20 protein-coding genes and 1 pseudogene are annotated in these 44,174 nt (G+C 38.5%); 18 read left to right on the forward strand and 3 right to left on the reverse strand.

Annotation, left to right across the window (positions count from 1 at the left end; genetic code table 11):
• The first annotated feature begins 38 nt into the window (after nucleotides 1-38).
• Together HMPREF3270_RS10265 and HMPREF3270_RS10270 are read left to right on the forward strand one after the other, a co-directional pair.
• Complete coding sequence (locus HMPREF3270_RS10265; protein ID WP_070848706.1) at nucleotides 39-1,682, forward strand: alpha-keto acid decarboxylase family protein; 1,644 nt, start codon at nucleotides 39-41, stop codon at nucleotides 1,680-1,682.
• A 516-nt stretch (nucleotides 1,683-2,198) separates the two neighbouring features.
• Nucleotides 2,199-3,814: pseudogene (locus HMPREF3270_RS10270) on the forward strand (BCCT family transporter).
• A gap of 120 nt (nucleotides 3,815-3,934) precedes the next feature.
• Here HMPREF3270_RS10270 and HMPREF3270_RS10275 read toward each other — a convergent pair.
• Nucleotides 3,935-4,489: a choline uptake/conversion transcriptional regulator CudC gene (locus HMPREF3270_RS10275; protein ID WP_070848705.1), complete on the reverse strand. Its 555-nt coding sequence runs from the start codon at nucleotides 4,487-4,489 to the stop codon at nucleotides 3,935-3,937.
• A 224-nt stretch (nucleotides 4,490-4,713) separates the two neighbouring features.
• Here HMPREF3270_RS10275 and betB point away from each other — a divergent pair, with 224 nt between their 5' ends.
• The 10 genes from betB (at nucleotide 4,714) to HMPREF3270_RS10325 (ending at nucleotide 32,722) form a co-directional block, all read left to right on the forward strand.
• Nucleotides 4,714-6,204: a betaine-aldehyde dehydrogenase gene (betB, locus tag HMPREF3270_RS10280; protein WP_070848704.1), complete on the forward strand. Its 1,491-nt coding sequence runs from the start codon at nucleotides 4,714-4,716 to the stop codon at nucleotides 6,202-6,204.
• Nucleotides 6,205-6,323: 119 nt separating this feature from the next.
• The gene (gene betA / locus HMPREF3270_RS10285) at nucleotides 6,324-8,012 is read left to right on the forward strand and encodes a choline dehydrogenase (protein ID WP_070848703.1); all 1,689 of its coding nucleotides are present in this window, start codon (nucleotides 6,324-6,326) and stop codon (nucleotides 8,010-8,012) included.
• Nucleotides 8,013-8,349: 337 nt separating this feature from the next.
• A complete protein-coding gene (locus tag HMPREF3270_RS13770) occupies nucleotides 8,350-24,141 on the forward strand; it encodes a G5 domain-containing protein (RefSeq protein WP_070867254.1) in 15,792 nt (5,263 codons plus the stop codon).
• 427 nt (nucleotides 24,142-24,568) lie between these two features.
• Nucleotides 24,569-25,774: a DegT/DnrJ/EryC1/StrS family aminotransferase gene (locus tag HMPREF3270_RS10295; protein WP_070848701.1), complete on the forward strand. Its 1,206-nt coding sequence runs from the start codon at nucleotides 24,569-24,571 to the stop codon at nucleotides 25,772-25,774.
• Entirely contained in the window at nucleotides 25,771-26,880 is a 1,110-nt protein-coding gene (locus tag HMPREF3270_RS10300) for an ATP-grasp domain-containing protein (protein WP_070462695.1), read from the forward strand. Before HMPREF3270_RS10295 ends, HMPREF3270_RS10300 begins: the two co-directional genes overlap by 4 nt.
• On the forward strand, nucleotides 26,881-27,786 hold the full coding sequence (locus HMPREF3270_RS10305) for an NAD-dependent epimerase/dehydratase family protein (protein WP_070848700.1): 906 nt from the start codon (nucleotides 26,881-26,883) through the stop codon (nucleotides 27,784-27,786).
• Complete coding sequence (locus HMPREF3270_RS10310) at nucleotides 27,764-28,354, forward strand: sugar transferase (protein WP_057510097.1); 591 nt, start codon at nucleotides 27,764-27,766, stop codon at nucleotides 28,352-28,354. Before HMPREF3270_RS10305 ends, HMPREF3270_RS10310 begins: the two co-directional genes overlap by 23 nt.
• Nucleotides 28,355-28,370: 16 nt before the next feature.
• Nucleotides 28,371-29,627, forward strand: coding sequence for a glycosyltransferase (locus HMPREF3270_RS10315; RefSeq protein WP_070848699.1), 1,257 nt, complete (start codon nucleotides 28,371-28,373; stop codon nucleotides 29,625-29,627).
• A gap of 105 nt (nucleotides 29,628-29,732) precedes the next feature.
• Entirely contained in the window at nucleotides 29,733-31,190 is a 1,458-nt protein-coding gene (locus HMPREF3270_RS10320) for an O-antigen polysaccharide polymerase Wzy family protein (protein WP_070848698.1), read from the forward strand.
• Nucleotides 31,191-31,192: 2 nt separating this feature from the next.
• Entirely contained in the window at nucleotides 31,193-32,722 is a 1,530-nt protein-coding gene (locus HMPREF3270_RS10325; RefSeq protein ID WP_070626792.1) for an oligosaccharide flippase family protein, read from the forward strand.
• Nucleotides 32,723-32,802: 80 nt separating this feature from the next.
• Here HMPREF3270_RS10325 and HMPREF3270_RS10330 read toward each other — a convergent pair whose 3' ends face one another.
• Nucleotides 32,803-33,528 (reverse strand): hypothetical protein, encoded by a 726-nt coding sequence (locus HMPREF3270_RS10330; protein ID WP_061055167.1) that lies wholly within the window; start codon nucleotides 33,526-33,528, stop codon nucleotides 32,803-32,805.
• A gap of 230 nt (nucleotides 33,529-33,758) precedes the next feature.
• On the opposite strand from HMPREF3270_RS10330, the gene HMPREF3270_RS10335 reads away from it, so the two are divergent.
• Nucleotides 33,759-35,285, forward strand: a complete 1,527-nt coding sequence (locus HMPREF3270_RS10335; RefSeq protein ID WP_070848697.1) for a DUF6056 family protein — start codon at nucleotides 33,759-33,761, stop codon at nucleotides 35,283-35,285.
• Between the two features lie 73 nt (nucleotides 35,286-35,358).
• On the opposite strand, the gene HMPREF3270_RS10340 is transcribed toward HMPREF3270_RS10335, so the two are convergent.
• Entirely contained in the window at nucleotides 35,359-35,931 is a 573-nt protein-coding gene (locus HMPREF3270_RS10340; RefSeq protein ID WP_070848696.1) for a TetR/AcrR family transcriptional regulator, read from the reverse strand.
• Between the two features lie 217 nt (nucleotides 35,932-36,148).
• On the opposite strand from HMPREF3270_RS10340, the gene HMPREF3270_RS10345 reads away from it, so the two are divergent.
• From HMPREF3270_RS10345 to HMPREF3270_RS10365, 5 genes are all read left to right on the forward strand, one after another.
• Entirely contained in the window at nucleotides 36,149-37,666 is a 1,518-nt protein-coding gene (locus tag HMPREF3270_RS10345) for a glycosyltransferase (RefSeq protein WP_083283798.1), read from the forward strand.
• 165 nt (nucleotides 37,667-37,831) lie between these two features.
• The gene (locus tag HMPREF3270_RS13635; protein ID WP_002479996.1) at nucleotides 37,832-40,006 is read left to right on the forward strand and encodes a bifunctional glycosyltransferase/CDP-glycerol:glycerophosphate glycerophosphotransferase; all 2,175 of its coding nucleotides are present in this window, start codon (nucleotides 37,832-37,834) and stop codon (nucleotides 40,004-40,006) included.
• A gap of 87 nt (nucleotides 40,007-40,093) precedes the next feature.
• Nucleotides 40,094-40,666 carry a DUF488 domain-containing protein gene (locus HMPREF3270_RS10355; protein WP_023015597.1) on the forward strand — a complete coding sequence of 191 codons (573 nt, stop codon included), beginning with the start codon at nucleotides 40,094-40,096 and terminating at the stop codon, nucleotides 40,664-40,666.
• Between the two features lie 206 nt (nucleotides 40,667-40,872).
• Nucleotides 40,873-41,265 (forward strand): (deoxy)nucleoside triphosphate pyrophosphohydrolase, encoded by a 393-nt coding sequence (locus HMPREF3270_RS10360; protein WP_002479994.1) that lies wholly within the window; start codon nucleotides 40,873-40,875, stop codon nucleotides 41,263-41,265.
• Between the two features lie 5 nt (nucleotides 41,266-41,270).
• The gene (locus tag HMPREF3270_RS10365) at nucleotides 41,271-44,144 is read left to right on the forward strand and encodes a DEAD/DEAH box helicase (RefSeq protein WP_070848695.1); all 2,874 of its coding nucleotides are present in this window, start codon (nucleotides 41,271-41,273) and stop codon (nucleotides 44,142-44,144) included.
• The last annotated feature ends 30 nt before the right edge of the window (nucleotides 44,145-44,174 follow it).

Below are 44,174 nucleotides of genomic sequence, written 5' to 3' on the forward strand. Positions count from 1 at the left end.
AGAATTGTATAAGAGAAAGAGAAAAAGGTGGAATGAATATGAATAAACGTGTTGGAGAGTATTTAATGGACTGCCTGAGTACTGCAGGCGTAGATAAAGTATTTGGTGTACCTGGAGATTTCAACTTAGCTTTCTTAGACGATATTATCAGCCGTGATGATATTGAATGGATTGGTAATACAAATGAATTAAACGCAAGTTATGCGGCAGACGGTTATGCACGCATGAATGGTTTAAGCGCAATGGTGACTACATTTGGTGTAGGTGAATTATCAGCAGTCAATGGTATCGCAGGTTCTTATGCAGAACGTATTCCAGTAGTTGCAATTACAGGCGCACCGACACGCAGTGTAGAACAAGCAGGTAAATATGTTCACCACTCACTTGGGGAAGGTGAATTCGATAACTACCGCAAAATGTTCCAAGAAATTACAACAGCACAAGGTTATATCACACCTGAAAATGCACAAGAAGAAATTCCGCGTCTGATTAATGAAGCATTAGCCGAGAAAAGACCGGTACATTTACACTTACCGATTGATGTCGCAATGACAGAAATTGAAGTGAAAGATGCTTATCAATTACCAAAATTTAAAGCACAAGATGTCTCAAACTATATTGAGATGGTTAAAAATAAATTAAACAGTGCGTCTCAACCTGTAATTATTGCAGGACATGAAATCAATAGTTTCAAACTGCATGACAAACTAGAACAATTTGTAAATCAAACACACATTCCAGTTGCGCAATTGTCATTAGGTAAAGGTGCCTTCAATGAAGAAAATCCTTACTATATGGGCATTTATGACGGCTCAATCGCAGAAGAAAATATTAGAAATTATGTTGATAACAGTGATGCAATTTTAAATATTGGTGCGAAATTAACAGACTCTGCCACAGCAGGTTTCTCATATGAATTTGATATTGATGATGTCGTGATGTTGAATCAACACAATTTCAAAATGAATGACACAGAAGATCAAGATGTAACATTACCAGATTTATTAGAAGGCCTGTTAGAGATGGACTATGTGAATGATGCAGATTACCCACAATATAAACGTCCAGAAGCGAGTCAATATGAATTAACGAACGAACCATTAACACAAGAAACGTACTTCAAGATGATGCAAGACTTTATCGCACCTGATGATGTGATTCTAGCCGAACAAGGAACATCATTCTTTGGTGCATATGACTTAGCGTTATATCAAGCGAATAAGTTTATCGGCCAACCTTTATGGGGCTCAATTGGTTACACGTTACCAGCAACATTAGGTACACAAATTGCTGATCCAAATCGTCGTAACTTATTATTAATCGGTGACGGTTCACTGCAATTAACAGTTCAAAGTATTTCAACAATGATTCGTGAGAAATTAAAACCAGTATTGTTTGTCATTAATAATGATGGCTATACAGTAGAGCGTAAGATTCATGGTGAAAATGAACCATATAACGACATCTTTATGTGGGACTACAAAGCCTTACCAGCAGTCTTCGGTGCTAAAGATGATGTGAAAATCCATGATGTTTCAACAAGTGAAGAGTTGAAACAAGCCTTTGAAACTATTAAAGCTTATCCAGAAATGATGCACTTTGTAGAAGTGAAAATGGCAATGCACGACGCACCGCATAAATTAGAAGCTATTGGTAAAGCTTTCGCAAAACAAAATAGCTAAAGATAATTTGAAAAATAATACACATAAAAATGAATGAAGTGATTCGCACTTTCATTTAAAATCCCTGACGTTTAAAGTCGGGGATTTTTTTATGAGAAATATTGATAAACATAATTTTAAATCATAAAAAATTGACGATTCTAGAGGGTGTTTTCAGTTTTTCTAAAAAAATATTTATTCGCATAAAATGTATATTAATGCATAAAAATAGGTGGTTAAGTTCGTTCAATTCGTTAAATTTAAACTTAACATAGGGTTATAAGCGATTAGGACGCTTGAATTACTAATCTGAAATATATATTTATTCATTTTTGCCAACATATTCTTTTGTATGAATTTGCATTATTATAAATAATTCGTTAATGTCTTTATGTAACATAAGAAATGGGGAGTTGGAAAAATAAAAAGAGAAGTAGAATTTGATTTTTATGTTTTCAACGACAATTAATCAATATAGGGAGTGCAAAAACATTGCAAAAAGCTAAAAAGCAAAACAAAGCTAAAAAGTCCCAAATTATGGACTGGACAACGTTTTATGGTACTGTCGCTATTTTATTAATTGCTGTCATTCCGATGATGGCATTTCCTAAAGCGAGTCAAAAAGTAATCACTGACATTAACGAAGCAGTATCCAATTCGCTAGGTGCAGTTTATTTATCACTGGGCTTAATTGTTTTAGGTTTCGTACTGTACATAGCATTTGGCAAATACGGAAACGTAACTCTGGGGAGAGCAAGTGATAAACCGGAATTCGGTAACTTTACTTGGGCAGCAATGCTGTTCTGTGCCGGTATCGGTTCAGATATTTTATACTGGGGCGTTATTGAATGGGCCTTCTATTTCCAAGTACCGCCACATGGCGAGAAAGGTATGACAGATGCTGCCTTAGAATATGCCACAATGTATGGTATGTTCCACTGGGGTCCAATTGCTTGGGCAATTTATGTTTTACCAGCTTTACCGATCGGTTACTTAGTTTTCGTGAAGAAAAAACCAGTTTATAAAATCAGTCAGGCTTGTCGACCGATTTTAAAAGGACAAACTGAAAAATTACCAGGTAAAATTGTCGATATTTTATTTATCTTCGGTTTACTTGGCGGTGCAGCTACATCACTTGGATTAGGTGTGCCAATGATTTCAGCTGGTATTGAACGTTTAACAGGTATTGATGGACAAAGTATGGTGTTACGTTCAGCGATTTTAATTACAATTACGGTTATTTTCGCAGTCAGCTCTTATACAGGACTAAAAAAGGGATTCAACGTTTAAGTGACGTGAACGTTTGGTTGTCATTTATTCTATTAGGATTTGTCTTTATTGTAGGTCCAACTGTATTCATCATGGAAACAACAGTTACAGGCTTTGGGAATATGTTAAAGAATTTCTTCCAAATGGCTACATGGTTAGAACCATTTGGCGGTATTGACGGACGTAAGGAAACAAACTTCCCACAACAATGGACAATTTTCTATTGGTCATGGTGGATCGTTTATGCGCCGTTTATCGGACTCTTTATCGCACGTATTTCCAAAGGTCGTACGTTAAAAGAAGTCATCTTAGGTACGATTATTTACGGTACATTAGGTTGTGTCTTATTCTTTGGTATCTTTGGTAACTATGCAGTGTATCTTCAAATTACACATCAATTCGATGTTGTATCATTCTTGAATGCACATGGTACGGAAGCAGCCATTGTTGAAGTCATTCACCAACTACCATTCCATAATATTATTGTCGTTCTATTCTTGATTTCAGCGTTCTTATTCTTAGCAACGACGTTCGACTCAGGTTCATATATTCTTGCTTCAGCATCTCAAAAGAAAGTGATTGGTGAACCATTACGCGCGAACCGTTTATTCTGGGCATTTGCGTTATGTTTATTACCATTCTCATTAATGCTAGTCGGTGGTCAACGTGCGCTGGATGTTCTGAAGACAGCTTCAATTCTAGCCAGTGTGCCGCTCATTGTGATTTTCGTCTTTATGATGATATCGTTTATTATCACCTTATCTAGAGACCGCGTTAAATTACAATTACGTGCCGCACGATTAAGAGAAGCAGAACATCGTTCCTTGAAGATTAATCAGATTGCGGAAGAACGTGAAGAGGAACAACACGCACAAAGATCTTAACGATTTATAAGCAGAATTACTTTTAAAGATAAAAAATGAATGAAGTAGAAATAAAAAATGGCACGCATTCCAAATCTGGAGTGCGTGCCATTTTTATACCGATAAGTTATGGAAAGTGTATTATACATCTTTCGGGTCAGGAATTGGGAAATATTTAAAGATTTCGCCTGTACGGATGGCTTCATTAATTTGAGAGAGCCATTCGTAATAGATACGAGAATGTTCGAGTTGTGCATTGACGCGTTGTGCATAGTCATAAGTTGCTTCATCGACATCATCTGATTCTAGAACGTGTTGAATAATTTGTTCTGCTTCATCAAGAGAAGCCATATTGACGTTTATTTCACGACTGAATTTCACATCGAAGAAGTGTCTGAAGAATATAAAGAAGTCTTTTTCAGCAACAAAATGTTGTTTACGACTGCCACGTGTAAATTGTTGTTTTACTAAGTCATATTCTTGTAGACGTTTCACACCTGTACTCATACTTGGCTTACTCATCTGCAACTTCTCGCGCATTTGATCCAAGGTCATATTATCTTCAAATACCATAGTCCCGTAAAGGTTGCCGACACTACGATTAATGCCGTACAAATCCATTGTTTCGCCAATCGCGTTAATCACTAAATCTTTAGCTTCTTCGATGGCTTGTTCATGTTGATTTGAACTTGTCATACTTAAACCTCCGTCCACTACATTTATATTCATTTTAGAGTTATTTCCCGCATTCGTCCAATGTTGAATCATGAATAGTATATCAAAGTACAGGATTATCTTTAACTTGCTATGCAGTGTGTTATATAAAAAGTGTGTTTGACACTTTCTCTTTATTCATGCTAACATAAACTTTGTAAAATTCGTTAAATAAAAATTTAACAAAGTTAACGGGGGTCTAAATGATGGAACTTGTAAAGCGTTTATCTCACCAACAATACATTGATGGTGAGTGGATAGACAGTGCGAACCAAGCCACACGTGAAATAATCAATCCTTATAATCAAGAAGTTATATTCGAAGTATCAGAAGCAGCAGCTGAAGATGCAGAACGTGCAGTAAAAGCAGCAAGACATGCTTTTGATCAAGGTGACTATGCGAATGAAACAAGTGAAGTCAAAGGACAAAAAGTCAGAGCAATTGCTGACAAGATTAAAGAAAATCGTGAAGAACTTGCGAAACTAGAAACGTTAGATACTGGTAAAACGTACGAAGAATCACTTGCAGATATGGATGACATCCATAACGTCTTTATGTATTTTGCGGGGTTAGCTGATAAAGACGGCGGTGAAATGATTAATTCACCAATTCCAGGTACAGAAAGTAAAGTTGTGAAAGAACCAGTCGGTGTGGTTACACAAATTACACCTTGGAACTATCCTTTACTACAAGCATCATGGAAAATTGCGCCAGCCTTAGCTACAGGTTGTTCATTAGTGATGAAACCTAGTGAAATCACACCATTGACAACTATTCGTGTATTCGAACTGATGGAAGAAGTCGGTTTCCCTAAAGGTGTTATTAATTTAGTATTAGGTGCCGGTTCAGTTGTAGGTGATGTTTTATCAGGTTCACCAGAAGTAGACTTAGTGTCATTTACAGGCGGTATTCAAACTGGTAAACACATTATGAAACAAGCAGCAAATCATGTGACAAATGTCGCATTAGAACTTGGCGGTAAAAATCCTAACGTTATTTTTGAAGATGCTGACTTTGATTTAGCAGTTGATCAAGCGCTAAACGGCGGCTATTTCCATGCAGGTCAAGTATGTTCAGCAGGTTCACGTATCATTGTTCAAAACTCAATTAAAGATAAGTTCGAAGAAGCGTTGATTAAACGCGTGAAAAATATTCGTCTTGGTAATGGGTTTGATGAAGATACTGAAGTGGGTCCATTAATCTCAGCGGAACATTTAGCAAAAGTTGAAGGTTATATGGATGTTGCGAAAGAAGAAGGCGCAACGATTGCGACAGGCGGTAAACGTCCTGATCGTGATGACTTGAAAGATGGCTTCTTCTTTGAACCAACAGTGATTACAGATTGTGATACGTCAATGCGTATTGTACAAGAAGAAGTATTCGGACCTGTTGTGACAGTTGAAGGGTTTGAAGATGAAGCGGATGCGATTCGTTTAGCGAACGATTCAATTTATGGTTTAGCAGGTGCAGTGTTCTCTAAAGACATCGGCAAAGCGCAACGTGTCGCAAGCCGATTACGTATGGGTACAGTATGGATTAATGATTTCCATCCTTACTTCGCACAAGCACCTTGGGGCGGCTATAAACAATCAGGTATCGGTCGTGAATTAGGTAAAGAAGGTTTAGAAGAGTACTTAGTTTCTAAACACATTTTAACGAACTATCATCCAGAACCAGTGAATTGGTTTAAAGGCTAATGCATTTTAAATAAAGCGAGAATACAGGTGAAATAATTTTCGCCTCTCTGTTCTCGCTCTCTTTTTGGACAAATTAAGATAAATCGAGCATAACCATTTTCTATAGGAGGAAGACATAAATGAGTAAATCTTATGATTATGATTATATTATTATCGGCGGGGGCAGTGCCGGTTCAGTTTTAGGTAATCGTTTAAGTTTAGACAAGAACAATGAGGTATTAGTATTAGAAGCAGGACGCAGCGACTATTTTTGGGATTTATTTATTCAAATGCCAGCAGCATTAATGTATCCATCAGGAAATCGTTTCTACGACTGGATTTATGCGACAAATAACGAACCACATATGGGCGGTCGTCAAGTTGCACACGCACGCGGTAAGGTATTAGGCGGTTCAAGTTCAATCAACGGTATGATTTATCAGCGTGGTAACCCGATGGACTATGAAAAATGGGGTTCACCAAAAGGTATGGAAACTTGGGATTACGCACATTGCTTACCATACTTCAAACGTTTAGAAACAACATTCGGTGCAGAACAAGATGACGAATATCGTGGTCATCATGGTCCGATTAAATTAAAACGTGGACCAGCGAAAAACCCATTATTCCAAGCGTTCTTTGATGCAGGTGTGCAAGCAGGCTACAATAAAACACCTGATGTGAACGGTTTCCGTCAAGAAGGTTTCGGACCTTTCGACAGCCAAGTTCATAATGGTCGTCGTGTATCAGCTTCACGCGCTTACTTACATCCAGTAATGAAACGTAAAAATTTACATGTTAAAACACGTGCGTTTGTGACGAAATTAAACTTTGAAGGTAATAAGGTTACAGGCGTGACATTTAAACGTAATGGTAAATTGCATACGGTTACCGCAAAAGAAGTCATCTTATCAGGTGGTGCGTTCAATACACCACAATTACTTCAATTATCAGGTATCGGTGATTCTGAACACTTGAAATCATTAGGTATTGAACCACGTATTCATTTACCTGGTGTCGGTGAAAACTTCGAAGACCACTTAGAAGTGTACATTCAACACGCAGCATCTCAACCTGTGTCAGAACAACCAAGTTTAAATCCATTAAAAATGCCATTTATCGGTTTACAATGGATCTTCAGCCGTACAGGCCCAGCCGCAACGAACCACTTTGAAGGTGGCGGATTCGTACGTTCAAACGATGATGTGAAGTATCCAAACTTGATGTTCCACTTCTTACCGTTAGCAGTACGTTATGATGGCGAGAAAGCAGAAACAAAACATGGTTTCCAAGTACACGTTGGACCAATGTATTCCAACTCTCGCGGCAGCTTGAAGATTAAATCAACAGACCCATTTGAACATCCTGACTTTGTGTTCAACTATCTTTCAACAGAAGAAGATAAACGTGAATGGGTAGAAGCTATTCGTGTTGCACGTAATATCTTATCTCAACCTGCACTTGCACCGTATAACGATGGAGAAATTTCTCCAGGACCAGAAGTTCAAACAGATGAAGAAATTTTAGATTGGGTACGCCGTGACGCTGAAACAGCATTACACCCTTCATGTAGTGCGAAAATGGGACCTGCTTCAGACCCAATGGCCGTTGTAGACCCATTAACAATGAAAGTACATGGCATGGAAAACTTACGTGTTGTTGATGCATCAGTCATGCCTACAACAACAAACGGTAATATTCATGCGCCTGTCTTAATGATTGCGGAAAAAGCTGCAGATATTATTTTAGGCAATGATCCAATGAAACCAGAATATATGGATTATTATGTACATGGTAAACATGATAAAAATGCAGGAACAGTTCAATAATTAACGTTTTAAAAGGAGTCTTCAAATAGTGGAGGACTCCTTTTTTTATATACTTTTAGAAAGTCTGTTTATTGCCATACGATGATGCAAAATTATAAATGTTTAAGTTTTGATACATAGGGATAAGAGAAACGTAACGAGGAAGTGTACAAAAGTAAATTTCATGTTAAAAATATTTATCAAAATAAAAAAGTGTGAAACTTTTGAAATTTACTAAAATAGTTATAGACACTTCTTAAAATTTCAGTATAATTAACTCAATTAGCAATTTTTAAACGAAACTAAATGTTGAACAAGCGAAACAAAGGTTTGGAGAAAACGAGGAGGAATTTTTTCTATGAAAAAATTAGATTTTCTTCCGAATAGACGGAACAAGTATTCTATACGTAAATTTACCGTAGGAACAGCTTCGATTCTATTAGGAACAATGTTGATTTTAGGAGTAAACGATGAAGCAAGAGCAGCTGAAAACAGCACATCTGATTCATCAGGCAGCAGCTCAAGCAGCTCGACGGGAAGTGGCGACACTTCAACAACTGAGTCAACTACAGAAACTACACCGACACAAGAGACACAAACAAATACGCCAGAAACAACGACGAATACGACAGAAACAGCACCACAAGTTGATACCTCTCCACCACAAGAACCGGCTCAAAATACAACTGAAACAACAGAAACACCTGCGACATCCACGCCATCTGGTGAGACGTCTGCGCCAACAACTGACCCTGCGCCAGCACCAGATACGACTACAGAACAAGATTCAACACCTTCTAATCAAGAATCTTCAACATCAACACCTTCAGAAACACCAACACCTTCACAGCCATCATCAAGTGAATCATCTCAAACACAAAGTAATCCTGATACTAAGACAACACCTTCAACAGACGCACCTTCATCATCAAACGACACTTCATCAGACTCTCAAACAACACCGACAAATGATACATCATCAGAATCTCAAGTGGCACCATCGAATGATACATCAAATCCAGATACATCAACAGGAACGTCAGATGCACCATCAACAACTGACAGTAATACTACAAATAGTACAGCTAATGATACTTCTACGCCAAATTCAACGAATGACACAACAATTTCATCTATTGAATCACCAACACCGACATTGTCTCAAGATTTATCACAAACATTGGATAGCAGTACAGATAAGGAAAGTGCTTTAACAGATTATTTAGCAACTGAAGAAAATTTATCACCTGAAGCAGCACAACAAGTGGTAGATGGTATGGCAGTAGATGCGAATACTGCGACAGATGAAGAAATCGCAGGTGCTTTATTGACTTCTTATTTACTGAATACATCGAGCGCACCTGGCAGTGATCCTGTGGGTGAATTACCATTAACAACATCTACACAATCATCAACGACATCAAGTTCAACAAGTATTTCACCGACGTTTCGTATGATGGCATTTTCAGCATATGCAGCACCAGCACCAGCGACACAAGTCAGCACGTGGGATCAGTTTATTGCGGCGTTAAATGACAAAACAGTCTCTAATATTCAATTGACTGGCAATATCACAGGTACAAGCTCACCGAACCTTCAAACTTCAACAGGACGCTCTGTGACGATTGATGGTGGCGGTTATACGTTGAATACGGGAACGAATATTATTAACGCCCCAGCAACATCAGGCAGTTGGAATATGACGTATCAAAACATGAATATTACAACGGGCAATACAGGTGGTTTAGTAAACTTCGGCGCAAGTACGACGACTAACAACACTATCTCGTTCAATAACGTCAAACATACTGGCAGTAACTTGGTGAGCAGTACACTCGCAAACCAAAACGTGAATGTCAATATTAGCGGCAACTTCAGTTCAATTAGTAATGACAGTACTTTAAACCGCTCAAACATTGGTGCGAAGAATATCAATATTGCGGCAGATGCGACAGTTAATATTACACGTACTGGTTTAGGTAACGCACTGCAAGTGGTTGATGGCGGTGTAATTACAACAGGTACGAATTCAAATATTACAATGAACGTTTCGCCAACCAACCCATGGGGCACAACGAACGGAACAACTGCATTCCAAGTCGGTAATGGCGGCTCTGTGTTAATCGGTGATGGTTCGACATTAAATATTACAGGTCAAAATATTTTTGACTTTGCGAATGATGGCACGCTTTACACAGGTGCGAATTCTACAATCAATATCAGTCAAAAAGGTAACGGTAACATTGTAGATATGGGGACTGGCAGTACTTTCGAAGTTGGCCAATACTCTAAATTCATCGCATATTCCGATGGACATCGTGCGGGTGATTACTCAAACAACAACCTGATAGGATTAGATGGTAACTCTCAAATTTTAATTGATGAGTACGCGACATTGTTCTTAGATGCGAAAAACCATCAATGGAACCCAGATACTAAGACACAAGTCGGCGCTTATAATGACTTAGTCAACATTAATGCGACAGGTACGCAAAGTGCATTATTATGGGTGAAAGATAATGCGACATTAGACTTGCGTACAGATAACCGTGACTATTACGCGGAAGTTTTATCGATTCCTTTAGGCGGTACAAGTCAAAACCGCCAATTTATCTTTGATAATGCGAACTATATCAACTTCCAAAAGAATAGTATTGTCACAAGTGGTCAAAGTACAAATGGCAGTAAGCCGAACTTGATTTATATGGATCCGGGCTCTCCAGGTTATATGAAGTGGAATGGCTCTTATATTGTTAAAACTTGGAATGCGACACACTTTAGTGATCCAAATCAAAGTGCAGATGCGGATACAGTTTGGTCTGACGTCGTAGATTTACAAGCAGCACAAAAAGGTTTCTCTACAGGTACACCAACTTATAATACAGCAGAATCTACAAGTGCCAGCTCAACACCTTCAGGTACAAGCAGTAAAGACTTAAGTACTTTAAATTTAAATACGATTCAAAGAATTGTGTTAATCAGTAATAACTCAGTCAACCCTGAAGCTGTGCCGGCGCAAACAACAGTAGAAACAATTGAGCCAAGCACAAGTTATCAAGCTGTTTCAGACCCGACAAAACCGCTTGGTACTGAAACGATTGTGGTAGAAGGTGTACCAGGTTCACAAACTGTAACAACAGAACCAGGTAAAGATACTATTGTGAACGTGACACAACAGCCAACAAACGAAGTTATAGGTGTGAATAATGTACAAGCGACGACAACAACTATTCCTTACAACACACAATATGTCGGTGTAAACCAACCAACAGATTATACAAACGTGCGTACACAAGGCCAAGCAGGTTCAACAACAACGACAACGACTTACACTGTAGACCCAGCAACAGGTCAATTATCTAATCCAGTGACTACTACATCGACAGTTCAACCTGTGACACAAGTCATTGAAAAAGGGACAGTTCAAGTTACCACAGAAGATATCGCTTATAACACCGTTTATGTAGAAAACCCAAATTTACCTCAAGGTACACAAAACGTTGTTCAACAAGGGGTAACAGGTCAAACACAAACGACAACGACTTATACAGTGAACCAGACAACAGGTGCATTAGAAAATCCGACAACATCAACAACGACATTAACGCAAAAACAAGATCAAATTATTGAAGTAGGATCAGGTGTGACAACATCAACAACTTCACCGATTCCGTCAGGTACGACATATGTTGCAGATCCAAACCCTGATGCAGGAGTTGGAGACCAAACAGTTGTGACGCAAGGTCAAGATGGTGTCGCAACAACAGTAAAAGAACCTGGTCAAGAAGCAGTTACAACAACGACAACACCAGCTGTTGATGAAGTCATCAGTGTGGATAATGTTGATACTAACGTGACACCGATTCAATATAATACGGTGTATCGTTATAACCCGGATTTAGCAGTAGGAACAACGAATACGTTAGTTCAAGAGGGACAAAATGGTTCAACAACGACGACAACAACGTATGATGTAGATGCGACAACAGGTGCATTATCTAACCCGCAAACTGTGACAAATACAATCAATCCAGTTGACCAAGTCTATGAATATGGACCAGTTGCAGGCGATACAGTGTATCAAGTCGACCCGAACTTACCATACAACCAAACAAATACAGTGCCAGGCACGCCAGGGGATCCGAACGATCCAAACAACTTGCCGACGGACACAATTGTTTATGTTGGTAATGTCAGCACATCAACGACACCAATTATTCATAGTACCGAATACATTGGTGTGAATGAACCGACGACGTATAGAAATGTAGTGGCTGAAGGCAGTGATGGTTCAACAACAACGACAACAACATATGAGGTCAATCCTCAAACAGGTGAATTGATTAATCCGCAAACTAATACAGAAACAGTGCCTGCAGAAAATCGCGTAATTGAAAAAGGGACAGTCCAAGTTACAACAGCAGAAGTACCATATGAAACGACTTATAGAGAAAACCCAGATTTACCACAAGGCACAGAAAATGTGTTGCAAGAAGGTGTGGTAGGTCAAACACAAACAACGACAACTTATACAATCAACAGCACAACAGGTGAATTAGAAAGTCCCGTTTCAAATACAGATACTTTAGTACAAGCACAAGACCGTATTATTGAAGTGGGTACAGGTACGACGTCTGTCACAACGACACCAATTCCAGCGACAACGGTTTACCAAGCGAACCCTGACAAAGATTCAGGTACAGGTGACCAAATTGTGATTGTTGAAGGTCAAGATGGTGTGTCAACAACAGTGAAAGAACCAGGTCAAGAAGCGGTTACAACGACAACCACACCAGCGGTTAATGAAGTCATCGGTGTAGATAATGTTGATTCAGCGACAGCACCGATTCCATATGAAACAATCAACCGTTATAACCCAACATTACCTGTTGGTTCACAAAATGTGGTCGTTCAAGAAGGACAAGAAGGTACCGCAACGACAATCAAGACATATGAAGTTGACCCAGCAACAGGTGCGTTATCTAATCCGGTGACAACGGAAGAAGTGTCTCCATCAACACCGCGTATCGTAGAATACGGACCAGTTGAAGGTAATACGGTTTATCAAGTCGACCCGAACTTGCCATACAACCAAACAAATACAGTACCAGGTACACCTGGAAATCCAAATGATCCGAATAACTTACCGACGGATACTATTGTGTATGTCGGTAATGTCAATACAACAAATGAAACATTACCTTATGACACGCAATATGTAGGTGTTAATCAACCGACAGATTATACAAATGTACAAACAGCGGGTCAAAATGGTGTGACGACAACGACAACAACTTATGAAGTTGATCCAAATACGGGTACATTGATTAATCCATCTATTTCAACACAAACGACACAACCTGTGACAGAAGTGGTTGAAAAAGGAACAGTACAAGTTGCGACAACACCAGTACAATATGAAACGATTTATCAAGAAAATGCGAATTTACCTGTAGGCGTTCAAAATGAAATCCAACCAGGTGTGGTTGGGGAAACAACAACGACAACAACGTATACAGTGAATCCTGAAACAGGCGCATTAGAAAATCCGTCATCAACAGATGCGACAACAGTTCAAAAACAAGACCGTATTATTGAAGTCGGTACAGGTACAACTGTTGTGACTACAGATCCAATAGCGCCGACAACGGTTTACGAAGCAAACCCTAATCCAGATGCGGGCACAGGTGATTACACAGTAATAACACCTGGACAAGCAGGTGAAACGACAACTACGAAAGAACCTGGTCAAGAGCCAGTCACTGAAATTACGACACAACCTGTGAATGAAGTCATTGGTGTGGATAACGTAGATACAACAACAGAAACAATTCCGTATCAAACAGAAACACGTTATAACCCGAACTTGCCAGTAGGCAGTACAGATGTAGTGGCACAACCAGGTCAAGAGGGTGTGATTACGACAACGACAACGTATGACGTAGATACAACGACAGGACAACTGTCTAATCCACAAGTGTCAACAGAGACAACACAACCTGTGACACAAATTATCGAATATGGTCCGGTTGCCGGAGAAACGATTTATCAAGCAGACCCAAACCTGCCATATAATGAAACAACGACGGTTGAAGGTACGCCTGGTGATCCGAATGACCCGAATAATTTGCCTACAAACACAGTGATTAAAGTAGGTAATACAACACATGAACTCGCAACATTACCTTATGACACGCAATATGTAGGTGTGAGTCAACCGACAGATTATACAAATGTCAGAACAGAAGGGCAAGAAGGTTCAACAGCTACGACAACGACGTATACAGTGGACCCAGATACAGGTGCGTTATCAAATCCGGTCACTTCTGTTCAAACGATTGGACCAGTTACACAAGTGGTTGAAAAAGGAACGGTTCAAACGACAACAGCGGATGTCCCATATGAAACGATTTATAGAGAAAACCCAGATTTACCACAAGGCACACAAAATGTGGTACAACAAGGCGTGGTTGGTCAGACACAAACAACGACAACGTATACGATAAATCCAGAAACAGGTGCGTTAGAAAGTCCGACATCTGACACAATAACTACGATTTACAAACAAGACCAAATCATTGAAGTAGGTACAGGTGTAACGACATCTACAACGTCACCGATTTTACCGACAACAACTTACCAAGCGAACCCTGATGCAGACCCTGGCACAGGAGACCAAGTTATCTTAGTGCCTGGTCAAGAAGGTGTTGCGACAACGGTAAAAGAGCCAGGTAAAGAAGCGGTCACTACAACGACTAAAGAACCAGTGAATGAAGTGGTTGGTGTAGATAACGTGGATACTACAACGAGCACGACAGCTTATGATACGATTACACGTTATAATCCGAACTTGCCGACAGGCAGTACAAATGTAGTCGTTCAACAAGGTCAAGATGGCGTTACAACAACGACAACTACGTATGAAGTAGACCCGACAACAGGCCAATTATTAAATCCGCAAGTAGAAACAAACACAACAGAACCAGTGAGTCAGATTGTGGAATATGGTCCTGTCGCAGGCAATGTCGTGTATCAACCTGACAGTAATGTACCTTATAATCAAACTAATACTATTGAAGGTACACCTGGAGATCCAAATGATCCGAATAACTTACCGACAGATACAGTTGTCAAAGTGGGTAATGTGCAAACGGATGTGACGACACAACCATATGAAACAACATATGTAGGTGTGAGTCAGTCGACAGATTACACAAATGTTCAAACACAAGGTCAAGACGGTACAACGATTACCACAACAACGTATCAAGTGGATCCAAACACAGGTTCACTATCAAACCCTGTGACTGCAGTTCAAACGATTGCGCCAGTGACACAAGTGGTTGAAAAAGGAACAGTTCAAACAACAACAGCGGATGTCCCATATGAAACGATCTACAGAGAAAATCCGGATTTACCACAAGGTACACAGAATGAAGTTCAAACAGGTATTACAGGTCAAACACAAACAACAACGACTTACACAGTGAACACACAAACAGGTGCACTAGAAAGTCCAGTTGAAAACACAACGACATTAGTTGAAAAGCAAGATCGCATTATTGAAGTGGGTACAGGCGTAACAACTTCTACGACAACACCAATCCCACCTGAAACAACTTATCAAGCAAATCCTGATAATGATCCAGGTGTCGGCGAACAAACGATTATTACACAAGGTCAATCTGGTGTATCAACGACAGTCAAAGAACCTGGGCAAGAGGCAGTTACGACAACGACAACAGAACCTGTGACGGAAGTCATTGGCGTAGATAATGTGGATGTGACACAACAAGATATTCCGTATAACACGATTGAACGTTATAATCCGAATTTACCAGTGGGTACAACGAATTCAGTGGCACAAGAAGGGCAAACGGGTCTTAAAACAACAACGACAACGTATGAAGTTGACCCAGATACAGGCGCATTATTAAATCCTGCGATTAATACAACAGAAACTGCGCCAGTTGATCGTATTATTGAATATGGTCCAGTGGCAGGAGAAGTAATTTATCAACCAGACCCAAGCTTACTAGTAGGCCAACAAACGACTACTGAAGGTGTACCAGGAGATCCAAACGATCCAAATAACTTACCGACAGATACGGTTGTTAAAGTGGGTAATGTCGATACTGCGACAACAATCTTACCGCACGATGTGACATACGTGGCAGTAGATCAACCGACAGATTATAAGAATGTCGCAACAACAGGTGTCGATGGTTCAACGACTACTACAACAACGTATCAGGTGGATCCAAATACAGGTGTGTTAAGCAATCCGACATCAGTTAATCAAACAACAGAACCTGTGACAGAAGTTGTGGAAATCGGTACGCAACAAGTTACTACAGCTGAAGTACCTTATACAACGATTTATAGAGAGAACCCAGACCTTGCGGAAGGCACACAAAATGAACTTCAAGCAGGTGTCATTGGACAGACACAAACGACAACAACTTATAGCGTGAATCCAGAAACTGGAGAGTTATACAATCCAGTTGTGAATACAGTAACGCTGACTGAAAAACAAGATCGTATTGTAGAAGTCGGCACTGGCGTGACAGTAACAGACACAACATTGATTCCGCCAACGACAACGTATGAAGCAGCACCGAACCCAGATGCAGGTGTCGGTAACACGACAGTGATTACAGAAGGTGTACCAGGTGAATCAACAACAACGAAAGCACCAGGACAAGATCCAGTTACGGAAACAACAACACCGCCTGTCAACGAAGTGATTGGTGTTGATAATGTAGACACAACAACAGATACGATTCCATTCGATACGCAATATGTAGCAGTAGATCAACCTATCGGCTATGAAAATGTGGCGACATCAGGTCAAAATGGTACAACAACGACAACAACAACGTATCAAGTCGACCCGAATACAGGTGCATTGATTTCTCCAGAAACAACAACGACGACAGAACAACCAGTGGCACAAGTGATTGAAATCGGTACAAAACAAGTGACAACAAACGATATTCCGTTCAATACAACGTATGTTGATAATCCGAACTTGCCAGTAGGAACTGAAAACGAAGTCCAAGCAGGTATTGTGGGACAAGAAGAAATCACAACAACATATACTGTAAATCAGACAACAGGCGCACTTGAAAATCCAGTGTCTGTGACAACAACACAAGTTGAAAAACAAGATCGTATTATCGAACGTGGTACAGGTGTCACAACAACTGAAGTGACAGAGCTGCCACCGAAAACAATCTATGTTGCGGATTCAGATAGTGATGCAGGTGTGGGCGGTACGACTGTTCTTACGCCAGGTCAAGCAGGTTCAACAACGACAACGACTGAACCAGGTCAAACACCTGTCACAGAGACAGTTCCGGCTGTAGACCAAGTTGTAGGTGTTGATAACGTAGATACAAGCACAACAGACGTTCCGTTTGAAACACAATATGTCGGTGTGAACCAGCCTGTGGGTTATGAAAATGTTGCAACGACAGGTCAAAACGGTACAGAAACAACGACAACAACGTATGATGTGAATCCAGAAACTGGAGCGTTGACGAACCCTCAAGTTTCAACAACATCAACACCAGCTACTGCACAAGTTGTGGAAATCGGTACAACGCAAGTTGAAACTAACGATGTGAATTACGAAACAATTTATAGAGAAAATCCAGACTTGCCTGCAGGTACACAAAATGAAATTCAAGCAGGTATTACAGGACAAACTCAAACAACAACAACTTATACAGTAAATGCGCAAACAGGTGCGTTAGAAAATCCAACTTCAAATACAGTAACAACAAAAGAAGTACAAAACCGTATTGTTGAAGTCGGTACAGGTGTAACGACACAAACTACGACACCAATCGCACCAACAACAAGTTACACCGCAAACCCTGATACAGCGCAGCCAATCGGAGAACAAACAGTGATCACAGAAGGTGTGCCAGGTGAATCGACAACAACGAAAACACCAGGACAAGAGCCTGTTACTGAAACAACAACGCAACCTGTGAATGAAGTCATTGGTGTAAACAATGTGACACAAACAGAAACGGATGTACCATATGAAACAATTATCCGTTATAATCCGAATCTGCCAGTCGGCACAACGGATTATGTAGCACAAACAGGACAAAATGGTTCAACTATTTCTACGACAACTTATGAAGTTGATACAAACACAGGTGCATTGATTAATCCGAACACACAAACAACAACAATAGATCCAATAAATCAAATTGTAGAATACGGACCAGTTGCTGGCGGTACAACATATCAAGCAGACCCGACATTACCAGCTGGTCAAACAAGTACAGTACCAGGTCAACCAGGAGATCCGAATGATCCGAATAATCTGCCGACGGATACTGTGGTAAAAGTGGGCAACGTAACAACAGAAACAAGCCCAGTTCCTTATAACACGCAATATGTAGGTGTTAGTGAACTGACAACGTATACAAATGTTCAAACACCAGGTCAAAATGGTACTGAGACAACAACGACAACGTATACTGTGAACCCAGAAACAGGTGCACTTGAAAGTCCAGCAACTACAACAACGACAATCCCTTCAACAACTGAAGTGATTGAAAAAGGTACAGTACAAGTTGTAAATACGGATATTCTTTACGACACAGTATATAGAGAAAATCCAGATTTACCTGTAGGTACACAAAATGAAATTCAAGCAGGTAGCGTTGGCACATCACAAACAACAACAATTTACCAAGTGAATGGTCAAACAGGTGCGTTAGAAAATCCAACGTCAGAAACAACAATTCTATCTGGAGCACAAACACGCATAATTGAAGTAGGTGTCGGCACAACTGTTACGACAACAGATGTGATTGAACCTAAGACAAACTATGTCGCAAATCCAGATGCAGACCCAGGCACAGGTAATCAAACAGTCATCACACCAGGTGAGCCGGGTGAATCGACAACAACGAAAGCACCAGGTCAAGAGCCTGTCACTGAAACAACAACACCAGCTGTTGATGAAGTGATTGGTGTAGACAATGTGGATACGACAACACAAACAATTCCGTACGAAACCATCATCCGTTATAATCCGGATTTACCTGTCGGTACAGTGAATCAAGTGGTACAAGAAGGTCAAGACGGTACGACAACAACGACAACGACATATGATGTAGACAGCACAACAGGTACATTGTCTAATCCGCAAGTAACACAAAGCACAACAGCACCTATCAATAAAATTGTAGAATATGGTCCGGTTGAAGGTACGATTGTGTATCAACCAGATGCGAATCTGCCATATGGTGAAACAGAAACAATTCCAGGTACGCCAGGCGACCCGAATGATCCGAATAACCTACCGACTGAAACAGTAGTGAAAGTGGGTAACCAAGTTACAACAACGGATGCGTTGCCATATGGCACGCAATATGTTCCAACAACTGAACCGGTAGGCTATGAAAATGTGAAAGTCGCAGGTCAAGATGGTACATCTACAACGACAACAGTGTATGATGTGGATCCAACAACAGGTACATTAAGCAATCCAGCAGTGACGACAAATACAACACCGGCTGTCACACAAGTTGTTGAAAAAGGCACAACTCAAGTCACAACAAGTGCTGTACCATATGAAGCGGTTTATGTAGAAAATCCTAATTTACCTGAAGGTGCACAAAATGTGCTTCAAGAAGGTTCAGCAGGTCAAACACAAACAACGACAGTTTATTCACTCAATGCGGAAACCGGTGCTTTAGAAAACCCAGTTTCTTCTACAGTGACAACACAAGAAGCAATCAATCGAATTATTGAAGTCGGTACAGGGGTAACGACAACAACGACAACACCGATTGCGCCGACTACGTCATACGAAGCTAATCCAGATTATACGCAACCTGTCGGAACACAAACTGTGACAGTCCCTGGTCAAGCAGGCGAATCAACGACAACGAAAGCACCAGGACAAGAAGCGGTTACAGAAACAACGATTCCTGCAGTGAATGAAATTATTGGTGTGAATAACGTAGAACGTACAGAAACAACCATTCCATACGAAACAATCGTACGTTATAACCCAAGCCTTCCTGTAGGTACAACAGATTATGTCGCACAAGAAGGTACGAATGGTACAACGACAACGACAACAACGTATGAGGTAGATAATCAAACCGGTGCGTTAACGAATCCACAAACACAAACAACAACAGTAGATGCGATGAATCATATTGTGGAATATGGACCGGTAGAAGGCGGCATCATTTATCAACCAGATGCGACGTTGCCTGCAGGTCAAACATCTACAACACCAGGTACACCTGGAGATCCAAACGATCCAGATAACTTACCGACAGATACTATTGTGAAAGTCGGCAATACAACAACAGAAACAACTCAAGTACCTTATGAAACGAAATATGTAGGTGTTGATGCACCAACAACTTATACGAATGTACAAACACCTGGTCAAACAGGTACAGAAACGACAACAACAACGTATAGCGTGAATCCTTCAACGGGTGCTTTAAGTAACCCGCAAATCACAACAACATCAACACCAGCTGTTGATGAAGTGATTGAAAAAGGTACGACACAAGTCACAACAGCTGACGTTCCTTACAATGTGGTTTACAAAGAAAATCCTAATCTACCTCAAGGTACAGAAAATGTACTGCAAACAGGTATCACAGGACAAACGCAAACAACAGTAACGTATACGGTGAATCCGCAAACAGGCGAGCTAGAAAATCCATTATCAACAGATCAAGTGCTAGTAGAAAAACAAGACTTGATTATTGAAGTGGGTGTCGGTACAACATCAACGACAACAACAGAAATTCCGCCAGAAACAACGTACGTTGCGAACCCTGATCCAGACGCAGGTACAGGTGATACACAAGTGGTGACACCAGGCGTACCGGGCGAGTCAACCACAACGAAAACACCTGGACAAGAAGCGGTGACAGAAGTTACTACACCAGCGATTAATGAAGTGATTGGTGTAGACAATGTGGATACGACAACGCAAACGATTCCGTATGAAACAATCATCCGTTACAATCCAGACTTACCTGTCGGTACAACAGATTATGTTGCGCAAGAAGGTCAAAATGGAGTCACTACAACGACAACAACGTATGAGGTGGACAGTCAAACAGGTGCGTTGACGAATCCTCAGACTGAAACACAAACAACAAATCCAGTGCAACGTATTGTGGAATATGGACCAGTAGAAGGCGGTGTGGTCTACCAACCAGATTCAAGTGTGCCATATGGCGAAACAGTAACTGTTCCAGGTACACCAGGTGACCCGAATGATCCAAATAATCCACCGACAGAGACGGTCGTTAAAGTTGGTAATATGACAACAGATACAACACCAGTTGCGTATGACACGCAATATGTACCGACAACTCAACCGGTGGGCTACGAAAATATTACGACACCAGGTCAAGACGGAGTAGTAACGACAACAACGATTTATCAAGTGGACAAGACAACAGGTACATTGATTAATCCAGAAGTAACATCAATCAAGACACCACCTGTCACACAAATTGTGGAAAAAGGTACAACACAAACATCAACGAACGATGTACCATACGAAACAGTGTATATCGAGAATCCTAACTTGCCTCAAGGCACACAAAACGAGTTACAGGCAGGTGTTACAGGTCAAACGACAACGACTGTGACGTATACGTTGAGCCCACAAACAGGTGCGTTAGAAAATCCGACAGAAGTGACAACTACTGATATTGCGAAACAAGACAGAATCATTGAAGTCGGCAGCGGTACAACAACATCTACGACAACACCGATTGCGCCGCAAACTTCATATGAAGCGAACCCAGATGTATCACAACCAATTGGTACACAAACAGTGATTACAGAAGGACAACCAGGTGAATCTACAACAACGAAAGAACCGGGTCAAGAAGCGGTAACAGAAGTGACAACACCAGCAGTGAATGAGGTTATCGGTGTCAACAACGTAGAACAAACAACAGAAACGATTCCGTATGACACGATTGTCAGATATAATCCGAATCTGCCAGTCGGCACAACGGACCATGTTACACAAGAAGGTCAAAACGGTGTTACTACGAAGACAACAACGTATGAAGTAGATGCGACAACGGGTGCGTTGATTAACCCGACAACGAATACTGAGACAACCAACCCAGTGCAACGTATTGTGGAATATGGACCAGCTGCAGGCCAAGTGGTTTACCAACCGGATCCGAACTTACCAGCAGGTGAAACAAGAACAGTGGAAGGTCAACCAGGAGATCCGAATGACCCAGATAATCCACCGACAAACACAGTCGTTTATGTAGGTAATGTCGTAACTGATTCAACATCAGTACCATACGATACGCAGTATATCAGTACAGATGAGCCTATTGGTTATGAAAGTGTCGTAACACCAGGTCAAGACGGTACGACAACTACAACGACAACGTATGAAGTGGATCCGATGACAGGCGCATTAGTAAATCCAACAACATCAACTGAAACAACATCACCGACATCGCAAATTGTCGCAAAAGGTACAACTCAAACAACAACGAATGACGTACCATTCGAAACAATTTATCAAGAAAATCCTAACTTACCGCAAGGTACTCAAAATGAAGTACAAGCAGGTATCACAGGTCAAACTGAAACAACAACGACGTATACAGTCAATCCAGAAACTGGTGCACTTGAAAATCCATCAACTGTCACAACAACTGTGACACCGGCACAAAATAGAGTGATTGAAATCGGAGTCGGTACAACCGCAACGACAACAACAGAAATACCGCCGTCAACTTCATATGAAGCGAATCCAGATCCATCACAACCAATCGGTACACAGACAGTGACAACAGAAGGACAACCAGGTATTGAAACAACAACGAAAGTACCAGGGCAACCTGCGACATCAGAAATTACAACACCACCAGTCAATGAAGTGGTAGGTGTGAACAACGTTGAACAAACAACAACACCTATACCATTTGAAACAATTATCAGATACAATCCTGATTTACCAGTCGGTACAGTTAATCATGTGGCACAAGAAGGTCAAAACGGCGTAACTACAACGACAACAACGTACGAAGTAGACAAAACAACAGGCGCTTTATTGAATCCGACAACAACAGAATCTGTCACAACACCGCCAGTTGACCGTGTGATTGAATATGGACCTGTCGCACCATCTACAACGTACCGTCCAAATCCAGACTTGCCAGTTGGCGAGACACAAGTGATAGAAGAAGGTACGCCAGGAGATCCGAATGACCCGAATAATCTGCCGAAAGACAGAGTGATCAGTGTCGGCACGAAAGTGGTCACAACGACAGATATCCCATATGACACAATCTACCAAGACAACCCGAACTTACCAGCAGGTACAGAATATGAAGTACAGCCAGGTAAAACAGGTCAAACACAAACAACAACAGTTTACGGCGTAGATCCGAAAACAGGTGAACTCATCAATCCAGATACAACAACAATTACACTGGTTGAAAAGGTAGACAGAATTGTTGAAAGAGGAACTGGCACAGTACCAGTTGACCCAGAAGATCCGGGCACAACACCAGAAGAACCAGAACAACCTGAAGATCCGGGCACAACACCAGAAGATCCAGGTACAACACCGGAAGAACCACAAGAGCCAGAAAATCCTGAGACACCAACACCAGAAGTTCCAGAAACGCCAGGCACACCAGAACAGCCTGAAAATCCAACGCAACCAGAAAAACCAGAAGAGCCTGAAACAGAAGTGCCAAATGAACCAAGCGAACCAAATCAACCAGAACAACCAATAACACCAAGTACACCTGAGACACCAACACAACCAGAAAAACCATCACAACCGACATCACCAGAAGTTACTGTGCCATCTGAAGATAAAGATGGAGTAACGCCACCACATGTACCATCTGAACCTGAAACTAATGATGGTACAACAGTAACGACTGAAGGTGAACAAGATGTACCAGCTCAGTCAGAAGCTGAAGGTAAACAACCAACAAAAGCAGATAAGCAACAAACTGCTAAAGATAAAGACTTACCTGATACAGGTCAAGATGATGTGAAGAAAACATTATTCGGCACATTGTTCGCTGGTTTAGGTGCTTGGTTACTCTTTGGCAAACGTCGTAAGAAAGATAATGAAGAGAAATAAGTATTAAATTTAAAAACTGAATAAGTAAGATGAGACGTCCTTTGAAAGTTCAAGGGGCGTCTTTTTTATGATTTTATTTCTGAAATGGTAAAGGAGAGATTGTGTTAATTGTATGTAAAGAATGTTAAGTGAGTGTTGATTTTATAATTAGTTTATTAATGGTATGTAATTCTAAAATTAGGATTGTTAAATAATAATTTTAATTACGAATATTGATTGAATACTTTTTACTTAGTGGATTATACTGTTACTAAATTGGAACATAATATCTAATTAGAATATTTGCGATGTGTGTTGAAATGGCAGAAATCTTTTCGGATGGAAGCGATAAACAAAAAACCATTTGGATATTTGGCAGATATTCTAAAGTATTATTTCTTGGCATCATAGTGAGAGATAATCGTTAAAGATAAAGGAGAAGATAGCTATGCAAATACCATTTAGTCCGCCTAAAATTTCTGAAGAGGCCATCGAAAGTGTTGTGGAAACTTTAAGATGCGGTTGGATTACGACAGGGCCTAAAACGAAAGCATTTGAGGAAGCGTTAACTGACTATATGGGGACAGAAGGTACAGTCGCAATGAACTCAGCAACGGCAGCTTTAGAAATGACATTACGTTTATTAGGTATCGGCGAAGGGGACGAAGTCATCACTTCTGCTTATACATACACCGCTTCAGCCTCAGTCATCGCCCATGTCGGCGCTAAAATTGTATTAGTAGACACGCAAAAAGACTCCTTAGAAATGGATTACACACAACTCGAAGATAAAATCACAGAAAACACAAAAGCCATTATTCCTGTGGATATTGCAGGTCAATTATGCGATTACGATCGATTATTTGAAATTGCATGTCGTAAACAAGCACTTTTCCACACGGAAAATCCTGTGCACGCTTTATTAAATCGTATAGCGATTATTAATGATGGTGCCCATTCATTCGGCGCGACCAAAGGGGAAAACAAAAGCGGCAGCTTCGCAGACTTTACCACATTCTCTTTCCATGCGGTAAAAAATCTGACGACTGCTGAAGGTGGGGCAGTTACATGGACGAAAGATTACGAAGCACATGGTTTTGATTTACAGAAACTATACAAAACTTCTATTCTGCACGGTCAAAGTAAAGATGCCTTATCTAAAATGCAGAAAGGGAACTGGGAATATGACATCTCAGAGTTAGGTTACAAATTCAATATGACAGATATCAATGCGGCCATTGGTTTGGATCAACTCAATCATTATGATGAAAACTTAGCACGCCGTAAAGAAGTGGTACGTTTATATGATGAAAATTTAAACTCAGATGTTATCAAGACGCTAAAACACTTTGATAATGATAAAGAATCCAGCTGTCACTTATATATCACGTGGATTAAAGGGGCAACAGAAGAACAACGTAATGCGATTATTGAACATTTGGCGGATGAAGGTATTGCGACAAATGTGCATTATAAACCGTTACCGATGTTTTCAGCGTACCAAGAATATGGCTTTGACATTAAAGATTTCCCGAATGCGTATGCGCATTATGTGAACGAATTGACATTACCGCTCTATCCGCAGTTAACTGATGAACAAGTAGAATACATTATTAAACAAGTGAATGAAGCAGTCGGCGGGGTGCTGGTATGAAGAAGGTCTTAATTCTAGGTGTGGCACCTGTACAAGCTGAAGCTATTGAGAAATTAAAAGAGATGGGTTACGAAACACATGCGTTGGCCATGAAAAAAGATGGCCCTGGTGCTGACAGTGCAGATTATTTCGAAGAGATTAATATTATAGATGAAGCGGCAGTCATCGCTTATATCAAACAACATCATATTGATGCTGTTTATTCAGTAGGCTCAGATTTGGCTATGCCAGTTGCGAATAAAATCTCAGAAGCCTTAGATTTACCACACTTTGTCAGTTATGACACAGCATATGCATGTAATCACAAAGATGTAATGCGTGCACAAACCAAAGGGATTACAGGTTCTGTCCCTTTTGAAATCACAAAAGATGTGAACCATCAAACAGAAATTGACTACCCAGTCTTTGTGAAACCGACAGATGGTCAAGGACAACGTGGCATTACTTTAGTGACACAAGCTGCTGATTTACCAGAAGCGATTGCTTATGCGGTGGATCAGTCTAGAGAAGGCGCAGCAATTATTGAACGCTATATCGATGGTTATGAAATTTCAGTGAATGGCTATGTTGTAGATGGCGAACTGCAATTTACCTTAGTATCGATGCGTGAAACGTGGCCGCAACATCCAGGTTTAATCCATAAACATATTATCGACCCTGATTATGATTATCCTATGGCTTCTATTGAAGCAGCGATTGCAGCACACTTAGAGACCCTGAAAATTCAAAATGGTCCTGTGTATGCGCAAGTAAAAGTAATGAATCACGAAGCATTTATTATTGAAATCACGCCACGCTTTGATGGTTGTCATATGCATAAATTGATTCAATATTATAATCATGATGACTTATTAGAGAAAACGTTCAAGCATCTTCTAGAAGAACAAGCCCCTACATTTACGGAGGCGACAACAACACAACCTGTGGTTTTAGAGTTTATGTGTGAGACACCGAAACAACCGATTGATTATTATCAATTCAAAGTACCAGATCATACTTTAGAAAGCTATCGTTATTACCAACAAGGAGAATTCATCAGACCTGTTAACGGTGTGTATGACAAAGTGGGCTTTTATATTTATCCGCTGATGAAGGAGGAAGATTAAATGGCCTTTAGAATTACAGGCGGCACAGGATTGCTTGGTCGCTATCTGACTGCTTTATTAGAAGATAAAGCTATTGATTATACAGTTTTATCACGTCGTCAAAATACAGAAGATGCGCATCAAGTCCAAACCGATTACAGCGAGGCTTCTTTGGAGATGATATTTCAAGAAGATGATGTCATTGTTCATCTGGCAGGTAATAGAGGACCAAAGAAAAACATCAGCAGTTATACAGAAGAAGTACAGATGGCACAACATGTGTTTGAAGCGGCGCTTGAACAAAAATGTAAAAAAGTAATCGTGGCTTCTTCTATTTCTGTATATGATGATACTTCTACATTGCCTTGGCAGGAAGAAGACGCAGTGAATGATGTGCCGAAGTCTTTATATGGTTTGAATAAACGTTATATTGAACAGCTGGCTGCGTATTATCGTAAGCATTATCAGTTGGATATAGTGTGTTTACGTTTCTCTCATTTATTTGGCGCACATGAGAAAAATAACTATATGATTAATTATTTTATGCGCTTAGCTTTGTTAGGGAAGCCCTTAACAGTAATGGGTGAGAGTGATGTATCACGTGAATTTTTATATGCGAAAGATGCGGCAAATGCGATTTGGCAAGCGTCCCAGTATCCAAACACTTCTTTAATTCAAAACATTAAAGGCAGTGAAACGTTAACGAACCTAGAAGTGGCGCAACATATCAATCAAGTGTTCGGCAATCCGACTGACATTCAACGTCAAGATGAAGATGTGCCGGATTATTTTGAACCTTCTTATATGGATGGTACACGAGCACAACAAGAAATTGATTTTGTCCCTCAACATCAGTTTATAGATGCATTACAAGAAATTTATCGAGAAATGGAGGGGCTGCGTGATGAGTTACCGGAAAAATATTAAGCGTTTGTTAGATGTGTTGTTATTTGTAGCATTGTTGCCGGTGTTATTAATTGTAGCTTTGCCTGTTAGTATAATGATTAAGAGAGAAGATAGAGGCAGTATCTTATATAATGGGCAACGTTTAGGTGTCGGTATGTTGCCTTTTGAAATGCATAAGTTTCGTACAATGAAAGAAAACGCACAAGATATTCGTAATGCGGATGGCAGTACGTTCAATAGTGATCAAGACCCACGTGTGACAAATATCGGTCGTGTGTTACGTCAAACAAGTATTGATGAATTACCACAATTGCTGAACGTATTAAAAGGTGACATGAGCTTTGTCGGACCGCGTCCGAGTCCGCTTGGCAATACACATCGTTATCCGGATTACTATAAAACAAAGTTTCATGTGAAACCTGGTATTACGGGTTTAACACAAGCTTTGTTGCGAAATAGTGCTTCGATGGAAGAACGTATGCGTTTAGATGCTTTTTATGCGGCGAATGTCAGCTTTAAAATGGATGCATTTGTGATTTATAAAACGATTTCAACGGTGTTATTACGAAAAAATATTAATCAGAAGTAAGAGAGGAATAGCACTTATGAAGAAAGAACTGATTTTGTTGACGAATTACTTTCCTTACTATAAAGGAGAGGAATATTTAGAAGAAGAAATCAAATATTTGGCAGAAGCCTTTGATCACATTGTGATTGTTCCGACAATGGTCAGTCAGAAGATGAAAGTGACAAGAGAAGTACCGGATGTTGCGACAGTCATCGACTTGCCTTTCCCGCAAGGACTAAAAGATAAGGCCATCAACTTCTTAAAAACAGGGCCAAATATTTTATTAAGTCAACCGCGTTTACGCAGTATCGGTGAAAATGCAGGTTCCTTAAATCCTTATAAGTGGATGTACAACTTGTATTTTGAATCGAGAACAGATGCGATTTATCAAGACTTAGTACGCTCACATTTATTACCGGAAAATGATGGCTATACGCAGCTTTATATTTACAGCTATTGGTTTTATATCACTGCGAACCTCGGCAGAAAATTAAAATATGATTATTATGGTGATGATTCTATCCCATTTATTTCTAGAGGACATGGTTATGATGTCAATGATTATATTAAACCGTTTAGCTTCTTGCCGATGCGTCAGACGATGTTGAAACATGTGGATGCGTTATATCCAGTATCTGATACGAGCTCGAACTATTTAAGTAACAAGTTCCCGAAATATGCGGATAAAATTGAAACCAGACGTCTCGGTGTAGGTGAAGGCAATTATCAAGTTTCATTACGTCAGCCGCCTTTATTTGTCAGCTGTTCAACGATTCGTAAATTAAAGCGTTTAGATGTCATTATTGATGCGTTAGCACAATTGAATGAACAAGGTTATGATTTCAAATGGGTACATATCGGTGATGGTCCAGATGCGCAAAAAATTGAAGCAATGGCGAAAGAGAAATTAAAGCCGTCTCAATATGAATTGATTGGACGTTTGCCGAACAAAGACGTCAGAAAATGGTATCATGAGCATAACCCGACGTTATTTTTAAACACTTCTGAATCAGAGGGTGTACCAGTCTCTGTCATGGAAGCGATGGCGAATGCGATTCCTGTTGTAGCTTCAGATGTCGGAGGTACAGCTGAAATTGTACAAACAGATGTAAATGGTACTTTAATCAGTGAAGCACTTAAGCCAGAAGAGGCAGCACGTGCGATTGAATATTTCATAAATCTTTCAGATGAAGCTTATCAAGGTTATGCGAAAGGTGCTTACCAAACTTGGCAGACGCTCTGTGATTCTGAAAGTCTTTATACTGAATTTGCGCATGAACTTGCACAACCTTAAGAATTCAACTCAGTATATTGCTAGACACCTATGACACAACCAGATGAAAGCGTGTAATACGCAAGAAACGACAAATAAGTAACGAATGAGTAAGTAGGTGGAAGTTTGACCAAGTTATTAAGATGGTGTGTGCTGATGATTGCGGTGATATTGCTTACTATCGGCATTATCTTTTCGAATATTACCTTGTTATTTAGTGCACTCTTATTATTTTTCCTGAACAATCTGATATATGGACTAGAAGCGTTCAACCAGCGGGTCATCTTCTTTATGTTCAATGTGACTTTCTTTGTCTTTTTAATGGGCAGAATGGTTGTCAGCAAACTGTTCCATTATCATGAAAAGGATTTTAAACTGCTGGGAACGTATTTTACAGATCAAGCCACAATATTTAATATTTTAATCTTATTAAGTTTAAGTTTGTTTTGTCTCTTTTTAGGATTTGCGATGTTAGATCGCACGGTTCAACAAGGGTTTAAACAGTTTCAGCCTATTGAGACGACATATAAACAAAATATCCGAATCATCAGTTTAGGTGTCTTTACGATTGCGATTATTTTTAAGTTGATGTATTTGGCAGAAGCGGTTCAAGCTTCACAATCACAAGGGTATTATGCCTATTTCTCTAGTTTTAAATCGAATTTACCAGGTGTGTTTGTGTTGATTAGTCGAATGTTCCCAGTCGCATTCTTTGTATATCTCGCAACATTGCCTGCACAAAAGAAAGCATGGCTGCCGATACTTGCTTATTTATTTGTAGATGGGCTTTCTGTATTAACCGGATCTCGTTCTGACTTTATGTTAGATGTGCTCATCTTGTTTATTTATTTCTGTTATCGCAATGTTTTAGCGAAGCAGACAGGTACGCAAGCATGGTTCGGTAAAAAGACAATTATTGCGGGCATTATTTCAGCACCGATTTTATTAGCGTTGATGAATTTTGTCGGTAATAACCGAGGTGGGGAGAAGACTGATGGTGGTTTCTTTGATGCATTGTTATCATTTTTCTTCTCACAAGGTATCAGTGTCAATGTCATTGGTTATACGATTGAGAAAGCGAAAGAAATCCCGGATAAAATCTATTCTATTGGGCCGTTAACAGAGTATGCCGTTTACAATATTTGGGGCAATTTAACTGGAGGGCAAGGCGGATGGTCTGGCCAATCGGTTGAACGTGCTTTAGAAGGGTATCAGTACTCGCATACAATGTCTTATGTCATTATGAAAGACTTGTATCTTAAAGGTGTAGGTTATGGTTCAAGTTTCGTTGCTGAAACTTATCATGATTTCGGTTATGTCGGCATGATGTTCGGCAGTATTGTCATTGGTTTATTAATTGCGTTATTTACGAGAATGTTGACCGCAAAACATATTTTAGTGATTGCGGCAGCTTTAATCATGGCACGAATGATGTTATTTATTCCACGTGCTAGTACAATCGCGTTTATTATTGATACTTTTTCACCAGCGAATATTTTCACAGTGCTTGTGATTTTCGGATTAGAACGTGTGATGCGTTCTTACTTTGAACGCAAGCGCAACCAACATAAACAGGAGTTATGAGTATGAATCAAAGAAGAGCTGGCGCCATCTTATCCTACATATCCATATTTGGTAATATTCTAGTGGCGATTTTATATACACCGTTCTTCATTAGAACGCTCGGCACTTCTGAATATGGGTTGTATAATTTGGTTTTATCCTTTTTAGTTTATTTGAACATTATGGATTTAGCGTTCGGTAACACGATCGCCAAATACTTATCACAAAACAGAGTCAAAGGTTCAAAGGCACAAGAGGCACGTATCTTAGGTAATATCTTAAATATTTACTTTTTGTGTTCCTTATTAGTCGGTCTGATGGGCTTGGTTTTGTATTTGAATGCTGAAGCGGTATTCGGCAATGCATTAGCACCTCAACAATTATCAGAACTGAAATTGATGTTGATTTTTATCATTATCAATATCATGATTTCATTTTATCCAGGTATTTTTAATGGTATTTTACAAGCGTATGAATACTTTGTGATTGCGAAGAGTATGTTGCTGATCCGAGTGATTATGCCTTCTATCATTGCGACACCGTTCTTATTGATGGGATTTGGCGCAGTTACGATTATATTGATTACGTTAATTGTCAATTTTGCGTGTCTGTTCTTAGGCATGATTTTATGTCGACGTCATGTATCGATACGCTTTGATTGGAAAGGTGCATTATCGTTTAATCATTTAAAACAACAGAAACAATTGAACGTGTATTTAGGTTTAGTTTTGTTTTCTATTGCGATTGAACAATTGACGTTAAATTCTGGTCAAATGATTTTAGGTGCGATTAACGGAACGGTTGCGGTTGCGATTTATGTCATCGCTGTACAGTTCGTAAAAATCTTCCAACAGTTTGCGACTTCTATTAATAATGTGACCTTCCCAGGATTCTCAATGTTAGTGGTAGAAGGTGCAAGTAATGAACGTTTACTTCAACAGATGGTACGCATCAGTCGTATTCAATTGATTGTATTATCGTTTATCTTATCCGGTTTTGTGATTTTCGGTGAGAACTTTATTGTGATTTGGGCAGGACAAGATTTCAGACCTGCGTACCTTATGACGGTAATTTTAATGTTTACGATTACTTTCCAACTATCACAGTTGCCGGCAGTCAGCATTATTCAAGCACATAATCGTCAAACGTTTCGTTTTATGGCTTTAGCAATTACCTTAGTATTAGCCATGATCAGTGCGGTCATTTTAGCACCGAAGTATAGTGGTTACGGTGTTTCACTTTCTATCGCAGCGTTCAGCTTTATCGGCTATACACTGATTATGAATGTATATTATCACCGTAAAATCGGTTTGAATATGTATCGTTTCTGGTTTGAGATGAGTAAAATATGGTTGCCGATGATAATCTCTACAGTCATTTACTATTTTATTTATCAATGGATTGCGCAACTCTTAGGTAAAGGGTTAGTCGTGCTAGGTATAAATATTATCGTTTATGTTATTTTGTATTCTGTCGTGTTGTGGACAGTCATTATGAACCAAAGCGAGCGACAAATGGGTATGCAAGTAATACAGCGCTTTAAACGTGCGTAAATATAACTATGAAAATGTTAAAAAGAATAAATACAAACAAAGACGCTATTCAGTCAGAAAAACCTGAACAGCGTCTTTGTTTACTTTTTAAGTAAAGTGAGACATACATCTATTAAATGTAGGTGATACACACTATAAATCAGGCCGGAAATAAAGACAGCCAATGTTACAGCGAAGAGTGCAGTTTGAATCCATGAGCGCTTCATAATCGTAATAGCTTTAGTTTTAGCATTCCAAATAAAGTTGAAGCGGTTGAAATAAATCACGAACAGCACAATCAAGGTATAAAAGATAGATGATATCAATACCATTTGAATTAAGCCGGGTAATATCATGCGATCGGACAATTGTATAAGACTTTGAATTTTAGAGATAAAAACTTGTGGTTTCGTTTCTCCGAATAAATCGAACCACCAATCTGTAAATTTGATTAAGAAACTGCCGAGAAACATAAGTAATAATAATGTACATGCATTCAAAGTAGTCAGCCAAGCACGACGACCTGGCACAGCAGTGAATGTTAAACGATGCATTAAAATAGCGTGAACTACTAATAAAACGATACCTATGCCAGAGGCGAGCACACCATATTCTATTGCGAAAAATGTGTGGTACATATTCGTCTTTAAGGCATTAGGTTTTCCTAGAAATAGTAACAATAAGCCAATGATGAAGCCGTTGATAAAGAGTGTATAAAAAACAAACGTACTCAAACAAACTAAAATACGTCGATTACGACGAATCAATATTAAATCTAATAGGGTAAATAACAGTCCAATTGTTAGATACAAGATGATTTGAATCATGATGATAAGTGTTCTCCTTCTTAAAGGTGATAAATCACGTTGTGTTAATAATTAATAATTTTACTATTGAAGATAGAAATTGTCAGTAAAAAAATGAAGTGAGTGAAAATATTATTAAATGACGTATGTTTGATGAGGTATAAAATGGTATGTTTTCTAATTATAGATTATGATGACAATCATATAATTAAAGTGTATTATATGCTTAACACAACAAGGAGAACAACATCATGAGGATTATTAAGGAACACCCATATTGTTTTGTATATGGATTATTAGTGCTTTTTTATTTTGTTTTTGCGGCGATTGTTCCGCTTGCGCAAGATGACTGGGGTTGGTATATACATGGCTACAACCAATGGTTCAATGAACATTTTAAAAATTTAAACGGTCGATATTTCGGTAATATTTTAGAAATTTTAGCAGTGAGAAGTCTGTTATTACGCATGGTAGTGTATGCGCTAGTTTCATTCTCCATACTTTGGATAGTATTGAAATTCGCAGATAAAACTAAAAGTACAGCTTATATATTAATCGCGTTTATAATGTTACTGCTAATGCCCGCTTCAATCTTCAAACAAACTTATGCGTGGTATGCAGGATTTAATAACTATGTCACAAGTGCCTTATGTGCATTAGTAGTTTTATTATTTGTTTTAAAAACACTGCATAATCAAGAAAGAAAAACACAATGGTCACAACGTATTGAATTAGTATGTTTCTATACCGCATGTATTGCCGGACAGTTATTTATGGAGAACGTCACACTTTATAATATTGCGATTACCGGTTTAGGGTTACTTGTATATTTAGTAATTTATCGCAAAATCAACTTGAAATTATTGATAGGATTCTGTTTAACATGGATAGGCGCGATTATTATGTTTACAAATCCTAACTACATGAATATTTTAGCGGGTAATAGTTCATATCAACAAGTCGGTTCTAATACCTCGATGTATGATAAAGTCATTCAAACGTTATTAAAAATCATTCCGTATTATGGCTACTTCCAATGCGCCATATTTTTAAGTGTTTTAGCTGTGGTTCTACTCATTATTTTATATCGCAGTCCGAAATTTTTAAGTTTGTCACTAGTGTATAAAGCGATAATAACAGCAGCTTTGGCATTCTTTACTGTTTATAAATACTTTATCTATGAACCTTTTGATTTAGATGCGATGAAACACATTCCATGGATTGCAGGTCTGAATTACTTAGCGTGTTTGATCTATTTCTGTGCAGTCGCAGTAGGTCTCTATTTTATTGGTTTATCTAAGAAGTCATTATTGACGACATACTTTAGTTTAGCTTCGATTGTGATTGCGACCATGCCTTTATTAGTCGTTGCGCCTGTTGGACCAAGAAATTTCTACTTTATGTATGTGTTATGGTTGATTATTTTATTAATTGTACTTAAACAGTTGCCTTTACCGGAAAGACGTACCAGTCTCATTGCGGGTAGTATCGCACTAGTCGCAGTAATCGTGTTTATGAGTGCTTTTTCATTCATGAGTTATGCGAATACACAACGGATTGCGAAAATAAAAGAAGAAGCAGCACATGTCTCTAAAGATGACGTTATTATTGTAGAAATGTTGCCATTTGATGTGTATACCCAACATTCCTCACCATGGTCGGTAAGAACACAGAGAATATTTAAACAATATTTTGGTATACCTCAAGAAGCACGATTAAAATTCGTACCTTATGGTCAAAAATATTTACAACCGAAAGTACAGAAGAAAAATAAATGAAATCACAAAAAAATCAGAACAACTTCCAATTGTGAAGCTGTTCTGATTTTTTGTTTTAAAGTATTTTCCATCGCTATTCTGACTTAACTTTAATGTTGAGTAATTGATTGAACATCTTGTCCAGCGAATCAGGATTATCAATCGCATTTGAATAGTCGGCACAAAGTTTATGTTCATCGTAAGTCCAATCACCGATAGCGGTAATTGCTGATTCAAAGACACGAGCAACTACTTTGATCGGAGGGTTGCCAGGGACTTCGATAATATCTGCATTGTCTATGATGTCTTGACGTATTTTTTGGAAGAAGATTGCGGTCACAGTTTCCATAAATTGTTGATCATGACGTTGTTTAATATCAATTTTTTCAATAGGTTTATCAAAGAAAGAACTTAAAGCTTTAAAAGGTGCTTCAATACGCTCTCGAATATCCTTTTCGAAATAATCTTTAGTCAAATTCGTAATTAAGTAAGATAACAAGTCATATTTATCGTAAAAGTGTTTATAGAATGTCGTACGGTGAACCAATGCTTTATCACATATCATATTAACTGTAATGGCAGAGAATAATTTTTCGCTTAATAAGTTGAACAAGGATTCGGATAAAGCACGTTTTGTTTTAATCACACGTAAATCATTGGGATTCATGTTTGGCACATCTCCTTTTGTTAAATATATATGATAACAACTCGATTTCAGTATAGAACTATCAGTATAAATAAACTACTATGTAGATTAAACTATACTGTATGTTTGGTGGAGAGGCAAATATTTTAACTTGAGTATGAATAAATTTAATTTTTCTGTTTTACTTATTGTTTAAAGTGTAAATATAGAAATGATATAATTTTTTCTAACAAATTTTATGAAATGGGGTTTAGGGTTGATTTATACTGTTACATCAACTTTGCCTCCGAATCATGGAGGAAGAACGAAAGCATTGTTGAAGCGAATTCAATTTATTGACGACACATTAGGTATTAAACAAACTATTTTAACGACCAACTACAATATTGAGTACCCAGAAGTATTGGCTGATTTTAGAGAAAAAGGTATCTTAAACGAAGGTACACAAGTCATTAATCTCTATGATTGGCTTTCTGGCTATAATCTATTTAACATTCCAAAGTCGACTTTTAAGAAAGAAAAGAAATATAAAGCACAACCTGTGGCACTTTCTGATTACACAACACGTACGAATAAAAAAGGGGACGTCGTACGTTATTATGACAAGGCTGATGAAACATATTTACTGTATCGTAAATTTTATGAGGATTCAGAAGTAGTCCATTTTGAAGATGTGATGACGCCTGGAGTTAAACATAAAGTCATCCGTTATGAATACAACACTTATGGTTATCTGCATAAGAAGACTTACTATGCAGCACGTAAAAACATGAAGTTGAGTGAGACGATGTATGATTTAGACGGAAATGTGTATTGTCAAAAATGGTTTGAAGAAAATAAGCAAGGCAAACCAGAAGCGACGTCCATTTTGATATACCGCGAGGGACGTGTGGTAAGAAGTTTTACGCACGATAAAGCATTGTTTGCGTATTTTTATAATGAGATATTTAAAGATGGAGATATTGTGTTTAATGATGCACGTTTATTAGATGAACCATTAATTGACAATCAACATGCGATTAAACCTGTCATTGTCTTCCATAGTTCTCACTTATCCGGTGATAATATTAAAGGTTCATATCGCTTTGCGATAGATCATCACAAGCAAGTTTCGGCGTATATTGTGCTGACAACTCAACAAAAACAAGATATTTTAGCACAATCAGATATTCCAGAACAAAAAATTCAAGTCATTCCGCATTTCATTGAACCCAGTACGTTACCTGAACAAGAACGTAAAAATCAGTTTGTGTATTTAGGCAGGTTCTCAAAAGAGAAACGTATTGATCACATTGTGAAGGCATTTAAGTTATTTAAAGCTAAAGATTATGAGACGAAACTGAAATTATATGGCGGTGTTTCTGACTCACAAGAAGATGAACTTAAAGATTTAATTTCTAAAGAAGGTCTGTCAGAAGATGTAGACATCGAATCCTTTACTAATCATCCACAAGAAGTTTTCCGTGAATCACGTGCTTCTATTTTAGCAAGTACACATGAAGGATTCGGATTATCTATGATGGAAAGTATCAATGAAGGTTGTCCGGTTCTTGCGTATGATATTCGTTATGGGCCAAATGAAATCATTGAAGCGGGTGAGAATGGGTATTTAATACCTACAGGTGATATCGAGGCTTTAGCACAGGCGATGGAGCGTATCATCAACCATCCATTGAAGCATGTGCACACACGTCAATCATTAACACCAAAAGCCGCCCAACATCATTTCGAACAGTTATTTAAAACGTTAATATAAATAGAGTAATACACCTTTTATTATTTTTCCAAATTAGTAAGACGATGATAAAAAAGTAGATTTAGTATATAATTGTTACGGTTTCTTATTTGGTTTGCTGAGAAATTAGCAGTACAATAAGAAAATGTGGAAAACAGAGATATAAAAAGTAAGGAGATCACAATCATGAATGAATTAACAGTCATTATCACATACTACAACTCAGAAGATTATATTCAAGCTTGTATCGAAAGCTTGAAGCAACAACGCAATCAAGATTTTAATGTGATTATAGTCAACGATGGATCAACAGATGGTTCTCAAGCACTTTTAGAAGACACCTTAAAAAACTATGATAAAAAGGTTGAAGTGATTAACTTTGAACAAAACCAAGGGCATGCGCATGCGCGTAACGTCGCAATGTCACATGTAGAAACACCGTATTTTATGTTTTTAGATGCGGATGATGAATTAGCTTCTTATGCGATTCAATTCTATTTAAAAACAGTGAATGGTCTAGATGCCTTAATTGCACCGATTAATAAGTTTACACTCAATCAACCGCAATACATCGATCAGAATAAAATTAGATTGGAATATATGAACGCTGAGACAAACCCTAATTCATTCTTAAGAAAAAATACGGCTTGTAACATTTTATTTAAAACAGCAATCGTACACGCGCATCAACTTCAATTCGATGAGGCATTGAAAACGTATGTCGACAATTCTTTTGTAGTGGATTATCTGACATATGCAGAACGCTTTGTGCGTATTTTAGGTTTCCCGTTCTATTTCAGAGGAGAGGTTTATGATCCTTTTGAAACAGAACAACTGACACAACAAGCGTTCGACCAATTATTTGAAGATTACGCTGATGCTTATCTGCATACTGTGCAGAAAGTGAAAAATAAAAAAGTCCGTCAATTTATGACGCATAAAATGGCAAGTATGATTCGTAACGGTTTTGACCCTGCGAATAAACAAAATGCTTACCACTATGCACAACATCAAGACACACTTATTCAATTAGCTCAAAAATTGAAATGGCATCTCTTACAAGAAACAGATGGCGGTTCATTGTTTAAAGTAGAAATGTTGGCGTTAATGTTTAATCAACCTGACGCCGCAATTGCGATCAACAAATACAGAGGCATGTTACGTCATGTGAAGAATGTTGTGATGCGTAATAAAAATAAAAACCGTTCTATGTATCAGTTAACAGATGCGCCAGAAAATGTTTCTAACAAAACAATTGTTTTTGAGACATTCGGCGGTAAAAACTATAGTGATAGTCCAAAATACATTTATGAATATATGCAGAAATATTATCCGTACTATAACTATATCTGGGTATTAAAGAACCCGGCTAAAACTTATGTTCCAGGTAATGCGACTAAAGTGAAAAAAGGTTCGAAAGCTTATTATGAAGCTTATTCAAAAGCACATTACTGGGTTACGAACGCCCGCACGCCGCTTTATATCAATAAGAAAGAGAATCAAACGTATATTCAAACATGGCATGGTACGCCGTTGAAACGTTTGGCGAATGATATGAAAGTGGTACGTATGCCAGGGACAACAACGCCCGCATATAAACGTAATTTCAGAGAAGAGACAGAACGTTGGGATTATTTAGTATCACCGAACCGTTATTCTACTGAAATTTTTGAGTCGGCCTTTTGGATGGATAGAGACCGTGTCTTAGAAATCGGTTATCCAAGAAATGATGTGCTTGTTAATCGTCAAAATGATACTGAGTATCTTAAAGATATTCGAGAGAAGCTTAATATTCCTAAAGATAAGAAAGTCATTACTTACGCACCTACATGGCGTGATGATGAGTTTATTAAAAAAGGACAATACTTATTCAATCTTAAAATCGACTTAGATAATTTATATAAACAATTAGGTGATGACTATGTCATTTTATTACGTATGCATTATCTGATTGCGAATGCTTTAGATTTATCTGGTTATGAAAACTTTGCGATAGATGTATCTGATTATGATGATGTCTCAGAAATCTTCTTGATTTCAGATGCATTGATTACAGATTATTCATCTGTGATGTTCGACTATGGTATTTTAAAACGTCCACAGTTCTTCTTTGCGTATGATATTGAGAAATATGGTAAAGGTTTACGTGGCTTCTATATGGATTACCATAATGATTTACCAGGACCAATTTTCACAGATGCGCACAAACTTGCTGAAAGCTTAAAAGACTTACCGAAAGTACAAGCAGAATATCAAGATAAGATTGATGCATTCTACAATCGTTTCTGCAGTATCGAAAATGGTAAAGCATCAGAATATATTGGTGAATTGATTCATCAAGGTATTGAAGAAAAAGAATAATACGTTAACACGCAAAAGTAGCCTTTAAAGAGACTGTTTTTGCGTGTTTTTCTTTTAACAGGCTATAGTAAGAGAGAGGTGAACATTATGGGACAAACCAAACAAAAGGTGATTTATACTATCGGTCATTCTGATCATGATAAAGAAACATTTCTTGAAATGTTGAAACAATATCATGTTGAAGTCTTAATGGATATCAGAGCCTTTACGAAGAGCCGTAAACATCCGCAATTTAAAGACGACAATATGAAGTCATGGTTGAAAGAAGCGGGGATTGAGTATCAAACTGACCAATTTCTAGGTGGACGCAGACAACCCAGTGAAACAGTGGGACGTACTTTGAATAGTGGTTGGCAAAACGAGTCTTTCCATAACTATGCGGACTATACATTAACAGACGACTTCAAAGAAGGGATTAAAAGATTAACAGAAACAGCCCAAAACCAAACGACAGCCTACATGTGTTCAGAACATCATCCAGCACGTTGTCATCGTCTGATTGTCAGTAATTATTTAGCTGCACATGGTTGGGACGTGTATCATATTATGCAGAATAATAAAGGTGACATTATTGCACAACCACATAAGTTAGGACAATGGGGTGCGATGCCAATTATTGAAGATGATGGGGAAGTAGTATATCCGAAAAAAACAGATTGACATATATAAATGAATGAGGTGTTTCTTTTATGAATCAGAACAACATATTGAATCAACAACAAGTTAGAAGAAAATGAACAGACAGGCCGCGCCTGTCTATTTTTTATGAAAAAAATAAAAAATTGCTGCAATTGTGTGGCAATCTTTTATAAAAAATGAGATCCTGCTTATAAGTAATGAAATATTGATATGAGCGGAGGATACATATGAAAAAGTTAGTCAGAGTCGTAGGTGCAGTGATTGAACATCAAGGTAACATTTTATGTGCACAACGCAGTGAACAAATGAGTTTACCGTTATTATGGGAATTTCCGGGCGGTAAAATTGAACAAGGTGAAACAGATATTGAAGCGTTAAAACGTGAAATTCAAGAAGAAATGAAATGTGATTTAGCAGTGGGTGAGAAAGTCACGACGACTACACATGAATATGATTTTGCGATTATCGAGCTGACAACGTATCGTTGTACTTTACAAGAAACGATGCCGACATTAACTGAACATAGCCAAATTAAATGGTTAGCCCCTAAAGCGTTACACCAATTAGAGTGGGCACCGGCAGATATTCCGGCAGTCGACTTGCTTGTTGAACAAGGGTAATGCCTATGGAACATTTAATTGAAGACTTAACCCAGTCGCTTCATAAAGGCTTTATTGATCGTTCTATTGTGCATCAAGGGCACCATGTGCCGAAATTGTTGCTGAATAATCAAGAAGAAAATGTGCTCGCAACGCTCATCGATGAACTAGAGAAATGTCAGTCCTTTATGATTTCGGTTGCTTTTATTACGCCGAGCGGTCTCCAAAGTCTGAAGTCACATTTATATGATATGGCACAACGTGGTGTTAAAGGCAAAATATTAACTTCCAATTATTTAGGTTTCAACTCCCCAAAAGTGTATGAAGAGCTGATGAAGTTAGACAATGTTGAAGTCCGTGTAACAGATGTCTCAGGCTTTCATGCGAAAGGTTATATTTTTGATCATGACGCCTATTCTACGTTAGTTGTGGGGAGTTCGAATTTAACTTCTAATGCTTTGAAAGTTAATTATGAACATAATATTTTATTATCTTCTCATCAAAATGGTGATTTAGTCCATAAAGTGAAAGACCAATTCAATGGGTTATGGGAAGAGAGCACTCCTTTAACAGAAGCTTGGATTGAGGCGTATCGTGAGGTTTATCAACCACAAATGACACAACGGTTGTTTGAAGAAAGTCAGAAACAAACGTTGTTGGAAAATAAAATACATGAAGCGGTTAAAATTGAACCGAATTTAATGCAGGTAGAAGCGTTAAAAGGTTTGGCAGAGATGCGTGCACAAGGTGAAAATAAAGCATTGATTATTTCTGCGACAGGGACAGGTAAGACGATTATGTCTGCGTTAGATGTCCGTGCATTTAAACCTAAACGTTTTTTATTTGTTGTGCATAGTGAAACCATCTTAAATGATGCATTGGCAGCTTATCGTAAAGTGTTGGCAGATGAAAATGAAGCGGACTTTGCGAAGTTGACGGGGACTGAGAAGAATTTGGATGCGAAGTATCTATTCGCGACTGTACAAACAATGTCGAAGCCTGACATTTATCAACAGTTTGACCCAGCAGCTTTTGATTATATTGTCTTTGATGAAGCACATCGTTCAGCAGCACAAAGTTATCAAAACATCTTCCATTACTTTCAACCGAAATTTATGTTAGGGATGACCGCAACACCTGAACGAAGTGATGATCTCAGTGTCTTCGCGCAATTTAATCATAATGTTGCTTATGAAATTCGACTTCAGAAGGCATTAGAAAGTGATATTTTATGTCCATTCCATTATTTTGGTGTCTCAGATTATATTCAAGAAGGCCAAGTTGTGGATGATAACACACAAGACTTAAAATTCTTAGCGTCTGATGACCGTGTGAAATATATTTTAGAGAAAACGGATTATTATGGTTATTCTGGTGATGAATTAAAAGGGCTAATCTTTGTCAGTCGTAAAAAAGAAGCACAAGCTTTAGCACAAAAGTTAAATGCCAAAGGCATACCCACACAAGCTTTAACAGGTTCAGATTCACAAAAACAACGTAATGAAGTGATTCAACAGTTAAAAGACGGCAGGTTAAATTATATTATCACCGTAGATTTGTTTAACGAAGGAATTGATATTCCTGAAATCAATCAAGTGGTGATGTTACGGAGTACACAATCAAGTATTATCTTTGTACAACAATTAGGACGTGGTCTTCGTAAGAGTGCGAATAAAGATTTTGTGACAGTCATTGATTTCATTGGAAACTATAAAAATAACTATATGATTCCGATAGCACTGTCAGGTGACCAATCCCATAATAAAGATAGTTATCGAAAATTTATTTCAGACTATGCGCCATTAAAAGGCGTTTCAACAATTAATTTTGAAGAAGTTGCTCAAAAGAGAATTTTTGATTCGATTCAATCTGCGACTTTAAATAAGAAAACTATGATTTTACAAGCATTCAATGAAGTGAAAGCACGCATTGGTCGCACGCCAAGTTTAATGGATTTCATTCATCAACATTCGATTGATCCAGAAGTGATTCTTTCGAAGTATGGGAATTATGAACAATTTCTAGTGGAGAAAACAGATATTACGACAAGAATCTCTGAAAATGCCTCTAAGAATTTGACGTTCATTTCTCAAGAGTTAGCGAAAGGTTTGAAGAATACCGATTATTTAGCACTAGAGTTGTTGATGAGCCAAGATGAAAGTTTTGAACGTTTAGTTGAAAAACTTCAACATAGAGATAGTGAAATTGAAGAAGCGGATGTGCGTACCAGTTTGAAGGTATTAGATGAAACTTTCTTCAGCAAGAATATAGATAAAAGATATGGCACACCGATGGTTGAATGGGATAAAGAGACTAATCTTATCGGTCTTACTAAACCGTTTAAAATGAACTTGAAAAATGAAGCCTTTCGTCATCACGTCCATGATTTGATCGAAGTAGCCCAATATAAACATAAGCATGTCTATCAAAATCAAAATGACTTTATCTTGTATGAACGTTATTCGAGAAAAGATTTTGTGAAAGTGATGAACTGGGATAAAGATGAGTCTGCAGTTATTAACGGTTATAAACAAAAACATCATACATTGCCAATTTTCATTACGTATCACAAAAGTGAAGATATCAGCGACAATACAGCGTATGAAGATCAATTCATTAATCAAAATGAGCTGAAATGGTTCACGCGTTCACCAAGAAAGTTAAGTTCTGATGAAGTTCAAAAAGTAATGCGACACCAAGAACTCAATACACCAATGTATCTTTTCGTGAAGAAAGAAGACGGTGAAGGAACAGACTTCTATTATTTAGGTAAAGCACGCTTTATGCCGGGTACTGCAGCACAAACGAAGATGCCGGATGGCAAAGATGTAGTCACAATGCATCTTGCTTTAGATACGCCGGTTCGAGATGATATTTACCGCTATTTAGTTGAGAAATAAAGGCTCTATAATAAATTCGGTTGATGAGAT

Origin of the sequence: Staphylococcus sp. HMSC65H10 (assembly GCF_001839185.1) — a bacterium.
GTDB classification, from domain to species: domain Bacteria; phylum Bacillota; class Bacilli; order Staphylococcales; family Staphylococcaceae; genus Staphylococcus; species Staphylococcus simulans.

Bases quoted from the DNA above. Each gene is read 5' to 3' on its own strand.
- HMPREF3270_RS10265 (WP_070848706.1), top strand. From the start codon at position 39: ATGAATAAACGTGTTGGAGAGTATTTAATGGACTGCCTGAGTACTGCA.
- HMPREF3270_RS10275 (WP_070848705.1), bottom strand. From the start codon at position 4,489: ATGACAAGTTCAAATCAACATGAACAAGCCATCGAAGAAGCTAAAGAT.
- betB (WP_070848704.1), top strand. From the start codon at position 4,714: ATGGAACTTGTAAAGCGTTTATCTCACCAACAATACATTGATGGTGAG.
- betA (WP_070848703.1), top strand. From the start codon at position 6,324: ATGAGTAAATCTTATGATTATGATTATATTATTATCGGCGGGGGCAGT.
- HMPREF3270_RS13770 (WP_070867254.1), top strand. From the start codon at position 8,350: ATGAAAAAATTAGATTTTCTTCCGAATAGACGGAACAAGTATTCTATA.
- HMPREF3270_RS10295 (WP_070848701.1), top strand. From the start codon at position 24,569: ATGCAAATACCATTTAGTCCGCCTAAAATTTCTGAAGAGGCCATCGAA.
- HMPREF3270_RS10300 (WP_070462695.1), top strand. From the start codon at position 25,771: ATGAAGAAGGTCTTAATTCTAGGTGTGGCACCTGTACAAGCTGAAGCT.
- HMPREF3270_RS10305 (WP_070848700.1), top strand. From the start codon at position 26,881: ATGGCCTTTAGAATTACAGGCGGCACAGGATTGCTTGGTCGCTATCTG.
- HMPREF3270_RS10310 (WP_057510097.1), top strand. From the start codon at position 27,764: ATGAGTTACCGGAAAAATATTAAGCGTTTGTTAGATGTGTTGTTATTT.
- HMPREF3270_RS10315 (WP_070848699.1), top strand. From the start codon at position 28,371: ATGAAGAAAGAACTGATTTTGTTGACGAATTACTTTCCTTACTATAAA.
- HMPREF3270_RS10325 (WP_070626792.1), top strand. From the start codon at position 31,193: ATGAATCAAAGAAGAGCTGGCGCCATCTTATCCTACATATCCATATTT.
- HMPREF3270_RS10330 (WP_061055167.1), bottom strand. From the start codon at position 33,528: ATGATTCAAATCATCTTGTATCTAACAATTGGACTGTTATTTACCCTA.
- HMPREF3270_RS10335 (WP_070848697.1), top strand. From the start codon at position 33,759: ATGAGGATTATTAAGGAACACCCATATTGTTTTGTATATGGATTATTA.
- HMPREF3270_RS10340 (WP_070848696.1), bottom strand. From the start codon at position 35,931: ATGAATCCCAATGATTTACGTGTGATTAAAACAAAACGTGCTTTATCC.
- HMPREF3270_RS10345 (WP_083283798.1), top strand. From the start codon at position 36,149: ATGAAATGGGGTTTAGGGTTGATTTATACTGTTACATCAACTTTGCCT.
- HMPREF3270_RS13635 (WP_002479996.1), top strand. From the start codon at position 37,832: ATGAATGAATTAACAGTCATTATCACATACTACAACTCAGAAGATTAT.
- HMPREF3270_RS10355 (WP_023015597.1), top strand. From the start codon at position 40,094: ATGGGACAAACCAAACAAAAGGTGATTTATACTATCGGTCATTCTGAT.
- HMPREF3270_RS10360 (WP_002479994.1), top strand. From the start codon at position 40,873: ATGAAAAAGTTAGTCAGAGTCGTAGGTGCAGTGATTGAACATCAAGGT.
- HMPREF3270_RS10365 (WP_070848695.1), top strand. From the start codon at position 41,271: ATGGAACATTTAATTGAAGACTTAACCCAGTCGCTTCATAAAGGCTTT.